Source organism: Candidatus Harpocratesius sp. (genome assembly GCF_054039255.1).
The window spans coordinates 1-57,671 of the sequence record NZ_JBPLBG010000030.1; the positions used below are offsets into that span (position 1 = coordinate 1).

General features: G+C 32.0%; 39 protein-coding genes. 22 read left to right on the forward strand and 17 right to left on the reverse strand.

Annotation, left to right across the window (positions count from 1 at the left end; translation table 11 throughout):
* Positions 1-243 precede the first annotated feature (243 nt).
* Positions 244-1,794, forward strand: a complete 1,551-nt coding sequence (locus ACXLDF_RS05760; protein ID WP_457557544.1) for an amidase — start codon at positions 244-246, stop codon at positions 1,792-1,794.
* A 144-nt stretch (positions 1,795-1,938) separates the two neighbouring features.
* A complete protein-coding gene (locus ACXLDF_RS05765; protein ID WP_457557545.1) occupies positions 1,939-2,841 on the forward strand; it encodes an MBL fold metallo-hydrolase in 903 nt (300 codons plus the stop codon).
* Between the two features lie 53 nt (positions 2,842-2,894).
* Here the strand turns inward: ACXLDF_RS05765 and ACXLDF_RS05770 are convergent, their stop codons facing one another.
* Together ACXLDF_RS05770 and ACXLDF_RS05775 are read right to left on the reverse strand one after the other, a co-directional pair.
* Positions 2,895-3,917, reverse strand: coding sequence for a P-loop NTPase family protein (locus ACXLDF_RS05770; RefSeq protein ID WP_457557546.1), 1,023 nt, complete (start codon positions 3,915-3,917; stop codon positions 2,895-2,897).
* A 331-nt stretch (positions 3,918-4,248) separates the two neighbouring features.
* The gene (locus ACXLDF_RS05775; protein ID WP_457557547.1) at positions 4,249-6,420 is read right to left on the reverse strand and encodes a sodium-translocating pyrophosphatase; all 2,172 of its coding nucleotides are present in this window, start codon (positions 6,418-6,420) and stop codon (positions 4,249-4,251) included.
* Between the two features lie 309 nt (positions 6,421-6,729).
* Between ACXLDF_RS05775 and ACXLDF_RS05780 the strand changes: the two genes are divergently transcribed.
* The 4 genes from ACXLDF_RS05780 to ACXLDF_RS05795 all read left to right on the forward strand — a co-directional run bounded on the left by ACXLDF_RS05780 (position 6,730) and on the right by ACXLDF_RS05795 (position 11,680).
* Entirely contained in the window at positions 6,730-8,337 is a 1,608-nt protein-coding gene (locus ACXLDF_RS05780) for a metallophosphoesterase family protein (RefSeq protein WP_457557548.1), read from the forward strand.
* Positions 8,338-8,448: 111 nt separating this feature from the next.
* Positions 8,449-9,378 (forward strand): hypothetical protein, encoded by a 930-nt coding sequence (locus ACXLDF_RS05785; RefSeq protein ID WP_457557549.1) that lies wholly within the window; start codon positions 8,449-8,451, stop codon positions 9,376-9,378.
* 64 nt (positions 9,379-9,442) lie between these two features.
* Positions 9,443-10,651, forward strand: a complete 1,209-nt coding sequence (locus ACXLDF_RS05790) for a zinc ribbon domain-containing protein (protein WP_457557550.1) — start codon at positions 9,443-9,445, stop codon at positions 10,649-10,651.
* A 75-nt stretch (positions 10,652-10,726) separates the two neighbouring features.
* Positions 10,727-11,680 (forward strand): NAD-dependent epimerase/dehydratase family protein, encoded by a 954-nt coding sequence (locus ACXLDF_RS05795; RefSeq protein ID WP_457557551.1) that lies wholly within the window; start codon positions 10,727-10,729, stop codon positions 11,678-11,680.
* A 64-nt stretch (positions 11,681-11,744) separates the two neighbouring features.
* Here the strand turns inward: ACXLDF_RS05795 and ACXLDF_RS05800 are convergent, their stop codons facing one another.
* From ACXLDF_RS05800 to tmk, 3 genes are all read right to left on the reverse strand, one after another.
* Complete coding sequence (locus tag ACXLDF_RS05800; RefSeq protein WP_457557552.1) at positions 11,745-12,863, reverse strand: C45 family autoproteolytic acyltransferase/hydrolase; 1,119 nt, start codon at positions 12,861-12,863, stop codon at positions 11,745-11,747.
* A 63-nt stretch (positions 12,864-12,926) separates the two neighbouring features.
* A complete protein-coding gene (map, locus tag ACXLDF_RS05805; RefSeq protein WP_457557553.1) occupies positions 12,927-14,054 on the reverse strand; it encodes a type II methionyl aminopeptidase in 1,128 nt (375 codons plus the stop codon).
* 129 nt (positions 14,055-14,183) lie between these two features.
* Positions 14,184-14,840: a dTMP kinase gene (gene tmk / locus ACXLDF_RS05810; RefSeq protein ID WP_457557554.1), complete on the reverse strand. Its 657-nt coding sequence runs from the start codon at positions 14,838-14,840 to the stop codon at positions 14,184-14,186.
* Between the two features lie 300 nt (positions 14,841-15,140).
* Between tmk and ACXLDF_RS05815 the strand changes: the two genes are divergently transcribed.
* From ACXLDF_RS05815 to ACXLDF_RS05835, 5 genes are all read left to right on the forward strand, one after another.
* Positions 15,141-22,229 (forward strand): transglutaminase domain-containing protein, encoded by a 7,089-nt coding sequence (locus ACXLDF_RS05815; RefSeq protein ID WP_457557555.1) that lies wholly within the window; start codon positions 15,141-15,143, stop codon positions 22,227-22,229.
* Positions 22,230-22,291: 62 nt separating this feature from the next.
* A complete protein-coding gene (locus ACXLDF_RS05820) occupies positions 22,292-24,082 on the forward strand; it encodes a hypothetical protein (RefSeq protein ID WP_457557556.1) in 1,791 nt (596 codons plus the stop codon).
* Between the two features lie 55 nt (positions 24,083-24,137).
* Positions 24,138-24,494 (forward strand): DUF4129 domain-containing protein, encoded by a 357-nt coding sequence (locus ACXLDF_RS05825; protein ID WP_457557557.1) that lies wholly within the window; start codon positions 24,138-24,140, stop codon positions 24,492-24,494.
* 163 nt (positions 24,495-24,657) lie between these two features.
* On the forward strand, positions 24,658-27,156 hold the full coding sequence (locus ACXLDF_RS05830; protein ID WP_457557558.1) for a hypothetical protein: 2,499 nt from the start codon (positions 24,658-24,660) through the stop codon (positions 27,154-27,156).
* A gap of 120 nt (positions 27,157-27,276) precedes the next feature.
* A complete protein-coding gene (locus ACXLDF_RS05835) occupies positions 27,277-28,236 on the forward strand; it encodes an AAA family ATPase (protein ID WP_457557559.1) in 960 nt (319 codons plus the stop codon).
* A 240-nt stretch (positions 28,237-28,476) separates the two neighbouring features.
* On the opposite strand, the gene ACXLDF_RS05840 is transcribed toward ACXLDF_RS05835, so the two are convergent.
* Positions 28,477-29,796 (reverse strand): DEAD/DEAH box helicase, encoded by a 1,320-nt coding sequence (locus ACXLDF_RS05840; protein WP_457557560.1) that lies wholly within the window; start codon positions 29,794-29,796, stop codon positions 28,477-28,479.
* 590 nt (positions 29,797-30,386) lie between these two features.
* On the opposite strand from ACXLDF_RS05840, the gene ACXLDF_RS05845 reads away from it, so the two are divergent.
* Positions 30,387-31,715, forward strand: a complete 1,329-nt coding sequence (locus ACXLDF_RS05845; protein ID WP_457557561.1) for a DUF58 domain-containing protein — start codon at positions 30,387-30,389, stop codon at positions 31,713-31,715.
* A gap of 32 nt (positions 31,716-31,747) precedes the next feature.
* Entirely contained in the window at positions 31,748-33,304 is a 1,557-nt protein-coding gene (locus tag ACXLDF_RS05850; protein ID WP_457557562.1) for a hypothetical protein, read from the forward strand.
* A 13-nt stretch (positions 33,305-33,317) separates the two neighbouring features.
* On the opposite strand, the gene ACXLDF_RS05855 is transcribed toward ACXLDF_RS05850, so the two are convergent.
* Together ACXLDF_RS05855 and ACXLDF_RS05860 are read right to left on the reverse strand one after the other, a co-directional pair.
* Complete coding sequence (locus ACXLDF_RS05855; protein ID WP_457557563.1) at positions 33,318-33,986, reverse strand: hypothetical protein; 669 nt, start codon at positions 33,984-33,986, stop codon at positions 33,318-33,320.
* A 22-nt stretch (positions 33,987-34,008) separates the two neighbouring features.
* Positions 34,009-34,881 carry a ribonuclease H-like domain-containing protein gene (locus ACXLDF_RS05860; protein ID WP_457557564.1) on the reverse strand — a complete coding sequence of 291 codons (873 nt, stop codon included), beginning with the start codon at positions 34,879-34,881 and terminating at the stop codon, positions 34,009-34,011.
* 136 nt (positions 34,882-35,017) lie between these two features.
* Here ACXLDF_RS05860 and ACXLDF_RS05865 point away from each other — a divergent pair, with 136 nt between their 5' ends.
* Together ACXLDF_RS05865 and ACXLDF_RS05870 are read left to right on the forward strand one after the other, a co-directional pair.
* Positions 35,018-35,626 carry a Mut7-C RNAse domain-containing protein gene (locus tag ACXLDF_RS05865; protein ID WP_457557565.1) on the forward strand — a complete coding sequence of 203 codons (609 nt, stop codon included), beginning with the start codon at positions 35,018-35,020 and terminating at the stop codon, positions 35,624-35,626.
* Between the two features lie 61 nt (positions 35,627-35,687).
* Positions 35,688-36,200 carry a hypothetical protein gene (locus ACXLDF_RS05870; protein WP_457557566.1) on the forward strand — a complete coding sequence of 171 codons (513 nt, stop codon included), beginning with the start codon at positions 35,688-35,690 and terminating at the stop codon, positions 36,198-36,200.
* A 50-nt stretch (positions 36,201-36,250) separates the two neighbouring features.
* On the opposite strand, the gene ACXLDF_RS05875 is transcribed toward ACXLDF_RS05870, so the two are convergent.
* From ACXLDF_RS05875 to lipS2, 5 genes are all read right to left on the reverse strand, one after another.
* Positions 36,251-38,593, reverse strand: coding sequence for a helix-hairpin-helix domain-containing protein (locus ACXLDF_RS05875; protein ID WP_457557567.1), 2,343 nt, complete (start codon positions 38,591-38,593; stop codon positions 36,251-36,253).
* Between the two features lie 145 nt (positions 38,594-38,738).
* The gene (locus ACXLDF_RS05880; protein ID WP_457557568.1) at positions 38,739-40,616 is read right to left on the reverse strand and encodes an AMP-dependent synthetase/ligase; all 1,878 of its coding nucleotides are present in this window, start codon (positions 40,614-40,616) and stop codon (positions 38,739-38,741) included.
* Between the two features lie 199 nt (positions 40,617-40,815).
* Complete coding sequence (lipS1, locus tag ACXLDF_RS05885) at positions 40,816-41,886, reverse strand: LipS1 family lipoyl synthase (RefSeq protein WP_457557569.1); 1,071 nt, start codon at positions 41,884-41,886, stop codon at positions 40,816-40,818.
* Between the two features lie 10 nt (positions 41,887-41,896).
* Positions 41,897-42,736 (reverse strand): lipoate--protein ligase family protein, encoded by an 840-nt coding sequence (locus tag ACXLDF_RS05890; protein ID WP_457557570.1) that lies wholly within the window; start codon positions 42,734-42,736, stop codon positions 41,897-41,899.
* A gap of 2 nt (positions 42,737-42,738) precedes the next feature.
* Positions 42,739-43,782 carry a LipS2 family lipoyl synthase gene (lipS2, locus tag ACXLDF_RS05895; protein WP_457557571.1) on the reverse strand — a complete coding sequence of 348 codons (1,044 nt, stop codon included), beginning with the start codon at positions 43,780-43,782 and terminating at the stop codon, positions 42,739-42,741.
* Between the two features lie 175 nt (positions 43,783-43,957).
* Here lipS2 and ACXLDF_RS05900 point away from each other — a divergent pair, with 175 nt between their 5' ends.
* Positions 43,958-44,410, forward strand: a complete 453-nt coding sequence (locus ACXLDF_RS05900) for a hypothetical protein (protein WP_457557572.1) — start codon at positions 43,958-43,960, stop codon at positions 44,408-44,410.
* A gap of 124 nt (positions 44,411-44,534) precedes the next feature.
* On the forward strand, positions 44,535-46,256 hold the full coding sequence (locus ACXLDF_RS05905) for a vWA domain-containing protein (RefSeq protein ID WP_457557573.1): 1,722 nt from the start codon (positions 44,535-44,537) through the stop codon (positions 46,254-46,256).
* Between the two features lie 27 nt (positions 46,257-46,283).
* Here the strand turns inward: ACXLDF_RS05905 and ACXLDF_RS05910 are convergent, their stop codons facing one another.
* Positions 46,284-47,321 (reverse strand): ABC transporter permease, encoded by a 1,038-nt coding sequence (locus ACXLDF_RS05910; protein ID WP_457557574.1) that lies wholly within the window; start codon positions 47,319-47,321, stop codon positions 46,284-46,286.
* A gap of 54 nt (positions 47,322-47,375) precedes the next feature.
* Positions 47,376-48,839: a roadblock/LC7 domain-containing protein gene (locus ACXLDF_RS05915; protein WP_457557575.1), complete on the reverse strand. Its 1,464-nt coding sequence runs from the start codon at positions 48,837-48,839 to the stop codon at positions 47,376-47,378.
* A 178-nt stretch (positions 48,840-49,017) separates the two neighbouring features.
* Between ACXLDF_RS05915 and ACXLDF_RS05920 the strand changes: the two genes are divergently transcribed.
* The gene (locus ACXLDF_RS05920; RefSeq protein WP_457557576.1) at positions 49,018-50,304 is read left to right on the forward strand and encodes a Cdc6/Cdc18 family protein; all 1,287 of its coding nucleotides are present in this window, start codon (positions 49,018-49,020) and stop codon (positions 50,302-50,304) included.
* A gap of 31 nt (positions 50,305-50,335) precedes the next feature.
* Here the strand turns inward: ACXLDF_RS05920 and ACXLDF_RS05925 are convergent, their stop codons facing one another.
* Positions 50,336-51,052, reverse strand: coding sequence for a deoxynucleoside kinase (locus ACXLDF_RS05925; protein ID WP_457557577.1), 717 nt, complete (start codon positions 51,050-51,052; stop codon positions 50,336-50,338).
* A 370-nt stretch (positions 51,053-51,422) separates the two neighbouring features.
* On the opposite strand from ACXLDF_RS05925, the gene ACXLDF_RS05930 reads away from it, so the two are divergent.
* The 4 genes from ACXLDF_RS05930 to ACXLDF_RS05945 all read left to right on the forward strand — a co-directional run bounded on the left by ACXLDF_RS05930 (position 51,423) and on the right by ACXLDF_RS05945 (position 57,186).
* On the forward strand, positions 51,423-52,808 hold the full coding sequence (locus tag ACXLDF_RS05930; RefSeq protein ID WP_457557578.1) for a TldD/PmbA family protein: 1,386 nt from the start codon (positions 51,423-51,425) through the stop codon (positions 52,806-52,808).
* A 15-nt stretch (positions 52,809-52,823) separates the two neighbouring features.
* Positions 52,824-54,206: a TldD/PmbA family protein gene (locus ACXLDF_RS05935; protein ID WP_457557579.1), complete on the forward strand. Its 1,383-nt coding sequence runs from the start codon at positions 52,824-52,826 to the stop codon at positions 54,204-54,206.
* Between the two features lie 72 nt (positions 54,207-54,278).
* Positions 54,279-56,204 carry a hypothetical protein gene (locus ACXLDF_RS05940; RefSeq protein WP_457557580.1) on the forward strand — a complete coding sequence of 642 codons (1,926 nt, stop codon included), beginning with the start codon at positions 54,279-54,281 and terminating at the stop codon, positions 56,202-56,204.
* A gap of 61 nt (positions 56,205-56,265) precedes the next feature.
* Positions 56,266-57,186, forward strand: coding sequence for an ADP-ribosylation factor-like protein (locus ACXLDF_RS05945; RefSeq protein WP_457557581.1), 921 nt, complete (start codon positions 56,266-56,268; stop codon positions 57,184-57,186).
* Positions 57,187-57,257: 71 nt separating this feature from the next.
* Here the strand turns inward: ACXLDF_RS05945 and ACXLDF_RS05950 are convergent, their stop codons facing one another.
* Positions 57,258-57,665, reverse strand: coding sequence for a hypothetical protein (locus ACXLDF_RS05950; protein ID WP_457557582.1), 408 nt, complete (start codon positions 57,663-57,665; stop codon positions 57,258-57,260).
* Positions 57,666-57,671 lie beyond the last annotated feature (6 nt).

Sequence of the window (57,671 nt, forward strand, 5' to 3'; positions counted from 1 at the left end):
TTTAATTATTTTTGAGAAAATATTTTTGTCGGATCATTAACTTGTAAACTTAAGAAAGGAATTATTTTTCATTTAGCTCTATCCCCTAATAATGTTTTTGAATTTAACAAAATGTAAAATTAATAAAGGTGACAAATACTAAATTGCAAGAATTACTCTGCATATAATAATTGAAAAATTAATTACATAATTAATTATCAAAGAAAGATTATTTTATTGACTTTTCAAGATGATATTATGAAAATGAACGAAAAAAAAATAGTAAAAAACGAGGGGATTAAATATAACAAAAGTCTTCTGGAAATAGCCGCAAAAATGAGAAAAGGTTCTATAACTGCAAAGCAGCTGGTGCAAGAATCACTGAAACAGATCAACCAACTAGATAAAAATAATCCTCAATTAAAAGCCATTATTAGTATAAATCCAAAAGCAATTAAAATAGCAGAAGAATTAGATCAACAGCGTTTATCAGTAGGAGTTAAGGGAATTCTATATGGAATTCCTGTTATTATCAAGGATAACATTGTAACTGCTGATGAAATGCCAACAACAGCAGGTTCAGTAGCATTGGCTAATTATTTTGGTAATTATGACGCAAAATTAGTTAAAAAGCTTAGAAATGCAGGTGCAATTATTTTAGGAAAGGCAAATTTAAGTGAATGGGCTAATTTTCGTAGTATCCATTCTAGTAGCGGATGGAGTAGCATTGGCCGACAAACGAAGAATCCTTATGTATTAGATCGAACTCCTTGTGGTTCAAGTTCAGGATCTGCTGTAGCAGTGGCTGCAAATTATTGTATTGCTGCTGTTGGCACAGAAACAGATGGTTCAATCCTTTGTCCTGCTCATATTAACTCAGTTGTAGGAATTAAACCAACTGTTGGCTTGATTAGTCAAGATGGCATTATACCAATTTCACATCGTCAAGATACAGCTGGCCCCATTGCTCAAACTGTTGAAAATGCCGCAATTCTTCTTTCAGTAATGGTAGAATCAAGTGAAAGTATTAAGAATTCTGATCCTGCTGGTTTAGGAGAGAAAATTCCCCAGCAAATTCCAACAGATTATACTAAATTCTTAGATGATCAAGGATTACATGGGATCCGGTTAGGAATTGTTCGCGATTATTGTGGATATAACCATCTAGTTGATAATTTATTTGAACAAGCAATTCAGAAGATGGAACAAGCAGGTGCAGTTATTATCGATCCAATTAACTTCAATTTTCCTCCTGAATTAGATGATTGGGAATTTGAATTATTGCTTTATGAATTTAAAGCCGATCTCAATCGTTTCTTGCACAATCTACCTTCAAATATGCCAATTCATTCACTTTCAGACTTAATTTCTTTCAATAAAGAACATGCATCAGAAATCTTACCTTATTTTGGTCAAGAGATTTTCCTAAAAGCACAAGAAAAAGATGATCTTAATTCAAATGAATACAAAAAGCTTAAGAATAAGTGCATACAAGCAACTCGGACTAATGGTATTGATCGTATTTTATCAGAACATCAAATTGATGCTCTGGTTGCACCTACAGCAAATCCTGCTTGTCCAATTGATTTGATTAATGGAGATCATTTTACCGTTTCTAGCACTTCTGCTGCTGCAATTGCAGGATATCCCAGTATAACTGTCCCAATGGGTTATGTTCATGAATTGCCTGTCGGTATTTCTTTTTTTGCAGGTGCTTTTCAAGAACCTACTTTAATTAAAATTGCCTATGCATATGAAATCTTGACCCATCATCGAAATTCACCGAAATTTATAGCGTCTTTAGAATTTTTGTGATAAAATTAATTTTAATTTTTTCGATTTTCTTCACTTTATCTTTTATCTTTAACTTCTATTCTATTTGATTGTAGATAAATCTCTTAATAAAAAGTAAAAAGTAAAAAGTAAAAAGTTTTTATAAAGTTCTTCTACCCCTACACTATGTTATTTGAAATTATTAATCTTTTTAGCAATGAAAGTCTTCCTAATAGCAATTTTCAAGGAGGACACGGTCAATCATTTTTAATTAAAATCTCGAATGTATCACAAATAGACTCAAAACAACCTACTTATTTTTTATTTGATGTAGGTGCATCAAGTAGAAAGCTTCTTCACAACATGCAAGAAATTAAGATTTCTCCTGAATCAATAAAAACTTTGATTTTATCTCATGGTCATTATGATCATACCGATGCATTACCTGGATATCTCAAATCTCTTCCAGCAGATCATCATTTACATATTTTTGCTCATCCAGATGTCAAAGAACATAAATTCTTCAAAATATTATTTATAAAGCTAAATTTAGGATTTCCACGTATCAAAGAACCTTTACAATCAATGATAGAATTTCATTATTCATCCGAACCTGTAGAAATTGCACCAAACTTGTGGTTTTCAGGAGAAATAAAGGAACGTCCATATATCACTGGTGTGGAACCTTCTGTCTATCATAAAAATGAAAACGGTGTTGAAGTCGATCCAGTGTATGATGATGCTTCTGTATATTTACGCACCGATTCTGGAATAGTAATAATTACTGGTTGTGCTCATGCTGGAATTTTAAATATCGCACTACATGCAAAAAAGCTGTTTAATGAATCAATTCGAGCAATTATTGGAGGGAGTCACATGGTGCGTTATTCAGCAAAAGAAGTGGAAGATGTTGCATCAATTTTGAAAAATGAATTTGGGAATCCTATGTTATATCTCAATCACTGTACAGATCATCTTCCTCTTCCAGTAAAAAACCGAACGCCTATTTTGCAAATTTTAAAATCTTATGTGGGGGAAGATCATGTAAATCCCTGTTATGTGGGAACTAAACTTTCATTTAATGCATGAATTCAATGATTTGTTTGATTTTCTTGTTTTATTTTTGAATAGTGCGAATAAGTTTATTGTTTGTTTTTCCTACTTCTCTCATTTTTCCTTTTTTTGATAAAAAAATCATCCAATCCGCGCGTACGAGTCTGCTTGACTTTATTGTAAAAGAGATATTTGTCTTTTGGGTGAAATCCTTTTGGATCACGTCTGTGAATACCAGGAGGAAGTGCTCGTCTATTTCTACCTCCTATAAAACGGCTATTTGACTTTTTTCTTTTACTTCTGTTTTGAGGAGATAAGGTTGAAATCGGTATTCGGATGGTGCGGGATGCTAAAAAGGGATGTTGCTCCAGTGTAAAATAATGATATCGCTCGGAAATGGTCATTCTTACATGTATTCCCGCTAAATGCGCCACTAAATTTCCACCAGTAGGTTTAATCAGTGATTGTGAATGTAATGGGCTCGTTAGGGCAACATACGTTTTTGGATGGCGAATTGAGTGCAGTGCAGTAACCATTTTCTGTACGTCTTGAAAAATTTTGCGAGGAAATTTTGTTTGTGGATCTTGTAGCATGGCTTCAAAATCACCAAAAAAGTAATTACCTAGAATCACACGCATGTTTAATGGTGGTGGAAGTGCTGCTAACTGTTCTTCACAAGCTCCCACCAGTGAAGGCCAGGTGAAAGCGCGCAGTAATTGAATACTTGATAGTACTTTCATTGGGTTGTAACCTAGTATACGCGCTTGTTCACTGATAAAATACGGATCAAAACGATTCAGAGTATCCATAAAGTAAATCTCCAATCCCTCAGCCGTGTGATGTTGTTGCACATAACAATGGTATGAATTCACCGCCAGCATAAGTAGGAAAGGAGTTGCAAAATTCCGAGGTAATGTAAATAAATAGAAGAGTTCGGGATAAATACCTCCGCGTAACAAATCATTTAGGGCTGTAGGAGTTACTGGAAGGCGCAGCTGCTTCTGAATCCATTCCCAATATTCGATACTCGAACGATAGTTCAAGATGTCAGTAGGAATAGTTGGATATGTAGAATGTACGGTTTGCAAAATATTGTCGGATTTCATCGGCATATATTCTATTGAATTTGAAGGTTAAAAGGTCAAGGGAGAGAAAGATTAGTTAATTTTGATCACTTTTGAATCTTTCTTAGCAAATAATATCTGTTATTGATATTGAATGTCTCTAAAATAATAATATCCTTCAAAAATTTAAAATCCTAAAAAGAAATTTATATAAACTTATTCGCACTAATCTGCTGTTTAATTTTTATAATCTTTATCCAAGTATGTGCGAATATGTTTTATTAGAAACAGAAAAAAAAGTTGAATTAACTGCAATTTTGTTTCTTCTCTCAGAAGTAATTTTGCAGTTAATTGGTTTGTGAATCATTATTTTTGACTCTTAAATCAAAAATGGTGTGAGTAGACCCATTCCGTCGCCAACCCGTACAAATATAACCAAAAACATTGTAGCAGTCAATGACATGACAGTAATTAATGTATTAATTGAAGGTCCTGCTGTATCTTTGAATGGATCACCAACAGTATCTCCTGTAACGGATGCTGCATGAGCCAAGGTTCCTTTTCCACCTAAATGACCATCTTCGATATATTTCTTTGCGTTATCCCACGTACCTCCAGAATTTGAGAGCAAAAGCGCAAAGGTTAACCCGATTAAAATACTTGAAGCTAAGAAAGAACCTAAACCTTGGATTCCAAATAGAATACCTACTAATAATGGAGTTCCAATGGCTAATATAATTGGAACGGTTAACTCTTTTAATGAACCTTTAGTTGCGATATCAATGCATTTCTTAAAATCAGCTGGTTCTTCACCAGTTAAGATTTTTGGATTTTCTTCAAATTGTCGTCGAATTTCTTTAACCATAGTTTGAGCATTTCGCTCGACGCCAAAAATCAACACAGCAGAATAAACAGTAGGGACTGCAATTCCTAATAGAGCGCAAATCATGATAACTGGGTTCATTAAATCCAATTGATAAATTCCATTAGTATCGTGAAGATTCAAGGTTGTAATTCCATATGAAACAGCAACATTTTTTGCATCTTCCATGAATGAGTATAATAAAGCTAGTACAGTTAATGCAGCGGCACCAATTGCGAAACCTTTGGTAATTGCCTTGGCAGTATTACCTGCAGAGTCAAGTCGATCACAGAGTTGAATAACTTCTTCGTCTAATCCACCTTGTTCAGCTATTCCACGAGCATTATCAACGATAGGACCATATGCATCATTTGCAACGATAGTTCCTACAATAGCTAACATACCAGTGGAAGCGTTTGCGACACCAACTAAACCATCTAAAGCATAGGCAACACCCATTGCAATAACAATTCCAATAACAGGAGGGGCAACACTTAATAATCCATAGGAGAAACCGGTTAAAATATTCAAAGCATGACCTTGTTGAGAGGATTCTGCTGTGGCACGAGTTGGTGTTTTTTCATCATTAGTGAAGTAATCAGTAGTAATTCCGATTACTAAACCAGCTAAAACTCCAAAAACACCTGCACCCCAGTTTGCCCATAAGCGGTTTGGCATATCTGCACTAAGATTAACACCTAATGTCATAAATAAGGTGAATAAAGCACTAATTCCAATAAACAATGCGGTTGCAAGGTATGTCCCTAAGTTTAATGCTTTTCCTGGACTTTCTTTGACTAATTTTGCAATCAAGAAAATACCAATAATTGAAGCAAATAACCCAGCTGCACTGATTACTAATGGAAATGATGTGATGGTTGTTGTATTAATATTCATAGTATCAAAATTATTATTAATCATTTCTGAGAATGCGAGTAACATTGCACCTAAAATGGATGCAACATATGAATCGAATAAGTCTGCACCCATTCCGGCTATATCTCCTACGTTGTCTCCAACATTATCCGCAACTGCGGCTGGATTTCGAGGATCATCTTCAGGTAATGAATATTCGATTTTACCCACTAAATCAGCTGCGACATCAGCAGTTTTAGTATAGATTCCTCCACCTGCTTTTGCAAATAATGCGATTGAAGATGCACCAAATGAGAATCCGAGGATATATCTTGGTTCACCTGTAAAGAAATAGAGTGCCCAAACACCACCGAGAGCTGCTCCAGTGACGATTAAACCCATAACCGCACCACCGAAGAATGAAACATTAAATGCTGGAGCGAGACCTTTTGTGGCTGCTTGTGCTGTTTTAGCATTTGCATCTACACCTACATTCATTCCCAGCCATCCTGCCCATCCTGAGGCGATAGAACCAACAATATAGGAAAATACCATGAAATACCATGGAATCGCATCACCTTCGACTCCAATACCATAAGCGAATCCAATGACTATTGCGAATACAGCAACAAAAATAGCCAAGGTAGTGTATTGACGTTTTATAAACGCTGCGGCTCCGTCTTTAATATAACCTTGCACGGTAACCATTGCTTCATTTCCAGGATCTGCATTAGAAACTTTTTTTTTCAAAAGAAAAGCAACTACGAAACTTGCAATGGCAGAAACAAGGACAAACCAAAGCGTCCAAACTTCTATTACGATTTCTTGTAACATATTAAATTTCCTTCCTTTGTGTTCCTTTTTTTTATTTTTTTTATCAGAAAATTGCGTTTTTGAGCAATCTTATATTCCCTTTTATCCATGATAATAAAAATAAAAATTTGGTTAAGGAATGTGTTAGAGATAGTAGATTCGATAAAAAACCTTATGATTTTTTGATTATTCGATATAAACTCAAAAAAGTGGGTATCTTTTCCCCTAAAATAGCATAATATATGCATTCATTTTAAGGGCGAGATCTTTTATGGATGGAACACATTGGTATTTGTAACTAAGGATATTAAAGTAATTAGGGGAAAAAAGATGCCTTTAACAGAGCAATCATTGATAAACCAGTATAAAAGGAATCTACGCGCTGCAAATCTTTCAGAAAGTAAAGATCCCGCATATTCGTTAGCAAAACTCAAAAAATGTGCATCGTTATTGCAAGAAATTGAAGATTTATCTCCTAGACTTCAAGATGATTATGCGATTTTAGTCCGAAGAATTGCACGATTAGAAGCAAAAATAGGTATATCAAATTTAGATTTGGTTGAGAAGCCAGAAAAAGTAGAAGAATCAGAAATAGTATCTGAAATAGGAATGAAAAAAGAACCTGAGATCAAATCAGAAACAAAACCAGAAGCAGAACCGGAAGTAGAATTTGAAGTAGAACATGAAGTAGAACCTGAAGTAGAACCGGAAGTAGAATTTGAAGTAGAACATGAAGTAGAACCTGAAGTAGAACCTGAAACAGAACTAGAATTAGGAACAAAAATAGCGACTAAAATTGCTCAACCATTTTCCCAAAATGAACTTTTTGCAGAAATATATAAATTTTCTAAAATTAGTCCCCTTCCTGATATTGTTAATGATGTTTATCAAGCCCTCATGGATGGCAATTCACTGGAATATGACGATTATCTTACATTTTTTGAGTCTGTGAATGATCTCTATCCTGAACCTAATCCTCCATTGATATACCAAGAAAGTAATATCGCTTTTTACATTGGCGATACTCATGGGGCTTACAGCGAAACAATAAATATCATTTCATATTTACAAAAAGTTTTAGATACTTTAAAATCACAACGTATTAAAATTATTTTTTTAGGAGATTATGTTGATCGAAATCCAAATGATTTGGAAAATTTAGCTTTGATTATCGCATTTTGGATAAAATATCCTGAGAATGTCGTTTTATTACGTGGGAATCATGAAGATTATAAAATTAATCAATATTATGGTTTTTTGCAAAATTTAACGGATACATTTGTGATTGAAGATTGGGTAAAAGCTCTTTATAAAGAAATATTAGCCTTTTTTGTTAGACTTCCAGTAATTCATGTTAATGCTCTAAAAAAGCCATTAAATGGTGAAGTTGGTGAAGACAATAGAGATAGTGGAGCAATTGGAACTGAAACAACTGATAATACCATAAGGGTGTTTGCTGTTCATGGAGGTATTCCAATTGATCCACTTAATTCTCTTGAACCAGTAGATTTAAATCAGTTAGTACGAGAAATAGATTCGAATGTCAACACCTTTGAACAATTCGATCCATATATGAATTGGTTGTTATGGGCTGATCCACGCGAAGAAGTGGATGAAATCATTTTACGACCAGATATTGGAAGAAATCAGTTTGGATTGAAACCTTTTAGACGATTTATGGAGAAAAATCACCTCCATTTTATGGTTCGTGCTCATGAAGTTTTGAAAGAAGGTTATAAATACTTTTTTGGTCAACAATTGATCAGTTTATTTACAGCTTCAACTTATAAAAATCGTCCTATCGGAAAAGCGGCATTTTTACGTTTAGAATCATCTAAACCTCCTGTTTTGCTTTCAACAGATAAAGACCTACTTGAAATGGATTTAGAATATTTGATTTCATCATGTGAAAAAATAAATGAAAAAGTGGAAATTTGATAAATAATACTGAGAAATAATGAAGAAATATAGGATAAATACTCTAAATAAATACTGAAAACTTAAAGAATTCTTAAAAAAACTTAATCAATAGCTTAAAAAGGAAAAATCATGATTCAATCTAGCTTGCTGAAATATCACCAAGAACTTTTAAAATCTCTTCAAAAAGTGCAAAAATATGGTGATAATCCCCAAAATAATGATGATTTATTGGATTTTTTAATTATTTGGTTGAAAATCCGACAGATTTGCTTGCAAGTTCAGCAAAAATATGGAAGAAATGAACCAAATCAAAAAAATCATTATGTAAATAAGGAAATTCTTAGTACATATATCAAATTGTTAGCACAGTTTAAACAAAAAATCCAACCTCTTCTGATTGATTATACATTAAAACTAAAAAAACAGCCACTTTCAGAAAGAATTTTAATATTTACTGGAAGAATGAGGGATTATTTTGAAATAAGCCAACGATATCTAAAAGATTTACCTTCAGAAGCGATGCATATTTATGAAGAGTCGTGGTTTTTCCTTCAATTATATAGATTTGCATTGGATCAAAAATTAATTCATAACATTATGCATCTTGTTTATCAGAAAATGAATTCTTTGAAAAAAGCATTTGAAATTGAAGCTGGAAATGCTAATCTTTTGGAAGACCAGAAAAAAATATCAGAAAAATTGCATAGTTCACTTAGGATCAAACCTTCTGATAATGATATTTCAATAACAAATGCTTCTTCATCAAAAGAACAAGTATCATTTCAGTCCATCGATACACCTATTTTAAGTAGCGACATTGCTTTACCTGAAGAGAATGAAGATGAGATAGTTAATATCGAAGAACCTGAAATAAACGAAATTACCTCTGAAAAAACAACTCATCAAATTGCTACTCCAGAATCTATTAGCTATCCTCTGATCAAATGGGCGTTCCCTCAATCTATAGATACATATTGGTCTTTTAGATTTTGTAATAATTGTGGAAATCTAGTTGATCGTTCTACGATGGTTTGTAATAGTTGTGGTCAGAGGCGCTAAGAACTGGTGTAAAATACTTTTATAATCTTAGTATACTTAAAATAATTTAAATCGAGGTGATAAAATGAATCTAACAATGGTTCAATTTAACACACTATTCAAGCAAAAAATGCAAGATGCAAAAATAATTGAAAAAACCCATCCTCGCGATGCAGAAAAGGTGTGGTTTGAATTAACTTTATTTATGATTAACTTTGCTAAATCTTCAAATTGTCCCCGAAAATTAAGAAAACAATTGATTTATCAAGCAGATACAATTGTAAAAAAAATAAAACTAATTAGAGCTGGTTTGATTAGTTCAGTTGTAGATTCAAAATTATCATCTCAAGAAATAGATGAATTATTGAGATCAATCAAAGAACGTGAACAAAGTCTTATATCAAAACCTACATCTTCTGAAACTGAATCATTTGAAAAAACGCAATTTTCGAAATTAAATGAAAGTGAAGATGAAGAAGTAGTATATTCACAGCTCCAAGAATTTCCCGATGTTCCTGATGATCTTTTAAATCCTACACCTATAAATGAAAATCAAGATTCACATATTTCTTCTATGTCTACAATAAATACAGGTGAGAATGAAAACCCTGATATTTCAGAAATACCTTCAAATAATCAAGCACCTCAAGTAAATCCTTTCTTTTTATCAGCCACAGATGTTCCAGAACAACCTACAGACGTTTCGATTAATAATCACACTTCGATGAATAATAATAAAAACTCTTTAACTACAAATAGTGAGACAAATAATAATGATTCAGCTTCGGCTAATGGAATTCTAAATAATTCTGAAAAATTATCAAGTGATTTAGAAAAATTATCTCGTATTGAAGATGAACTAAAAAAAATACCTGATATTATGAAGGAAGTCGCGCCGGCTCCTTTTTCAAATGCATCTATTATTACCCCTGGTGCAGTTCCTTCTAATACTCCTATTTTGGATCAATTCAAACAAGCACCTACTACTTTGGATGTTACAAAATCGTCTGCTGGGAGTATTATTTCTGAAGATCAGCCTGAAATTCTTTCTAAGCAATCAACTTTATCAAATCAACCTTCATCTCTTAAAATAGTTGGATTTGAAGATCCCAAGAAAAAACTAAACGATTCCAAAACTATCAGCACAAATTATCCTAATGATCCTTTCGGACCCGAAAGTATTAGCGATGATTTAGAAAACGAAACATCTAAAGAGAAATATTGTTTTGCATGTGGTGGAAAATTAAATCCTAGTGATCCAATTTGTCCTCATTGCGGAACTGAGAATATCTAGATCAATGAATTGTCTTCAAAGAATTATGTAATCAAGTGAAAAAAGTTTTTCTTTTACAGAGAACTTCATGTATTCATGAAAATTCTCGTTACTGGTGGAGCTGGTTTTATTGGCTCACATCTGGTTGATGCATTAGTTTCTCAAAATCACCATATCATGGTAATCGATTCGTTAATTGATGGGCATATTTCTAACATTCAATCTCATATTGATTCAGGAATATGTGAATTCATCCAAGCAGACATTCGAGATCGAGAAATCATGCTTGAAAAATTACCTAAAGTTGATATGATATTTCATTTTGCTGCCGATCCAGATGTTAGAACTAGTGTTCCTAATCCAATGAGCTCCTATGATCACAATATGAATGGTACAATAATGATCTTGGAATATATGCGCGCTCATAAAATTAAAAAGATGCTTTTTGCAAGTTCAGGTGGAACTGTTTATGGTGAAGTAGATGAATATCCCATCTTTGAAAAAACTCAATTTCATCCAATTAGCCCATACGGTGCATCTAAAGCTGCAGCTGAAATGTATCTCTCTGCTTATGCTCATTCTTATGGATTTAAAATAGCATCGGTTAGATTTGCAAATATTTTCGGAGAACGATCACATCATGGTGTAGGGTGGGATTTTTATCATCATTTGAAAGAAAACCCCCAAGAATTGACCATTTTAGGGGATGGAACTCAGCAAAAATCGTACATGCATGTATCTGATGCAATTCAAGCTGTTCTTTTAGTTAGTGAACAAATTGAAAATCAAAAAAAGTCATATGATGCATTTAATGTTGGTTCTGAATCTTGGTATACTGTAGACGAAATTGCAGAAATTTACGAACGAGAAATGGGATTGGAAAATGTAAATCATCAATATACTGGTGGGTCGCGCGGTTGGGTAGGTGATGTTGCCAAAATGCTGCTATCAATTGATAAATTGAAGAGATTGGGCTTTAAAGAACAAGTTTCATTCACTGAAGGTGTTCATAGATATGTTAATTGGATGGAAAATTTAACTCACTCTTGAAATTTTTCACTCTAATCACTCTAATCGCTCTAGTCGCTCTAGTCACTCTAAATTTTTTAAAACTTTACTGAATTTTCGATATAATTCCATTCTTTACTGTAAATTGCTTTATTTTTTTCTCGTTTTGATTATGAGGTATAATTTTTATTTCAATTTTTTGTCTTTCAATTGTAAAAAGAACTGTGCATGATGTAATTCCATGAATTTTAGAATTAAACAACTTCTTATTTTTATTTTTTGGTGTTACATGAACAGAATCATGGAAAAGAAGTTGTTGTGTAATAATAGGAAGAATTTTAAAATTGTTTTTTTTGTTTAAGCATTTAGATAATCTGGAAGTCCTGTTCTTTAATGCTTGTAAACGGCGATCACTTGAATTTCCGAGTTTATTCTTGATATATGAAAACTTTGGATTTATATAATGATTAGTATGGAAAAAAATGAAACGTTCTGAATTATTTGCAACTGAAATCTTTGCATAATCTGTTGAAGTAGTTTCTAGATTAATAAGAGAAAAGTCGGGCATTGAAAATATATTGTAACTATATCCGCCTGTTCTGCCTTTATTTGTTAAGATTGATAATATTTCGCTTATAGACTTTGCTTCTACTGCTGCTCTATCCAATAGACTTTTTGGAATTCCAAGTTTTTTTTTTTGTTCATTTATTGCATTTCCGCTAATACCAACTCCATAGGAATTTACCCAAAAACTTGGCCCTGCTAAGCAACCAGGATAAAGATGAGATAAAAAGGATATTCCAGTCTCTAAAATCACTTTAACCAAATAAGCATTACTTGCTAAATAATAATCGTGATCTTCGTTATGGCCTAAGTAAAATCTTTCTGTATGAGAATTTTGATCATCTTTTATCAAAATACTGGAACATCCAAATTCATAAGAATGTCTAAAATTCATTAAAAATAAGTTTCTAACATCAACTTTTGCACCCTCTGCCATTCCTTCAATTTCCATAATGTATTTTGGATATTTTCGTTTTCCAATAAGAATCATTTGATCAGTATATTCTGGATTGTGTTTATCAATTTCTTGAAGTTTTTTAATGAACGGGCTGTTTTTATATGCATTCTTAATTCTTTTTCTAAATTTTTGTCCAATTTTTAAACCCAGATCGTATCCAGATCCAAAAAATTCGAAATATGGTAAGTAAAAGTTGAATTTCATTACACTCTTCGATAAATAACGGAATAAAGTAGAAAAAAATTATGATTAATCGAAGATTATTATCTATGTTAATTGTTCAATACCATCCGCAGTAACCAAAAAGGTATGCTCAAATTGACTGACATAAATTCCCTTTTTTTCTCTTAAAACGTGATGTTGGTAAAGTTTTCCACTATTTGTTAATTCACGGATAGCAAATTTACCCGTACGAAATTCCTTTATTAACTCACGAGTACTGAATGGAAGACTTTTCTTTTTCTTTCCAATCCAGCCCATTACCTTACGCGTTACTTTTCCTCGAAAAGGAACTCTATCAGCTGATATATTATATTCGTAAATATAACAATAAGGTGCTCTGCTTATATTTCCAGTACCTGTACTGGCGAAACATTCTAAGGCAAATACATCTCCTTCTTCAAATATGATTCCTGAAGGGGCTGCGACATTAGGAATTTCTTTTCCACCATGTACCTGCCATCGTTCGATTGAATGTCCACTTAGTTCTGGAATTGGGTTATATCCAAAGCCCTTAATTATCTTTTGGGTTTCTTTACCAACTTCATTGGCTTTTACACCTGGTTTTATTAAAGATAAACCCTTCATTACAGCAGTTTCAACTGCAGTAATCAGATTTTGAGTTTCTGGGTCTTTATTAAACGAAACTGTAAAAGCACCGTCTGCTGTATAACCTTCCACAGCTACACCAATGTCAACTTTTACAATATCTCCTTCTTTAATTATATGTTCATCATCAGGTGGGCTGGTGTAATGAGCTGCAATTTCATTTACACAAATATTCGTTGGAAATCCAATTTCTCCTCCCAATTCGATTATTTTTGCTTCAGCGGCTTCACAGAGATCTAAATATTTAGCTCCAACCTTTACTTGAGGACGGATAAATTCCACAACTTTTTTATGAATTTCTCCCGCTTTACGAAATGAATCCAAACGAAGTTGCTTTTCTTTTTCTTCTTCTTGTTTAGCTAATTCTTCTTCAGATAATTCAGATGTTTCTTCAGAATTGTCCTCTTTTTTTTCAGTTGAGGGTTCTTGAGATTTATTTTCCTCTTTTTCCATATCTATATCTTTTTTCGGTTTTTCTAAATCAATCGCTTTTTTAGCTGGTTTATTCTTATCTTGAGATTTCGATTTTGAAGAAGATTTCGATTTCTTGGTGTTTTTTTTCGCCATAAAATAATCACTAAATCAATCAGTAATAAAATATATCTGTAATTTCCCTTTAATTTTTCCATCAATAATCGATGGGATCAAAATGGGGAACAGATTAAATAAAGGAAAAATACGTTTGGATAAGAATTCCTATAAAGTCAAACCTTTAACTACGAATAATTTCTCTAAATCCTTCAGAATATCATGTAGTATTTCTTTTGGTTGTTTTGAGGCATCTACAATCCTATGATTTTTTGTCAAATCCTCTCTTGCTAATTTTAAAAAAGCATTTCGTATTTCTTGTTGAAAAGCCAGTTTTTCAAATTTTTCCATTTGCTCATTTTTTGTGGAATTTTGTTTTTTACGTCTGGCTAAGCTTAGATTGGCATCAATATCCAATAAATAGATCTTATCAGGAATTAAACAAAATTTATTCAATTCTTTAACCCAATCGATTGAAATCTGTAAATTTTTTCCTTGGATTGTTTGGTAAATTAAAGATGAATCAATGTATCTATCAGAAATTACAATGTATCCTTTTTTTAAAGCAGGAAGAATTTCATTATTACCATGGTCAATTCGATCAGCTGCAAAAAGTAATGCATCAATGGCAGGATGAATTGAACTATCTTGAAGATTTTCTCTAATTATTTTGCCGATTTTACCTTGGGAAGGTTCAGCTGTTAAAAGAACTGGTAAATCACGTTGTTGAAAAAAAGAAAACAGCATTTTACCAATCGTTGTTTTGCCGCTTCCATCAATTCCTTCTAAGACTATGAATAATCCATGCCAAGATGATGCATTCATTTTCATTATGTAGTAAAATACTATGCTTTAATTTTTTTAGGAACGTTCTATGAAAAATTGAAACTGTTTTCTCTTTTATTAATTCAATTATGGGCCAATTAATTTTTCAATTATCTTATTTTCCTTTGGGAATGAGAAGTGTAAGTAATATATATTTACAAAATACTTGAAATCTCCACAAATCAAGATGATTTTATCTATATTGATGATATTTTGAATCTGTATCTATTATTAATCTCTACATTGATATTGAAATCCTTAAGATTTATAGGTAGTTGAGTTCCAAGTACACAGTATATTATGCCGAAGGGAACAGCAAAAGTATTCAATGCAAAGAATATATTTAAACTAGTATTTCTGACATCTATTGTGGTTGGAGTATATATGTTTAACACAACATTTATTGCTCTATTAACCGATCCTAATGCAGGAAAGTTAGATCGCTCTCAAAATGAAGCAGAAATTATACCATGGGATGATGTAACTAAGGTAGAATTAACATTCGATCCTTCTGCATACATCGATGCATTGCTTAATTCTGATCTTTTAAATAATATGTCTTTAGAAGAGAAATTAGAATTAATGGAGAATATGTTTGGTGAGAATATTAGTGATTATTTACTTCAAGCAGAAATGACTCCAGATGAATTTCTTGATGCATATGATGATGAATTAGGAACTTTGCTTGATAGTTTAGCAGGAGATAGTTTTTCAGGTGATTTATTAGATCAATTTGATGATCCTGCATTAGTTGCTGTTCTAATTGCAAAACCTATGTTTTTTGCAGCAGGAAATAATCCTTCAAATGTGTGGGCTGATCATGAAGATACTCTCTTTAAATCTAAAGCATATGATCAGTATGACTTAACATCTTTTGACTGGACTGAAGGTTCAATTGGTGGTTCAGGTACGTTAATTGAAGATCCAACCACTGCTGACAAGAAATTTCATATTAAAGTTCCAACTGTAGTTACAGATAAAACAGTTACGACAATTTATACAAATTCACCCCACCCTAGGGTTTTATCTGATTCTTTACAATCAGATCCTGTTACTCCAACTAGTGATCCTAGTCTAAAAAGCCAATCGTATTTAGGTGGGGCTTGGGCAGAGACAACATTTTCTCTCCAAGATATGACAAAGATGACAAATTTCACTTATGATCTTTTATATAATGATAATGATTATCAATCTTCTACTTATTATACAGGATTAAATTTAGAAATGTCTGATTATACATCTACAAGTACAGAAGTAGAAGGATGTTTAAATGGACCTTATGATGGTACTCAAACAATTTCTTGGTCTGAATATCGATCCAACCATGAAAATTTTAATACAGTTGCTACTCAGCTAGAAAATTACGTTGCTTTTTATACTGCAACAAATACATATGCAAAAATGCAAGCAATTGTGGACTTTGTTGGTGCAAGTTTTGTATATAATCCTTTAGGTGATGCCCGCCCTCCTGATGGTCAAGATCCTATAGAGTGGTTTTGTGGAAGCGGTGAATCTCAATATCCTTTTGAATTTAGTTCATTAATTGTTGCTTTAGCTCGATTAAATGGTATTAGTGCACGTTATGTTTCTGGTTTTAAATATAATGATTTGATTTCAACTACACTTGGTATCACTTCTTTTTATGATTCAAATGATGGATTAACATATTATCCTTATTTAGTAGGAAATATTTATACGTGGGTTGAAGCTTTTATCCCTACTTCTTCAAGTGATGGTGATTGGGTTGCTTTTGATAATAAATTTATTGCAACGCCGGTAATTCCCCAAAGTCCGGATGATGTGAACTTTAACTTACAGTATAATGGTGGTACTGATTTTTACCCTGATCCAGCAGGTTATGAGCGCTATAATGCTTTTGATGAAGCACAATCATTAGATATTACTCTTACATATGTATTTAACGATGATCCTATGGGTTCTCAATTAATTACACTCAAAGATGTAACTTATGATCAAATTCTTGATATAGGATATACAGACGCTAATGGTCAAATTACTTTTTCTTTGAATTTGGATGAATTAGTTGTTGGACCTCATACTCTTAATATTAGTACTGAATATTATGATGTACCTATATTTAACATAACAGTAATTAATATATTAGACGATGTTCAAATTTTCAGTAATATATCGAATACTATTATAGTATCTGGACCAAATACTAATCAAAATCAAGGAATAAGCGGATATGCATTCGATCCAGTTCTTAATAAAACAGTTGCAAATGTAGAACTTAATTTTACAGGTATTAAACTAGCAACAGTTAATGAACCAATTCCGAGTAGTTTTACTCCCACACCAAGTAGCATAATAACTGGAGGTGATGGAATGTTTACGGCCGTTGTTTCGATTCCTGGATTCATTTCAAGTGATTGGGGCAGAGAATATGAAATATTTACAAATTTTTATGGTGTTTTTGATATTTCAGCAGATATCGCTAAATTTTCTCCTCAATATCAAACACTATTTTCATCTTTTCCAACACGAATTCCTGCTCATGCTGTTGCGGGATATACTGATGCAAAGAATGAGACATTTTTAATGTATAATGATGAATATTATGAATATCATTTCTATATAAATACCACACGTTATGCTCATAATAGTTCTTTACCAATATATCAAGATCCTGTAATCTATGGAAGTAGAACTAATCTAGTTCTTAATTTCTCTGCTTCATTATGGCAGGGATATAATTATTCATCTAACCAACAAGTTCAAATTTTTGATATAACTGAAGGAAATCGGCTTGTCACTTCATTTACTACTGATAATCAAGGATATGGATCTGTATTATATCAATTAAATTCAGATTTAGATTCTGATTGGACTGCCGGACCTCATTTGTTGAGAATGGTATGGCCTACTGCTCCCAATACAGCAGAAACTTATTTCTATGTTGTAATTCAAGATCCGCTTGTAGTAGATCAAATTTCAGAAAACTTCACTGGTGGTACTGCAGGTCTCCCAACAAAGACAAACGTGTATTATTTGAACAATGAACTTGGAGATCCTTATGACAGTTTTACGATTTATGGACGCGTATATGATGCTGGAACCGGTGAGAATATATCAAATTACATTATTCATTATCGAGTATTTGATCGAAATGGAAAAGCATGGAATACGAGTTTTATGCAAAACGGAATATTCACTGAAATGGTTACAAATCCTTTACTAGGGTACAGCGAGCAATTTAATTTCTATAATTTAACTGCACCTTCTTATAGTCCTTTCAGAACAGATGTATATTTTGAAGGTTATTTCAATCTAACAAACACATATGGATGGAACAACTCTTGGAATAATCTATGGATGCCATATTTCCAAAGCCTCCCATCTTCTAATGATTCCAGTGATGGAACTTTAGAAGTTATGAATCCTTCTTCATATACATTTGATACATTTTTAAATAGCCAGGCAATTTCTACTTGGAATTCAACCACAACCGTACAACAGCGACAGTTTGGAGTATTAGATTCTCTTAATTTTACAGCGATATTTAAGGATGATGGAAGTCCTGTTGCGGGTGCTAACGTGACCCTTATTGACCTCAATTCATCTGCGCAATGGAATATTCAAACTAATGCGCAAGGAGCTGTAGAAATTATTTTTAATTTTGGTCCGGGAAATATAACAGGAGTAAATAAATTTCTATTTAATGTTTCATATGATGATGGACTGCTCGTCAGTACTAATTTTACTTATATCGAGGTTGTGTTTAACGAAACAAAAAGTTATAACTTTGATTCTCAATTAAACTATACTACATACTCATTATTAGTTCCCTATTTAAGTAGGCAATTGGGTGTCGATGATTCTTTCCATCTATCTGGTGTTTTTGAATATGTGAATGGAACTAAAATAAGTGGTGCTCCAGTAAACATTACTGATTTAAACGCACCGTCTGTTTCTCGTGTGTTTCTTACAGATTCAAACGGATATTATAATTGGACATTAACATTCGGATTTGCAAATATGACAGGATTGCATCGATATAATATCTCTTTAGATTTACCTCAAGGTTCATATCATGTTCGTTTTAATCATTTGATTGAAATATACTTTAACGAAAGTAAAAATTTTGCTTTTACAGGGTTTATGAATCATAGTGATTTTTCAACATATGGAGTTGTTTATACAGATTCAGGAAATACTCTCTTAATTGATGGAGAACTTCTGCTTAAAGGTTCAGGATTTCAATCAGCTACAACTATTTTGACTGATAATTTAAATGGAACAAGTTGGACGTTATCCACAGATATTAATGGTTATGCTAATTTTACAGTCTTCTTTGGTTCTAACATCCAAACTGGACTTCGAACTTATAATTTAACTGTAAAATATGTTGGAAGCGCTTTTACTATCCAATTTGAACGCGATTTGTCTGTTAATTTTGACCCTGCTAATTTCTTTAATTGTACACCATGGGATAATGTAACAGGAGTTACTGTAGATTCTGGATATAAGATGCAAGTATCATTAAATGTACTTCACTATGGTTCTGCATTCAATTCAGGTTCTGCAAATCTAACAGATACATCAAATAGTTCTTCCACATGGGTTGATTCAACATTTATTAATGGAAATTTAACCTTTTTAATAACATTTGGTTCAGGATTAAGAGTCGGGACTCATTCTTATTTATTAAATTATACATATACTGGTGATCCTTATGGATATATTTATGAATTTACTTATTCTGTATCAAATGTAAATTTCGATCCATCATCATTTTATTCTTTCCCAACTCCAAATACAAATAATACTCCTATTGTTTCAGGTGGGCAGACTGTCCAATTTAACACAAGTTTTCTACATAATGGAATTACACCTGAAAATTCTGCTTCAGTTAATTTAATTGATTTTGCAAATCGATCAATGGATCAATTGCAAGCTGTAGACGGAAGTGGTAATTCTCAATTCAATCTCTTTTTTGGTCATGGAATAGTTACCGGAGAACATGACATCAAAATATATGTAAACTATACGGATAGTTATGGCTATAATATTTATTTTGAATATACTAATATTGTCATTAATTTCCAACCAACCGAAGGATACCGATTTCGAACATGGATGAATGTAACTGATAATTCATGGATTGGATTAGATGAACCTTTCCACATATCTGGTATTTTTGATTACAATGGTAGTGGCTCATATTTAGGAGTATCAGGAGCAAATATGACATTAACTGACTTAACTGAAGGAACAACCTTGAATTCGATTATAACAACAGGAACAGGACAAGGGAATTTCACAGTGGAGTTTGCTGCTGCAGGATACATCTTGGGATGGCATCAATTTAAAATTAATGTTTCGTACACTGATGGGGCAGGGTATTTGGTATATTTCTCCCAAATCTATAATATTTATTTCAGTCCAAAAGGCTATACTTTTGAATCTTGGGATTCAACAGGTGCTTCCTCAGTGGGGACAGACGATATCATTGATGTCTCAGTAACATTTGCCCATTATGGAACTCCAATTGCAGGAGAAACAGTTAGGTTAGTAGATATAACCAATCCTTCAATTGATATAACCGATTTAACTGATGCAAGTGGATACGCAAATTTCACAATTGAATTTGCTCCAGGAAATATTACAGGATGGCATAATTTTTCATTAACAATTAGTTATACAGATGCTTATGGATATACAATAACTAATCAAACAAATGTCCTTATTTTCTTTGATTATGCAAAGAATTATCAAGTAATTCATACAGATAATATTTCGGGTTCTGTAGGTTCGGATGATAGCATAGATATCAATGTTAGATTTTTATCAAAAACTAATCCAGTTGCTGGTGCTGTAATCATTTTGAAAGATCCTGCTGGAAACCCGATTACATCTGGTGTCACCGATGTAAATGGTTGGGCGAACTTTACACTCACTTTTGGACCAGGAAATTATACTGGATTGCAGACATATACTATAGATGCAACCTTTGATGGAACAACGTTTACTGTAAATAAACAGGATACTTTCTCAGTGAATTTCGATTATACTAAAAATTATCATTTAGATATTACGGATGATTTTACTGGATCTGAATATGGAGCTGGTGATTCATTGCAATTGAGTTCACAATTTCTTTCTTTAGCAAATCCTGTTTCAGGTGCGACTGTTACAATTACTGATTCTGTTGAAGGATTACTTCATTCAGGTAATACTGATGCAAATGGTTGGGTGAACTATACTGTTAATTTCGGACCAGGGTGGAATCCTGGAGCTCATATAATTACTGTGGCTGTTTCATTTGATGGAGTTACTTATACGTTTACTACATCATCGAATTATAATTTCAATTTCAATGAAACTAAAAATTATGACTATGCTCCGTATGATGATATTGGTGGTGTAACTCAAACTTTTGGTGATTCTATCAAGATTTCTTGTGCATTCACTCTTAAAGGAAGTGGTGTAAGCGGAGCTGCTGTTACATTAACAGATTTATCAAATGGAACAACATGGAATTTGTTAACTGATGGAAATGGTTATGCTAATTTCACAATTTCATTTAATGGAAATGTGTATCCTGGTGGTCATCATTATCAACTAGATCTTTCTTATGATGGAACAAGTTATACAATTACTGCTCAATCAGATCATTGGGTCTTTTATCAGAATCCATTGACATTAACAGCTTCAATTAATGGGTATTCATCTAACATGACATTATATCAAACCGCGCCATTTACTTTTGGAGTAACTGGGAGTTTAGTTGATAGTAGCAATCCTGCTCATGGTCATTTGGATGCCACTCTTTCAGTTTATATTTATTCCGGAGCAAGTGATGTAAGTGATTTATTCTCTTATTCATATACTGTTAATTACTATCACGATACAACAGATGGTGCATACGATATTTCTTTAAGTATTACCAGTGCTCCTTATCGAGGACAATTTACAGTAGTTGTTGGATTTAATGGCACTCTAGATGTAGATTTAGGTTCAGTGGGATACACTCCTGATGCTATTCCAGTTAATTCTACTGACAATTCTTATTTCTGGGTATATCAGAACACAAGTATTGAATATAATTATACCATTGATAATAGTGCTCTTCCTTTCCCACTAAATCAACAAACAGGTATAATTATCGGAGGAAGTGATATTACTATTTTTGGAAATCTTACCGATTCTGATGGAAATAGGCTTGCAAATCAGAATGTCACTTTGATTCTCTATAACACATCAGGTGATGAAGTTGCACGATTTACAGTTACAACTGATGCTCAAGGACATTTTGTATTTCTTATTGAGGATTGTCCTTATGACTTAGATGAAATTTTACTCGTATTTGATGGCAACAATAGTTTGTACTTGAATGAAACTGAAAATGGAGGGCCAATTTCTTGATATTGAAATTATTTCTCTATCAAGAATAAATTCAAATAACAGGTAGATGGTGAATAAATATCATGAATCAGAAAAAACAACAAAATTCTAAATTCATATTGGTATTAGTCTCGTTTATTTTAATTGGAGGGATTATTTTTAGTTTTCAATTTCATGTAATTTCCCAAACAAATAATCAAAAATCAAATAACACTAAAAATCTTGATAATACAAGCAATTTTCTGAATCAATTACCACAATCTAGCGAATCTACAAATATTTGGATATCATTAAGTCCTATTAATAATTCTCACATCTATCGAGGGGAGAATATTACCTTATCCGGTCATATTTTTTGGTTTAATGCTCCTCAATTGCTTAACCTGACAAATTATCCCGTATTTCCTGTTGTAAATGGGGTTGCATATAATGGTTTAAATGGAAATGCAAATTTAAGTGTTCTTACTGATGCAAATGGTAATTTTACTATTCATTATACAATTCCCCATACTATCGATTATAATACCAATATAACAATTTATGCAAATATCACAGAAGATCCAAGCAATAATATATATGTAGGTCCTGAAACCTTTTTAGATCCCCCTAAAAACATAGATGTTTTAGCCACTTCATTACTTTCAATAACTACTAACATTGTAGATCCAGTTTTGACAAATGATCAATATTCCATATTAATTACATTAACAGATGATAATGCCATACCGTTAAGTGCATCGAATGTTTCTCTTTATAGAAATGGTAATCTTTCAGATGTTTTGCAATCTGGTATTAATATTGATAATACTGGGCAAGTACAATTATCTATAACTCAAGAAGCAGGTTTGTCTAGTTTAGGTGTTTATTATTCTGGTGTCAATTTTACCACCGAAGGTTCTAATAGTTTTTATCAGATTGCTCCATCAAATTATTCTATACCAATACCCCACATTTCAAGTGTTTCAGCAGATCTTGTCGTTACAAATGCTAAAAATTCTTCAGAATCAGGAGTTTATACTGGAGATGATATTCAAATTCAAGCCACTTTATGGTTCAACAATAACACTAATTTACCATTAAATAATCGCCAAATCTCAATTACATTAAATGTGGGGAATCAGACTGCTAATTTAGGGCCTTACCTAACAGATTCAAAAGGTGAAATTCTTCAAACTATAAATCTTGCTTCTAATGGAATAACAGTAAATGGAACATTATCTGTATCAATTTCAGTGTTAAATGGTGGAGAAACTGTTATAGATAGTAGTAGCATTCAAAATAATGGAGTAATCAACATAGCTATTTTTGATGAACCTAATTACGGGGGAAATCTTGCAGCAAATGCAACAATTCAAGCTCCTGCAAAGAACTGGATTGGAATTCTCGTTCCTGTTGGAATAGCCGCTTTGGTCATTGGAGGAATTGTTGTTTTTCAGAGGTATCGTATGGAACAAACTCACCGACGTTCAATTAAACTAAGAAAAATAGATTTAGAAAAATTTGCCATTATGAACTTATTATTCAAAGTAGATCGCCGTAGAGAAGCCATAGCATATTCTTATAAAATATTTGCGGATTTAATTAATGAAAAATATGGATTAATGCGGGAGAAAAATCAAACATTACGTGAATTTGCAATTTTATGTGTGACAAAATATGGTTTAGATCCACTTAGAACTTATCCATATATTGCATTAGTTGAAAATGTAACTTATGGTGCCTACGATCTAACTCCTGAAGAATATGAACGTTCAATGAAAGTTTTTGCAAGAATTTTTCAAGAGATCACTGGAACTGTACTAAATTTTGCCTTGGAAGTAACTCCTGAAACTGAAATGATGGAGGGGGTCACCCTAAAAATAGGTGGAGACTAAAGATATTAAAACATTTAAGTGGAAAAAATTAATACAATACTAATAGGTGTTTATTATGGGAAAAAAAAAGAAAGGTTCAATGGATTTGGGTACTCGCTTAAAAAATATACAACTTTTAGTTGGTACGAAACGAATTAGAGAAGCAATTGCATATCAATACATGATATTTGTGCTTATTTGCACAGCGAAATATCGTGTTCAAAAGCATCCAAGTCAAAGCATTCGTGATTATGCAATGATAATGGTAAAAGATCATGGATTAAACCCAGCTATCGTATATCCATTCGTGCAAGAAGTCGAAAGTGTTATTTATGGAAATAAAACTATTACTGAAGATGTCTATAAACGTACTTTGACTGTATTTGGAAAGGTATTTGAAGAATTAGTAGGGAAACCTTTACCACCTCTATAAGAACTTAAATACCCTTCATTTTTCAAAGATTTAATAGAAACAAATTAAAAAATAAAAAGTTGGAATTTAATTTCCATGATACTGAAATTATTTTTTTCAAATAAAGTGAATGAGTAATTATTTCGAAGAAAATCGAAAAAAAAACAACTAAGGTTAGGAAAAAATGAATTATGGAATTATATTAACTCCTTTTGGGTTAATTATTGTTGGTTTGGGTATTTTAGTAGCATCAATTGGTGCACCTCCTTCAATTTTTGGACCAATGTTTGCAATTGGGATCTTTTTATTATTTGGTGGTTTCGCCCGATTAGTTCAAGGCAAAAATCGAAAAATATTGGGTCAGATTATTCGCCCCAAAGCAGCTGCTAGAAGTTCCATTGTGTGGGCTTTATTATTTTTCAATATTACTCCATTCATATTTATTTCTACAGAGGGATTACAATATCTATTTGGAGGCATGCCATTTCCAATTACGATATTTATGTCAAGTTCTGAGGTGATTAAAAGATATTATGCATGGATACCTGCAGTTTTTGTTACTTTTCATATCATTTGGCTTATTTCTTTCTTTTTATCTGGTAAAATACCGAAAATAATCAATATTATTATGAATTTTGTAATTACCTTATGTTTTTCCTTCTGGATGTCATTTGGATCACAATTTTTACTCTGGACATTTTCTGCAGATAAAACTGGAATTATTTTTATGGAACCGTGGAAATCTGCCACAACCTTAGGTGAACTCATTGCCCCGCTAATTATTGGTAGTTTTATTGTTATTTTCTCGCTTCTCTTTTTAATGCGAATGCTAAAAAACTTACAGATTTCTTTTTCAAACTTAAATACAAAAGGGGGTCGAATAGTCGTAAGTTATGTTTTTCTTATTTTATGTTACATTATCTCGATAATTCCACTAATTTTAGCAATTTATACTGCAATTCAATCTTACAGTCTTATTGTCCAGTATACTAATTACATTAGCATTGTTTTTCTTGCTATTGGGATTTTCAAAGTAGTTACTACTTTAATTAATACAGGAAAAGAAATGGGGAAGAAATTAACTGCATCAGGAACAGTTGAATCTAAAAGTCGCATTTCCTTTGGTGTAACAACTGCGATTTACGTTTTAATATTTATCTTAGCCTGGGCTCCTATATTTATGCCAATTGTTGATCGAGGTCAAAATAGCAAAAGTAATTCGATTTATAATCCAGATTGGAATGGTTGGTCCTCTTTCAGAACTACCTTAGAGAGTAGAGGTTATGAAGTTCGCGCGGTTCAATCTTCAATAAGTACGATTTCGCAACTAGATAGAACAAAACAAGTGATATTAGTTGTTGCTGGGCCAAATGTATTTTATAATCCCGCTTCAGAAATACCTTTTCTGTTAACAGCATTTCAAACTAATTTCTCAATGATGATCTGTGATGATCATGGGACAGCTGGAACATTATTAACAGAGTCTTTTGTTGCTTCCATGGCCAGCACGCGAAATGCGGAAACTGCGACTCCTTTGACATTTTTCCCCAATGGAGTTTTAATAGATAATGCATCTTACTGGGATCAAGCAAATCCAGAATTTCCCGTAATTCAAGATTTTGCACCTCACAGCATTACCACAGGAATTAACAAAGTGGTGTTAGATCATGCTACTGGATTTTTAGGTGGAGAATTTTTATCAGGATTTGGATGGAATTTCTTAGGACAGACCTCTGGTCATTATTCTTTTATTGATGTTGACGGTGATCATAAATATGATCAATCAAAAGATATCTATCCTTTTCCTAGTTCTGTTGCAAATCTCTTGTCTGGTCAATCTGGAACATTAGGATTAATGGGAACTTTCTTACAACAAGGAATTCCTCTTGGTGGTTATGCCCAAGCTGTCTTTAGTTCTAAAGAAGTTGCATTTCAATTGCCAACAATTAATGGTAATGGTACTTTTTCAAGTAGAATATTTGTAGCAACTGATGCATCATGGTTAAATAATCAAATGGTTAGTATTCCAGAGTTTGATAATTTAAAAATGGGTATTCAGACTATAGAATGGCTGGCTTGTGAACGAACACCTGCAGATACAATTGTGGTTTTTGATGAAGCCCATATTGCACCTGATAGTCCCAAATGGAATGTAGGAAGAACGCAACTTTCATCTGCAGCAACTTTTGGTGCAGTTCAAGCATATCTTAATTGGATGTCGACAAATCCCATTTTAGCTCTGGTTTATCCAATTTTTGCATTACAAACTTTCCGAAAATGGATTCCTAAAGAAGGAAATAAGAAGAAATTACAACTGCAGGATTTAGAAGCTTATGAACGTGATCGGATGCGCTTACGATTTCGAACTTCAAGTTTCTTTGCACAAAAAATCAATTGGTATCGACAGAAAAAACGTTATCGAAAAGCAATTTTAGAATTATTCCGTCGTGTTGAACGAAAGGTGAATCGATTACTTGGTGAATCTGGAGATCGCAGTCTAAATGCAGTAATGCGCGCTCTTCATAGAGAACATGGACAATACTATTCGAAAGATGTTTACAATCGAATTGAAAACTTCTTTGAAAAAATGTTTAAAATTAAAGCAGGTAAAGAAAATGTTCGTGATGAGCGCGAATTTGCATTTCTATTCATGGAAATGTCATGGGTAGCAAATAAATTGTAAAATATTAACGAAACATTCAAAATTTTATTTTTTTTTATAATGAAACAAGAAATTTATGAATAAGAAAAATACGTAATAAGTAAAAAAAGTAAAAAAAACTCAATGAAGAAGGTAAATAATATGACAGAAGTATTTGAAGAAGCAGATGTTGGCATTGTTCGAGAAATTGCCCAAGAAGTAATGAGTGAAGTATCAAGAGTCGTTGTTGGTATGGGCGACGTGCTTCAAATGTTATTAATTGGGTTACTAACCAATGGACATGTCCTATTAGAAGGTGTTCCTGGTTTAGCAAAAACAGTCACTGCCAAAACTTTTGCAGAAGCGCTGGGAATTTCATTTAATCGGATTCAATTTACTCCAGATTTACTACCCAGCGATTGTACAGGGAGTATGGTTTTTGATCAATCTAAAGGTGATTTCGTAATTCGAAAAGGACCTTTGTTTGGTAATATCATTCTCGCTGATGAAATTAACCGAACTGCCCCAAAAACTCAAGCTGCGTTGTTAGAAGCTATGGGTGAACGCCAAGTGACAATTGAAGGGAAAACTTATGATTTGGATAAACCATTCATGGTAGTAGCAACACAAAACCCTATCGAGCAAGAAGGAACATATCCATTACCTGAAGCACAATTAGATCGATTTTTATTTAAATTGTGGCTGGATTACCCTCCAGAAGAAGATGAAGTAGAAATTATGGCTCGTCAATTGTCAGGAAATCGAATTATTATTGATCCAGTTACCAGCGCGGAAGAATTAGTAGAATTACAGCGATTGGTTAATACTGTTTATGTAAACAATACAATTCTAGAGTATATTCGTGATATTGTTTTCAAAACAAGAAATGATCCACAGATAGAGGTGGGTTGTGGGCCTCGTGCTAGTTTGGCGCTAATGAAGGCAGCTAAAGCGAGAGCGGCGGTATTGGGGCGTGATTACGTTACGCCTGACGATGTTAAAATGCTTTGCGTTCCAGTTTTAAATCATCGTATAGGATTAAAAGCAGAAGCAGAGCTTGAAGGACTTAGTACAACTGCAGTCATTAATCGAATCTTGAGTGAAGTAGTTGTTCCTATGTAAGAATTATCCACACCACCTTCATTGAGTTTTTTTTTTCATTTAATCTTGATCCATCAACTCATTCGTTGTGAAGGTGCAGAATCTCTTTCTTTTTAAAATAATCAAACATTTTATTCTATTAAATTAAAGAATCTGTAAAGAAATTTAATGACAAAAAGAAAATAAAAAAATACAAGCGTATGAATTATTAATAAATTTTAAATTTAAAATCGTGGAATTTTATTTTTAATAATTAATATTCTAATAGAGAAAATTTCGTCTGTGGTGTTTTTCTGACTCTTTCGGTTTTTGTTCGTTCCTTGATTGCATTCCTTTATTGAAATGCTTTGGATTTTTATATTTTCGAGAATTATTGGATTTTTTAGATCTAAAATACCTTTGTGATTGACTATTACTTTGATTCCTACTAGGTAGTCGTCGCTGGCGCAGATCTTTTTCCATGAATCCTTCAATTCGAGAGAGTAAAGCAAGTTCATCTTGTAATACTAAGGAAATTGCTGTTCCTTTGGCAACGTTTCCATCCTTTCCTATGATTCTAGCTGTTCGACCGATACGATGCACATAATTTTCTTCAAAAGTTGGAATATCATAATTAAATACATGAGAAATTCCTTTGATGTCCAAACCACGAGCTGCAACATCAGTAGCGATTAAATGCTGGATTTGATGAGAGCGAAATCGTCGCAATACTTTTTCCCGTTTAAACTGAGTTAAACTGCCGCTAATCAATTCAAATTGACCATTTATTTTTCGTTCTTGCGAAATTCGATTATATAACCATTCTGCGGTTTTTTTTGTATTGACAAAAATAATAGAGTGCTCTGGGCGCTCTTTTTGGAAAATTCTAACAAAGTGAAAATATTTATCGCGAAATTCAGGTATGAGATAATAGAATTGATCGCATTCTTCAACTGTAAGCGAATCTTCTGAAACATTTATTTTTGTGATATGTTCATTTTTTGTAAATTTTGAAACTAAATGATGAATTGCATGAAAAAGGGTTGCTGAAAATAAAAATAGGCGTGGGTTCACTCCTTGCATTGCTTCAAGGAGTAGATATTCAATATCTGGCATAAAACCCATATCTAAACAACGATCTGCTTCATCCAAAACAACAAACTTAACCATTTTGAATGAAAGCTTGCCTCGATTGTAAATATCAATTAGTCTTCCTGGAGTTGCTACAATAATTTGTGCACCTTTTTCTATTTCTTGAATTTGACGATTAATTGATACTCCTCCATAAACTTGAACTGTAATAATTGTGGAATATCTACTTAATTGGTTGATTACTTGGCTAACTTGCACACACAATTCGCGAGTTGGAACGATTACTACTGCTTGGACCTGTTTTATTTTACGATCAAGTAATTGAACAATTGGAATAGCAAATGCCAGAGTTTTTCCCGATCCTGTTTTAGCCTGAGCAATAACATGTGAACGAGGGTCTGTTAGAATTTTTGGAATAGCTTGTGCTTGAATTTCTGTTGGTGTTTCGATATTCATTGATGTTAATCCATCAAGAAGTTGAGGTATAAGATTCATATTTGAGAAGTTCATGATAATTACCTAAAATGCGTAAAAAATCTCCCTAAACCTTAACTAAGATGATAGGGGATTATTTCTCTTGTTTTTGGTCATTCTTTTAATTTTTTTAAAATTGATTAAATTAGTTCATATATATTACTAAAGGGTTGAAATACTTTATTATTAGTGTATTTTCTAATTATAAGTTTTATTTGATTTATTTTAGTGATGAAATAGATGAATACATTTCATTATATTTCTAAAATAACTTTAACTTTCGAGATCTTTAATATCTATTTCTATGCAACCTTTTTATCTATTAATTAAATTAATCTAAGCTTAATAATATAGAATAGCTAAAGAACTTAGTCACTATTCCAATTCATATCCATAATCAAATTTAGATATATTATACATTGCATTTTTGGGCCAATCGATCTTAAAATCGAAGTTTTTTATTATCTATTAATGCATTTAAGTGGGCGAAGCGTGAAGTTATTTAAGTTACATTAACCTATCTTACGTTATACGTATATGATCAAATTTATAGGTTAAGTCAAGCAACAATCATACATTCATATAATCATATACGAAAGAATTCCTAATAAGAGGATGAATAAACCGTGCTGGGTGGGAAAGGTCGTTCGTTAATAATTTTAGCCGCATTTTTGATTTCAGCAGGATTAAGTTTTCATAATCATTTCTTAATTCTCTGCGGAGCATTTTTCTTATTTGCAACTTTAATTTCAATGCCTGCATTCGAATCATCCATGAATGTCGAAGAATTACAAGTTACTCGTGAAATTGATAACAAACGTGTCTTTAGGGATGATTTCATGCATGTTAAAGTCCGTATCGTTAATACAGGTGGCACTCGATTCGATTTCTTAGATATTTTTGACAATTTTCCCACTGAAGCATTTCGCTTAGTTGCAGGTGAAAATTACATCAGTACCCGAATTGATCCAAAAAGTACAGTTGTATTTTCTTATATTCTTGCACCTCGAGTACGTGGTGAGTTTGATCTTGGACCTTTAGAAATTACAGTTCGTGACCGATTAGGTTTCAGTGCAGTTGAAAAAACGGTTCCGAATTCATTTACAGAAATTGTGATTTATCCTCCATATGAAGAAATTCGTGCTCTTGAATTATTGGGTGCCAAACGAGCTATGGCTATGTCATTTGGTGTCCATCAAGTGAAACAAAAAGGAACTGGAACAGAACTTCGAAATTTACGACAGTATGTCCCTGGTGATCAGTATCGATTGATCGACTGGAAAGCAAGTATGCGACTTCAAAAATTAATTGTTCGCGAGTTTGAAAGTGAACGTAATGTTTCTACTATTATATTAATCGATTCAAGTGAATCAATGGGTGGAGGCGCAGTAGATGCCACTAAATTTGAATATGCTATTAAATCAGGTATGTTATTAGCAAAGTTAGCTATGGAACAAAAAGATCAGGTTGGGGTATGCACTTTTTCTGATCGCCAGCATTTTCGCTGGTTAGCACCTTCTCAGAAACGCTCTCATTATTATGATATAATTACATTTTTAGGAGAAATAAGTCCAAAGGGCGCTAAAGAAATCTTCTGGAGTATGGAAGAATTTAGTAGGAATTTCGACAAACGTAGTTTAGTTTTTCTTATTACAGATTTAGAAGTAGCAGGGGTTGATATTATCGCAGCAGTGCGGAAATTAAAATCTTATGGTCATGCTGTGGTTGTAGTGGCACCATTCAGTCCTTGGTTTGAAATTCATGAATTAGAATTATCATATATTGATAAAGCTTTAGCTGAAGCAATTTCCGAAGAAATGATGTTACATGTGTTACAAGTGCGGAAAGATTGCCAAAAATTATTGGTTCCAGTGATTTCGGTGGCACCAGATGATATGTTCGATGTTATTGTAAATCAATACCAAAATGCAAAACAGAAAGGAAAGGCAGATTAATCTTTACAGAAATGAAAATGGAGGAAAAAAACATGGCAGAACGCAATTATCTTTTATTAACTCTTCGAGTCAGTAGTGTAGCATTACTGGCATTATTGTTGACAGTATTGTCTCATATCTATAATCCAGAAATTTATAATGTTATCAATGTACTCAGTATTATTGGGATGTTAAGAGACATTTTCGCCTTTTTATTATATATTCTTTTATTTTATTTGATGTCTGGTTTATATTTTGTTGGATTGGGAATTTTGACTCTTTTTAAGCTTAATTCTTCTTTTTATAGTACTTTAAGTTTTAATATTTTCCAAAATTTAGTGGGAAGATGGTTTAAATTTACTTTCGTTGATTCATCTATATCTACAACATCACCAACAGTTGAACAAGCAACACAAGGATTAAGCGATCTTTTTGCTGCAATTTCCAGTGATCTTTATTTTATCGGACTTCAAATTCTTGTTATTGCCATGTTTTATTATGCACTTCGAGGTGCAATAACCAGCAATCCTGGTGACAGTGTAAAAGTAATATTATTTTTGAACGCAGTAATTGCTATTCCTCTATTTATCCTACAATTAGTATCTCTATTACAACTATTTGATATTCAAGTCACATCTTTGCCCGAATGGTTTCAAAATATTGTAAATCATGATTTACTCTATAGCGGAATATTTTTAGATATTTCTCAACTGTCATTGTGGGAATTTCTTAGCACTGATATATTTATAGTTGGAGTGTTAGAATTTGCTTATTTGGAATTTGTATTTCAATTAGCTTATGTGGATAAAGTAACTCGACCATCAATAGAGCGCGAAGAAAGATTAAATCATCAAATTGAAGTAATGCACATTGAAGCCCAGAAAGCAATTGCACGAATAAAGGCGATTGAAGAAAGAAAACGAGAGTTAAAAATGGAAGCTCGAGCAAGTCTTTCTGAAGAAGAACGAGAACGACAAAAACAAGAAAAGGAACGCTTATCGCTTCATTCTTTAATGTCTGAATCAGGAGAGCAGGTTGGTTTTTCATATGTTGCTGAATTAATTCGTAAAAAGAAAGCTGAACGGGAAGAAGCAAAAATAATGGGTGCTATGCGTGATACTCGAAAAATTGCAAACTATTTAGATAAACTTTTCAAACAAGATCCTGAAGCTAAAGCAGCGTTAACCGCTTCTTCTTCAGCCCCAAAATCATCCCGTTTGGTGTTTTCTACTGTGGTTAATATGTTTGTTCGTATAGTAATTATTACAGCTATGGCATGGGCAAGTGTCCATCCTTACCAATTCTTTAACCTAATTGGTGCTCCAGATTCAATTTTGAAAAGTGTAGAATTGCAAATATATGAAGGATCATGGTCTATTATCATTCCTTTAGTATTATTAATCCCATTAATCTCATATATTATCCGCATTACGAAGAATGCTAAATTAGAAGAAATTTTAAGATTAGAAGCTATTCGACGGGCTGGATTAACAGAAGAAGAATATGAAGCTTTACAATCTCAGCGAGAACAACAACTAAGCGAAGAAGAAGTTCAATTAGCTCGCGATAAAGATGCAATGGCAGATCAAGCAAAAAAAGCCGCAATTTAATTTAATCAATAAGTTAGTTATTTTTTTTATTAATTTTTTTAATTTGTTCTCGTAATTCCAAATAAATTGAATAAATTTCTTCTACTTCATTTCTACATCGAGTAGCAATTATATCAAAATCTCCATCATCAAATTTTATCCAAACATCACTTCCCGCAGGTTTATTAAATGAAGATTCATGAATATGAAGTTTACGACTGACTTCGCGCTGCGTTTTTGGATATAAAACATGCTCATTTGGAAATAAAAAGCTAGCTGTATTACTTAAATCAATTACTTTTGTATTTAAGAAAGTTTGAAATAATTGATCAAAAGGTGCAATTTTATGCAACATACCTTTTAAAAATAATACAGGCAAATCAATTCGAGAAATTGAAAAACCACATGTAATAATATCACGAATTCGTTTTTGAATAATCACATCATGGTTTTTTTGTCGAAAATTCCATTCAGTTTGAAAAATATTATAAATTTTCTCAATAACTTTTTTTTCATTTTCTAAATTCCATAGCCAAATTTCTTCTGATTTTAGTATTTCTGCATTTTTTAAAGAAGTATGAAGAAAATACCCTCCCAAGAGTAAATGACCATCTTTGAGAGGATTGAATTTAAATGTTCCTTTCGTTAGGGGATTATTTCTATCATTTGGAGGAACATAGAATTCTAAATCAAAAAAGAGCATATATACAGAAGTGAATTTGGCTTTATAGAATTTTATTTTTATGAATTATTTCTGCAATTTCTTGAATGATAGCCAGATCTGGATGAATTGGAAGTTGAAATGGTTCAACTGTCAGAGACATGGCTTTTGAGGGTAACTGGGCTTTAATTCGTAATTTATTATAAAACTCTTGAAGTAATTTTGGGAGGAACATAACATCAGCCAAATTATAGACAATTAATGTATTTAAATAATTTTTTTTACCTGATTTTTTATATTTTTTCCATAGAATTATTGCACTTTCACCTGATATTCCTACTAAATTAGCACGTGAAAGGTGAAATTGACTCTCGATCTCTTTTAAACCACCATGAAAATGCAATCGACGACTAAGTGGGAATAGATCAAAATGTATGGGTGGAATTATTGTTTCCATTTCAAATTTTTCCTTAAATTCCCTTAGAATAAAAGGAACATCGGCGCGTTCGCCATCAAACGTACAAAAAGCAGAAAATTGTTGAAGATAAGGTGGAAATTCCAATAAATTCTGGTCTTTTACAAAATATTTTGGAGTTTTTCCGTCAAATGTAGCAATAGTGGTAATATTGTCTTCATTCAGATCTAAACCGGTCATTTCAACATCGAAAAAGAGAATATCGCCCCATAAATCAGGAATCATCCGCCATTGATATTCTTCTGGAATTTGATTGGCTAAAAAAATAAAATTATGTTCTTCTAATGCAGTTTGGCATTTAATAATTTCTTTTCGGCTTTTCACCCAAATTTTCTTTGTAAAATGGGGATGCGTGCTGGTATGTGCAATCATTTCTCTCCAGTTCTTAATATGTGTTTGCCACAGTCGAATTTCGCCCTTTCTCCTAATTCCAGGAAGATGCGCAAAAGTACAGTCAATCATTTAGATACCTTTCAAACATAAATTCTTAAAATTTTTAGTATATAGAAAAATGGGTGATTGAGATATTTCAAGCTTTATATGTGAGTATTTTATTTTATTATAATAGTAATTAAAAATATCATATTTATGGGAATGAGTGAATATTTCGGTTAATAAAGAGCAAAAGAGATATATCGTTGATGCTATGTTTGGAAAATTTGGGCGATTTCTACGATTACTGGGATTTGATACTGAAATTGCCGATTCTCAATGGAATGATTCATATCTCCTAAAGATTGCTCTAGAAACACAACGAATTTTGATAACTCGGGATTTTCAACTGTATCAACGATGTAACCCCGTTTCATCAAAAAATTATTCAAAAACCTTACCGTATGGGGTTTATTTCGATGTTGAAACCGTGGTTGACTTTCTTACCTGCTTTTTTAAAACTTTTGATATAAAACCAGAAAAATATTTATGGGATGCACATGATTCGCAAGAGATGATAGAAGTTTCAAACAATTCTGAAGATATTTCGTTAAATATTAAAATTCCATTCAAACCACGTTGTACCAAATGCAATTCTTCCTTGAAATCGATTTCAGAACAAGAAGCTAAAACTCAAATTTTTGAAGGAACATCTAGATATTTTCATAATTACTGGCAATGTTCTAATCCAAATTGTAAGAAAATATATTGGATTGGTAAGCATTGGATGGATATACTCCGAACACTTAAGAAAGTCGCCATTCAGTGCGAATAAGTTTAGTAATCCTTCTTTTTCGAAAAAAAATTTATAGATGATGTATTAAAAAAAAATAAGAATGAATTCAAAAAATAAATCTAATTTTACTTTAGAAGAAAGGCTTTTTATTCAACGTTGGAAATTTCGTTTGAATGAGCAAGAAGTACCTCGATCGGAATGGGCGACAATTATTCAGCAAGAATTATATCAATGGAAGAAAAACCAACGAAAATTGAGAAACCAAAATTCTGGTTTCAGAAAATGGCTTTTTAGAGTTAAAAGGAATTTTCAAAAAATCCTCTTAAAATTACTAATGAAGAAGCAATTTCAAAGCAATATTGCTAGCAACGATACCATTCTCGACACAATATTGGAAAATATGGAAAAAGTGGAAAATATGGATAACGCAGAAAATAGTGCTTTTATTAATGATTCTTTTAATATCGTTAAAGAAGGATTGCGTGCAGACAATCCGAATTCAAATAGAAATGTATCATCTTCGTTACTGGGAAAGAATTCAACATACATTACTTCAGATCAACAAAAGAGAGTGAAAAAACAAGAAGTTTTTTTTGATTTCGATGATGATTAAATATTTCAATTTCTTAAAAAAAAAAATTAAAAATACTTCATTAAGCAAAGTTATGAATGATCAGGTTGAGGTACTTGCTTAAGTGAAAGTTGAACACGATTTCGACTTCTATCTACGCCAATGATCATCACTTCCACGATATCTCCGACCGATAAATACTCACTTGGATTCCTTACATAACGATTAGCAATTTCTGATCTATGAATCAAACCATCATGTTTAATTCCAATATCTACAAACGCCCCAAAATCGACAACATTACGAACTGTTCCCTTTACAATCATTCCTTCTTTTAAATCTTCAATTGAAAGAATATCCTTTCGTAATAGCGGAGGTTCCAGTTTATCTCGAGGATCTAAAGTCGGTTTTGCTAATTGATCTAAAATATACTTAATTTTTTCTGGATCGATTGATTTTTCCTTAAATTCCTGAGCAATTTCATTTGGGTTGACTTTTTGCAGACGTCTTGCTATTGCTTTGGATACTGAAGAATCTAATAGCTGTTCGGGGGTAATTTTTATCTTTTCAAGTATTTTTTGTACTATTTCATATGATTCGGGATGAATAATAGTAGCATCTAGTGGATCTGAGCCATCAAATACTTTTAAAAAGCCAGCACATTGTTCAAAAGTTTTTTCGCCTAATCCTCTAATTTCATAAAGCTGATTTCGAGAATAAAAAGATCCATTTTCCTGGCGATATGTGACAATTTTCTTGGCTATTGAGCGATTTAAGCCAGAGACATGTTCCAACAATTGAGGTGATGCAGTATTTAAATCAACACCTACCGAATTGACACAATCTTCAATAACTTCATCAAGAGCGTCTCGTAAAGCCGTTTGATTCACATCATGTTGATATAATCCAACACCTATTGATTTTGGATCAATTTTTATTAATTCTGCTAATGGATCTTGCAATCTTCTTGCAATACTAATTGCGCCGCGTACAGTTAAGTCCAAATTTGGGAACTCTTGACGAGCAGCTGCTGAGGCACTATATACAGATGCTCCAGCTTCACTTACAATTGCGTATTCAATTTGATTTTTTGATTTCAGCTTATTCTTCATTTTTTTTGCAAATTCTGCTATAAACTGTTCAGTTTCCCTTGAAGCAGTCCCATTTCCAATAGCAACTGTATATGCATTATATTTTTGAACAAATTCTGCCAGTTTTTTAGTGGCATCTGATATATTCTCTTTCGGTGGGGTAACATAAATTACAGTATTGTCCAAATAATTGCCATGTTTATCAATCACAGCCACCTTGCAACCAGTTCTATAACCAGGATCGATTCCAATAATTGAACGATTCTTCAAGGGTGGTGTCATTAATAAATTTCTTAAATTAGTTGCAAAGACATTAATTGCGTGTATTTCGGCGCGCTCTGTAAGTTTTTTCCAATATTCCCGTTTTAATGAACGAATCATGTATCTCTTATATCCTTTCTCAATTCCTTTTAAATAGTAAGGAAGAAATGGATTAGATTTTTCAGTTTGAGAACCAATTATTTGTTTTTGAATTTCATGAATTAGATTTTCATCAGATGTTTCAATGTTTAAAGAGATAACATCTAAATTCTCAGCTCTATTTAAAGCGAGTATTTGATGATTTTGTAAATGAGAACCTGCGGCTGAAAAATCGAAATAATTTTCAAAAATATGATAATCAATGATTTTTCCATTCTCATTTTTAATTTCCATTTTTCCTTGAAGTACTTCATCTCTGATTGAAGCAGAAACTGTATTTTTTTTTTCAATTTCACTTCGAACAAATTGCCTAATTTCAGGAATAGTGCTGGTTTCTTCAGCAATGATATCAATACTTCCATCTATAGCTTCTTGAAGAGTAGAAACTCCCTTTTCGGGATTGACAAATTGAGCAATAAATTCGTCTGCTGATTTATCTAAAGGTATTGAAATTTTTCCCGTTTTTATTGCATCTGCGAGAGGTTGGAGCCCTTTTTCCCTTGCTTTTGTTGCTAGTGTTTTAATTTTCGGTTTAAATGGTAAATAAATATCTTCTACTGTTTGTAAATTATCTGCTTCTATGATTTGATCTTTAATTTCAGTAGTGAGTTTTTGCTGTTTTTGAATAGCATGAAGAACGAAGATTTTTCTTTCTTCTAATTGAGTTATTTGTGAGTATGTCTTTTTCACAGTGCGTAAAACTTCTTCATCCATATTGCCGGTGATTTCCTTACGATATCTGGCAATGAATGGTACTGTATTTCCTGATTCTATTAATTCTATTGCTTTTGCAGTTCTATCTACTGCGATTTGAGTAATTTCTGAAACTTTTGAAAAAATTTTTGATTTATCAATTTCATCTGGAATATCATTTTCGTTTAGAGGGGAAATATCGGAATTTGGAGAATTTTGCGTCGGAACCATTACGAGATATATTAAAAGATGGATAAAAAAAAAATTTTAGGCACAATTGGATGAAGAACTTATATTTATAGAGTAAAAAGTGAAAAAAGTGAAAAAAGTAAAAAAAGTAAAAAAAAGTAAAAAAAAATAATAATATTCTTCGTAATTAATATTCTACATCTTGATAAAGAGATTCAATTAGGCTTTTATAACGATCCAGCACAGTGCGACGTTTTAATTTCATTGTTTGAGTGAGCATTTTATTTTCTAATGTAAAATCTTCTGTTAAAAAGGCGAATTTTTTAGGGATCTCATATCCACCAAATTTTTGCTTTAGGTGGGTTGTTATCTTTTCTTTTATTAAATCTTGAATTTTGGGATCTTCCACTAATTCTTCAAATGATTTGGACATTCCTTGCTTTTTTGCATATGCTTGAAGATATTCGCTATCTGGAACAATTAATGCAATATTAAATGGTCTACCATCACCATAGATAAAAATATTTGCAATCCATGGAAGAATCTTTGTGTATTCTTCTATCTCTGATGGATGAACGTATTTTCCATTTAGAAGTTTATATTCATTTTTTATACGTCCTGTAATGTATAAGAAATTGTCTTCATCTAATCTTCCCAAATCTCCAGTTCGAACACCTGGTATACCATTTTCGTCCTTTACCATTATTTCTGCCGTTTTTTCTGGTTTATTTAGATAGCCCTTCATGACATTTGGACCATAAGTCACGATTTCACCATCTTCTGATCCTTCTGGCATCATTGATTTATCGATTACTACCTTAACATAATCAATTGGTTTACCAACACTTCCCAATCTATGATAACGTTCGCAGTTCATTGTTATAGCTGGAGCTGTTTCGGTCATACCATAACAATCATAGATCGGAAGTCCAATATCAAAGAAGAAATTTGCGACTTCTAACTCTGTTTTTGCACTAGCTGTCAGAGAAGCATACAATCTAGTTCCAAATTTAGCACGAACTTTGGAAAAGACGAGTTTATCTAAAATTTTTAGTTTTAAACTACTTTTACCGGTTTCTCTTTTTTGTTTTGCTGCTTTTTTAGCTGCTAAAAAGAGTTTATATTTGATTCCACCGGTTTCTTCCATAATTTTATGAATCCCTTGGTAAATTTTGTTGAACAATCGTGGAACACAAATAAGATGTGTGGGATTCGTTTTGGTTAAATCTGCAGAAAGGTGATCAACATCTGTTATTGCTATTGATGCACCAACCTTTATGAAGGTGTATAGTTCTGCTGTCATAGCATAACTGTGTGCCCAAGGAAGGATTGAAAGAGCACGGGCAGTATTATTGATTTCTGGGTATAAATTTGAGCCTGCATTGGAATTTGAAGCAAAGTTTCCATGAGTTAGAATAACACCCTTAGGATCTCCAGTTGTTCCTGAAGTATAAATGATTGCAGCATCGTCATGGATATCAGGAGTAATTGGATCAATTGGATGAGTTTTTCCTATTTCTTCTAAAGCGGAAAAAGAATTTTCTCCTTCTCCCTTCACAATGAATATTTTTTGAAGTGTTGGAATGTTGGATTGAAATTTTTTAACAATCTCATAGATTTCTTGATTTTTTACAAAAACAATTTTCATTCCGCTATCCTTAATTATATATTCCCAGGTATGATGAAGTTCTTTTTCATACATTGGAACCCAAGATGCGCGCAATCCAAATGTTGCGAATGCTCCTATTGCCCATTCTAGCGAGTTTCCCATAATAATTCCAATTTTATCGCCAGGTTGTATTATTCCCAACTGTGCAATTCCTGCTCTTAAATGATCAATTCGTTCTCCAAATTCTCGATAGGTAGTCCAGTGAAATACTGAATTTGCATCTCGCTCTCCAATTACTAGATTATCTGGATATTTTTGAACAGAATTACGATAAAAATCAACCAAGTTATTTGGTTCATCATATTGAAGTCTGGCTTCATTCTTTCCATAAAATTCATAAGACATTTTTAGTTTTTCTCCATCTTCAGTAAAATTGATATGAATTCGATTTACCATTATACTCTGTTGGTAGACTTTTTAAGAATTTCTTTCCTACTTTCGAGAATTTAATTATATAGACAGAATTGAGAAAATTGGCAAAATCTCTAATTACCAAGTAATCTATCCAATTGCTTTAACTCAGTTAAGGAGCGACTATACTGGTGATAAATGATTCACTAATTAAGCTAATATCAGATTTAATTAAAAAAAAAAATTATTCTTTTTTTGCAAAATGTTCAAATTCAGATGGTATTAGACAACAAGCTGAATAGAAATCCAATTGATAGAATTGTTCTTTTAACCAATGGCGTATTTTTAAAGTTGGTTTGACTAATCTTGATAGACCTGCTTGAACTGCCCATTTTTCTGTTGTAAATGCTTGACTCCAATATGGTCGCATACATCCGAGTGATATTTCAGTTGATGGCATGAAATAATGAGCAATTAGGATTAATTTGGCAATATCTTCTGGGGGAACTAATGAAAATCTTGAATCCATTTTTCCAGCATTTCGCGGAGGAATCATTACTATGAAAACTAAGATTTCAGGAGAAAATTGTGCTACATACTGAAGGGCTGTGATTTCTTCTTTTATTCGGCCAAAATTAGCGCCAATAAGAATGTGCGGAATTACTCTTACTTTATTGTCTAGCAATGCTTGAAAACTATTCTTATAATCTTCAATTGTATGATCAAGGTGAAAAACATTTGAGATAACTTCTGGATCTAAATTGACATCAAAGGATACACAATCTATTCCAATATCATGAATTAGCTGTGCTTCAGAATCACTTACTAAGCCTACGTGTGAATTAAGATAAAAATTCTTTCCCGGCGGTGAGTCTTTAAAATGTTTAATTACATCTGCAAATGGTTTATATATTATTTTTCCATTAACATCACAACCTCCTGAGAGAAGTGTTCCAATTTTGCCATTTTGTTTCATTTGCTTTAAAATTTCTTCTAATTTGTCTGGTGTTGTTGCAGGTAACATATGATGTAAATATTTTTTATCACAATGTTCGCAATCTAATGCACAAGCATCTCCTGTTAAAGAAATTGATGGAAATTCAGAACCAGGAATATAACACTTAATTCTTTTCTTAATTGTTCCAGGAGAAATTATTTCAGCGAAAACTTTGTTAAAAAACATATCCCATTCTTCAGTTTTATGATATTTAAGAAATTCATCTGCATCACACCAATCAAATTTTTTATCAATTATTTTTTCAATAATTGATTGTAAATATGGATCTACTTGTGGTTCATTTTTTTTTTTCATCATATGTATCACTTTAGGGAAATTTATATATCCATTCGTCTGTAGAATATTTATTTGCAACCAGTTTTGAAATGACGTTGATTTCATCTTTTGAAAAAGGTTTCTCTTCAAGCTTCATATTGAAAATTTTTTCAAAACTTTTTATAAAAGCATTTATGATTTTTATTTCTTTTTCTGAATTTTCAGTATTTACATCTGGTAATTTATTTTCTAACTCTAAATTTCTTAATCCAATAACCTTGCTACGAACAGATTGTATCATATGAGCATTTGAGACTCCTACTGGAGCTTTTAAAACAGAATACATAAATTCTGGATTAACATCAAGTAAAATCGTTCCGTGCTGTAAAAGCACATTGTTGCGAATTAGTTGAGCATTTCCTGAAAGCTTTTTCCCTTGAGTTAATAAAACAGGGCAGTGAATCTTACCAATATCGATTGGATATCCGATAGATTCAAGTCCTTGGGCTAATGCTTCTAAAATAGCAATATATCGTTGAGGTACTTTTAGATCATAGTTTCTAGGGCTATCTATGTTTTTTGGGATATCTTCTAACCGAACAATAACTGAATATGTTATCTCGTTTTGAAAATCATGTAATACTGCCCCTCCTCCTGTGATTCGGCGAACTACTTGCACACCATGAGATGTGGCAAAGTCCATGTCAATTTCAGCTGAAAGAGATTGGTTTTTACCGATTGTAGCTGTAGAAGGTTCCCATTTATAAAAGCGAATTGTATTTGGAGATTTTCCTTTAATAACTTGATCTAAAATCATTTCGTCAATTGCCATATTTCGATAGCCATCTGCAATAGAAAAAGGGATGAGACGCCAGAACTTTGATTTATCCATATCTATATTGCACCAATTTCAAGATGATTTGCAGTATTGATTAAATCTTGCAATTCTGAAAAAATCTTCTTTTTTTCAGATTCCAATAATTTTCGAGGAAATCCATCATGTTCCTTACCAGGTCTGGAAGTATAATAAGGACGATTACATCCTGGGCATCCTGCAGTATAAAATGCTGTTTCTTTTTCAATAATCCTATTTAGTTCTTCATTAGAAAAACCAGTAATAGATTCTAACCTTCCATCAGATGAGAAATTGAATCGTTTTACTGGAATCTTTTCATATAATAATAGATATCTTGCAAGTTGGATACGTCTAAATTTCTTAATACTTGGTCGTGGATGTCGTTCCATAGGAGTGTGTGGAATAGGTGTGAACATGAAAATTCCAGGAAGAACATTACGTTTTATTGTACTATCAATTGTTTTTATCAATTCTTCTTCTGATTCTCCTAATCCTACAATAAAATGAGTAGTAACTCGATGTTTTCCAAATACTTCAAGAGCTTCGTCTATAGCTTTGATATGATTTTCCCAACGATAAGGCCCTTTATGTGAAGGGTTTTTTATTTTTTCAAATAAACTGGGTGAACATGCATCTAATGCAATTCCAATTCGATCTAATCCATTTTTTTGTAATTGCATCAATAAATCTTTTGATACAGGAGGAATTGCTACTGAAATTGGTGTTTTTGGTATTATTTTATGAATTTCTTTTACAATGAATAAAGCATCATCAGTATATCCAGGATAATTTAATGTCTGAAGACAAATTCTTTGAAATTTTGACTTTTTAGTTGATTTTTGAAGTAAAGTGAGTTGGGTTAAGAATTTATTCCAATCAAATTCAGGCCAATTAATTCTCGATAATTGTTGTGCTGCATTTGAATGGATACTGGTTCCTTGAGGACAAAATTGGCATTCTCCTCTACACATTTTTTCTGTATAAGTCATTAAGTAGCATGTTGTAGGTAAAACATCTGTCTTTATGTCGACAAATCCTAAAACTGCTGCACTTCCAATAGAAATTCGAATTTTCTGAATCAAATTACTTTCTTCCTTTTTTTTTTAATTTAAACACAAGATTTTTAGCAATGAAGCTCCTAAGAAAGATAAGGTATTCTCCAATCTTGAGTATTATGAAGTATATGGAGATATAATGTGTGAAAATTTATGAATTAAGGGGTTTTGAAAAAAAAATAATGAATGAGGGTGCAAAAATATGGAAATTAATCGTGAAGTAGAACTTTCCAATGGTGCGAAAATTTTCGTTGATTCAAAAGACTTAGGAAGGTGTTATCAAGAATTTATTGATAAATTTATCAAACCTTACTATAAAGAATCTAATGATTGGAATAAAACACTGCAAGATAGTATTAAAGAAATTGAGCGTATTTCAAGTGTTCTTCAAGTTTCTAAAAAAGAAGTCATCGAAGGTTTGCTTAAACATTTAGAGTCGCGATTACATAAGGATATTGCTGAATTAAAAGATGTAGATCGAATTGAAATTCTTTTTGAATCAATTGATGATTATGTTGAATCAATTCAGAATTTTGTAAAAGAGGATGCTTCTCCAGAAGAAATGCGATTAAATGTCTCTGAATTAGTTGAAAATTTAAACCTTTTCGAATTATCTGAATTGCTTATTCATTTTGCTAAAAAATCGATATCATAGGTGCGAATAAGTTTATTCGTTCAGAACTTGAAGAATTGTTTTATTACTCTAAAACACTCATAATTTTTTAGAGTTTAATTGAATATCTTAAAGATTTAAATAGCTGAATTTTTTCCTCATATTTATGTTTCGACAATCTTTTAAAAGCATTCCACAAAATACATCTGAAATAAAAGATTATCCTTTAATTACCGCTTTGAATTTTGGAAAAGTTGATTCTTTAAGTAATACAGAAATTAAAGGAGATCCAATTAAATGTTCGAATTGTAACTGTATTTTAACTGATATAGAGAGAATTAAAAAAGTTAATGGGGAGTATCAATTTGAATGTGAATTTTGTTTAAAGATAAATACTGTTTCGGATGAAAAAATGAAGCAATATTCCGATTATATTTCATCTAAACAACCAACCGACAAAGTTGATTCAACAGAATTAGCATTTATTCTTAATAAAATTCGAACAAGTGATGAAAAAAAAATCGATATCAGTCCCTTAAGTTCAAAATCAACAAGTTCTGGATTTCCCATACAGATCGCAACAATTGATGTTTCAGGCAGTATGGCAGGTGGCAAAATTGAAGCAGTAAAGCATGCTTTGGTTCAAAATATCCATCAAATAACTGCCGAAACACCTGATATTTATTTTGTGTTAATTCCTTTTTCTTCAAATGTATGGATATTCCCAAATGCTAAAAAGAAAATTGAAATTCAAGACGGGCCAATCTTTTTTACTGAGAAAAAAATGGATGAAGAAGTGGAAATTATAATTGAAAACCACAAACTTTCCACTATTTCTTCTCAATATAAACAGTGGGTTAAAATAGTGCGAAGTATGAAAAGCTTAAACATGACCGCCTTGGGACCTGCACTTTATTTAAGTGTTACATTTATCAGTAAAAAACAAAAATCTCAAGCTGAACCATCAGGTGGAAAAGTTTTACTTTTAACTGATGGTCTTGCAAATGTAGGACTTGGCTCAATCGAAGAAGATTCCTTAAGCAAAGAGAAAGCAAGTGAATATTATCATAAAATTGGAACAATTTGTCTTCAAAATAATATTATTGTAGATATAATTGGAGTTCGAGATAAAAACGGTAGTAATTCTGTTGCACTGGACATAATTGGTGCAGTAACAGATATTACAGGTGGAAAAATGATGTTTATTTCTGCAGATCAAATTGAATCTGCCTTTGGAGAATTACAAAGAACTAATTATATTGTTCGAAATGCCACTTTGCGCGTTTATATGGCAGAAGATATTATTTTAGAAGAAATTGAAGGTACCGCAATATCACAGAAAGAAAAACCATTCAAGTCAGGAGAACCTGTTAAATTGGGTGCTTTTGAGGCAGATCGCGAGATTTTTTTGCGATTTAAACCTAAAATTAAATTATCTAAATCTCAAAAGAAAATTCCTATTCAAATTCAACTCGAATACTTAGATTCCCAAAATAATAAACATATTCGATGTTATCGCCAAAATTTATCTGTGGAATCTGATGAAAAGAAATTTCAATCTACCTTTAATCCAAATGTTGCTACAGCTTATGAATTATCAAAGGCATCAAAATTGCGCTCAAAAGGTGATTACGAAGTCGCTAAATCAATAGCACAACAAGTGTTGCAAAGAAATATCTCCCTTAATGAGAAGTATTCAATAAATGTTGAAGAAGTGAATGCTTTGATAAATGATGAAATAGAAGAATGGGAACTTGATGAGAAGCAAGCTGAAGCTGAAATGATTATGGACAAAGCATCTTATTTTGCTTCTGTTGGACAACAGCGATATCGTCAATCTTTCGAGCAAAAATTGAAAAGAATGAAAAATAAACAGCAAAAAAAGTAGATCTCTCTTTTTTACTTTTTTTTAACTTTAGTTATTATTATGTAATCGGGGATCCAGTGCATCTCTTAATCCGTCCCCAACAAGCATAAATCCCATCACTGCAATAAAAACTCCAAATCCTGGAATGATTGCAGCCCAAGGTGCAGAAAAAATTTTTGTATGTGCAATGTTAAGATCAGTACCCCAATCAGCAGAATTCTCAAATCCATATCCTAAGAAACTTAATCCTGCCAGTCCCAAAATTACCCCGCCAATGCTAAAGCTAAGAGAAACAATAATTGGTGCAAGGCAGTTAGGTAAAATATGTTTATAAAGTATTTTTAAATTACTGGCACCTGCTACCTTTGCTGCTTGGACATATGTTTTATTTCGCTCACTTAATACTAAAGCGCGTAACATTCGGGTGTAACCTGCAAATCCTAAAACACCATAAGTGATTAAAATTATAAATTCATTTCCACCCGACCATACTGCAATTAGCACAATTAATATCAATGAAGGAAAAGCCATCATAATATCAACTAAACGCATAATAATATTATCAACTATTCCTGAATGATAACCTGCTAATAAGCCAAAAAAGACTCCAATAAAAGCGCTTAAAAAAGCAATAAAACTTCCATAAAACAAAGAAGGCCGAGCACCCCAAACCAATCGTGCGAACACATCCATTCCTAATCTTGTTGTACCAAAAATATGATCTTTTGATGGTGGTAAATTAGGTAATGTTGAAAAATCTGCAACCGTAACTTCATAAAAACCTTGAGTAATTATTAAAGGAGCAAAAACTGCCCAGGAAAAAATAATAAAAATGATAAATATCCCAAAAAGAGTCAAAGGGTTTTGCAAACGTTTAATAAATTTTCTTTTGGAATGAAATCTTTCCAATTCTTCTCTTCTTTTAGTTAACGTAGGATCTTTAGCAGTGGGTAAAAATAGAAATGGTATATAGTGCTCTTTTAATTCTTTTATTTGTTCTCTGAAATTCATATATTCAGGTAAATTTTGAGTGTTTTTTTTTAATTCTTTTCGATTTAAATCAGATCTTTGTAGTGTGGGGGGCATTTGTTAAAAAAATTCATAACTTTCTTAAAAGTTTTTAGTACATTTTTATCAAAATCACTTTTTTTCTTTACCAATTTTATCAAAATCTAATTCTTCTAAGGCTTGTAACATAGCATCTTCTTCAATTTCAAGATCTACATCATCATATTCTGAAGCAATAGCGTCAAAATCTGGACTTGAAACTTCTTCAGTATCTAAACTTGCAAATTCTGGTGCGATTTGAGAAACTTCTGCACTAGTTGGTATAGTTGGTGTTTCCATTTCTTTTGAAGATGCTGCTGTATACGGTTCGGAAAGATTGCTAGATGATGACGAAATTGGGGTTTCTTGAATATTGTCTTGATTTGATGAATGAACTGATGCAAGACTTCCAATTTCAAAAGACACATAATCATCCAGCGGAACTGGAGGAACTTCTCCTTCATAAATTGGAATCCCATAAGGATAGTTATCTGGTTTTTTACGAGTTTTTGATGAGGTGACTTTAGTGGTTGAGATCTCTGCTAAATCATTTAATCCTGCAAGAATATCTTCTGGGATACCCCCTGCTGAAATTGAAGATTCGATGGATATAGTTGTCTCTGGTGTGGTAGTTGCAGGTACATCAGAAAGACCGACAGTTGTTTTTGCTTCTGAGGCAAATTCATCAAGAGTTGAAATTAAATCTTCCATAGAATCTTCATCCAATTTTGATGATGAAGTTGATGGAGCTGAAGAACTTGAAGAAGAACTCGTTGGTAAAGTTGAAGCAAAACTATCGAGTGCAGCGAAAATATCTTCCATATTTTGTGGTTGTGTAGGCTGCTTTAAAGAATCTGCTTCTTGTTTATTTATCATTATTTCTTGAGCTTGTTGAACTTGTTCTTGAGAAATTGGTTTTGGGGCAAGGTTATCCAAATTATTTAAACCTATCATTAGATCATTATCAATGCTAACAATATTATTCGGACTCGCAGGTGTCTCTTCTTCACCACCCCACTGATTTAAGAATGCAAGTACACCTTCCATCGCTTTTTTGTCTGTATCATTACTTTTGTCCATTTGAAATGATTCTGCCAATGGTGTGCGAGCTTCTTGTTTTAAGCGAAAATCGCGATCTCGATTTGCTTCAATTTCTTTTCGAAGTTCTTCAGTCATTTGTTTACCTGCTAAAATAAATGCAAATCTATGTGCGATTGTCCGGAGATATTCCATGTAATAACCAATTCTAAGTGGATTTGAAATTCCTCCGAAAATCATGTATTCTTCATTTATAAATTGTAAAATAACAAAACCATGTTCCGATTTAACCAAAATTTCTCGAAGGCTCCCATGATTGACTGATCTGCTTAATCTTTCTGCCAAATCAATTAATGCTGAACTGCTGGCAGTTTCTGCATCTGCATCCATTTCATCACTATGTGATGTTGCAATTGCCATTCCGATACGGCTAATAACAGCAATTCGTTCGAGATCTGAACCTTGTTCTATTTTTTGAATTTCTTGCATTAATTCTGTTGCAATTTCGGGCTCCACCATGGCCATAATTTTCAAATCCAAATTATTTATTTATATATAGAGTAAGAGAAGTACTCCCTTAAAAATAGTCTAGGTTAATTTTTCATAGATTTCAGATGAAATTAAGTCAATATATTTTTACTTTCATTGAACCCCCTCTTTCTCGATCTTTAAATAGATATAGATACCATAAAGTGTAATGTCTCACGAAATAAATCTATCTGCAATAGCTTCTTTAAGCTTCGCCGATTTTTTGAATTCTATTGCTGATGCTTCCATTCCAAGTTATATTGGGCCCCGTGCAATCTTCAACTCAAATTTTATTCCTCCAAAAATTGTACCCCGCCGAAAAAAAAGTGAACTTATATATGGCATTTTAAAAGATGCTTTAGAAGATGAATATGCCACAAATTTAACTCTTTATGGACTCCAAGGTGCAGGAAAGAATCTTCTTCTTAACTTAATTTTTAAATGGTACCAGTCTCAGCCAATAAACGATGAAAGTTGCTTAGAGATTCCTATTATTATTTCAAATGATTGTAGAGATCAAGAATTGGGGCAACTTTTGTTTGAAATATTGCATAATCTGAATGATAAATTAGAAATTCAAATCAACTTATCAGATGTAATTCAATGGGATGCTATCTCTTTGTGGAACAGTTTTAAATATCTTGTTCAGAAAAGTAATAGACCAATTATTTTATATCTTCAACGAATTGAGTATGTTAAAGAAGAAATTATTGCAAAAATACTAAATTTTGCCAAGAAAACAGAAAATTTGCATGTTATAACATCTATTGATACTGGGAACCAATTCTATGCATTTAATCAATATACTCAATTAGATCATCGAATTCACTTAAACATTTTTAGTAATTCGGAATTATATGAAATTACAAGCCAAAGATCGATCATGGCGTTTCACAATTTATTAGAACCTGAAGCAATCAAACTTTTAGTGGATTATATTATTGAATATGGAACAAAAGTCCCTGGAAGTTGCATTAATTTACTGAAGCGGATCTATCCAATAGTTGAAGAACAAGGGGAATTACTTCCTGAAGACATAAGGAAAATTTCACAATATTATTTTGAAGGAGTCTCAATCGATTCTTTAGCTATGACAGATTATGTCATGCGAACTAGTTTGGAAGAAAGGTTATTTTTAGACTATCTCGTAAATTACTTTAAAAGCCCAAACAATTATTATATTTCAAATATTGAAATCAAAAAAGCATATCAAATGACAGCAGATGAAATGGGATTTACTCTTCATTCGAGAGAATTTCAGCAAAGGTTTGAAAATATAACACGTGCTCAAATTTTACAACGTAGCCATTTTAATAATAAGAAAAATAGTTTTGATTTAATTAAAACGGAATTAAAAGAGAGGAATGATCTTTCTTTTCATTTTCTTTCACTTCCAATGGAAGAAATAAACCAAATTTTAGAGATGTCCTTTGGAATAATGCCTGAAGAAAAATAGAGATAAAAATCTTTTTTTTTTGCTTGAATTATTAATATAATGAAGTATTTAGCCAATGAGTTAATTTTTTTTGATTGTTGGGAATAATACTTATATTTCTTAGTCTGATTCCTGATTTTTCAGAAATTATTTGAATAATTTGTTCAACAGTCTCGTGAGGTGTGTTTTTTTCTGTATTTACTTTAATTAATCTCTTTTTCGATACTAACTTGAAATTTTCAAAAATTTCAGAATATTTATTGAGTACTCTTAAAAGATATTTAAAATCATCTTCATTCCATTTTTCACGCTGAGGATCTAGCGAACCCCGTCGATATATTCTATTCATAACTGTTTTCGGTTCAGCATATAAGTAAATTATATAATCCTTCTGCCAGGAGACTGAATTATAAGTGTCGTATATTAATTCATAATCTATTTTGGGTAAATTTAAGGCTAGTGCATAAACCAAGGTTGAAAGGGGGCTGCGATCGAGAATAGCAATATGATCTCGTTGGTTCTGTACAAATTTTTCAACTAAACGATTTCGTTCAATCATTTGTTGTTGGTAATGAAGTTCAGCCCTAAAAGCAGTCTGCTTATTTTTTGACCCAAATGGAACAGGTGGAACAGATCGCAAACGCTCAGGATATAATCTAATATTGTGGAATTCACTAAATTTTGTTTTGAGAATTTCATATATAGTTGTTTTTCCCACACCATGAACTCCCGCTAAGGAAAAAACATAACCATTTTGTTTTGATCTCACATTTCTTTTATTTTTTTTTTGGGGTTCTGGAAATTTTTTGAGTATAGATTTAAATGCATTTGTTTTTTCTTTAGGATTTCTATAAAGTTTCGTTGTAAGTTCCCCTTTTTTTTGGTGAGTTCTTAAAGTTTATTTTACCAATGAGTGAATTCTTTTTTCACTATTAAATTAATTATTTAATGATAAATATAATTAAGAGTTACATTTTCCTTATAAACAAATAATGAGGCTAAATTAAATTATTTTTTAATTAAAGATTTTTCTTCCATTTTTCATTTCTCAGTATAAAAAATGACATGATTATTGAAAATACAAAAAAAGCTCTTAAGGTAAGGCTTAATATTCTACATTATATAGGCACGGTGATTTAGTGATTCATACAAAAGAAGAAATCATTGCGCACATGGAAGATATTATTCATTCGGTCCCGTCCCATTTTTATGCAGATATTCTTTTTGATTCGTCGGCAGTTTTAACCATAAAACAATCAAAAAGTGGTACTTCATCTAATGTTAAGCCGAAGATGCGAGGTTTTGTTTTTCGGATATTTAATGGAAAAAAATATTTTGAGATTTCTCATCCAGATATTTTTCGTTTAAAATCTCAAGTGGCACAAATTCTTCCAAAATTGGAGTTTTTTCCAGATATTCACTTAATTTCTTATCCAAAAAATGAATTTGATAAAGAATTTTCTATGAAGCAAGATTTCACAGCGATTCCAATTCAAGAAAAAATAAATCAAATTAATTTATTATACAAAGAAATTTCTACTCAAGATCCTCAAATTAAAAATGTATTTATCAATTTTCAAGATTCAATTCAAGAAAGGATTTTTTTAAATACAGAAGGAAGTAGATTGCGACAAGTTTTGCCTCGATTAGGGATTCAAATAATTTCTGTAGTAAAATCAAATGGTAAAGTGGATTCAAATAAAATGAGTGTAAGTGGTCAAGGTGGCTGGGAAATTTTCAACTCTTTATCCCAAGAACAAATTCAATCATTTGTTAAGGATTCAATTGAAATTGCTCAAGCAGATTTACCTCCCAGCGGAGTTTTACCCATAATATGTGATCCTTCTGTAGCAGGTATGTTAGCACATGCAATTTTTGGGCATGGTGTTCAAGCAGACACCATTGTTGAAGATCGAAGTTTTTGGAAACGGTATTTTAATCTTCCCGTTGCTTCAGATTTAGTGAATATTAGTGATTCTGCCCAAACTGGTGCATATGGGAATTATTATTTTGATGATGAAGGAATTTTAAATAAAAAAACACCTGTGGTTGAAAATGGGATTTTAACTCACTATTTACATTCAAGAATCACTGCAACCATGTTAGATATGCCCGATGCTTTATTCGGTAATGGAAGACGTCAAAATTTCTTACATCCGATTTATCCTAGAAACTCAAATACATTTTTTGAACCAGGAGATTATACTCTAGAAGAAATGATCAGAGAAATAAAATACGGTTTACTGGTTGAGAATGGGGATTATGGAATAGAAGAATTTGATGGTTCTGTGCAATGTAATTCTATTTCTGGATATTTAATTGAAAATGGAGAATTAAAGAAACGCGTCAAGGGTGTGGCAATTTCTGGACAAGCAAGAGATTTATTTTTATCCATCGATGCAGTTTCAAAAGGACCAATTCAATTTTCTGGAATTAATAGTAGAAAAGGCTTAGATGAATGGGTACCAGTGACATATGGAGGGGTTTACGTAAAAGCTCATCGCAGTTTTGTTAGTCCAGGATAAATTGGAGGTATTTATATGAATTACAACGATAAATCTTATCCGCTTTATTCCATTGAAAACTTAGCCCAAGTAATTGAACGGGAAATAAAAAAGGCAAATATCACAAAATGGGATATATATTTATTTCATGAACGTATCAATGGAATCCATTATAGAAAAACAGATATTGAAGAACAAACTAACTATTGTAATTTATCATATTTTATCCGTGTATTTCAAGATATCGATGCTAAAACAATGGGTGTTGGCTCAATAAATCTAAATGCAACAAATCCTTCCCAAATTCAAAAAGCAATTCAACAAGCTAAAGCCCTGACTCAATTTAATATCGAACCAAAATATGATTTAGTATCTCCAGGTAAAATTTATGCTGATCCCATTACATATGATAAAAATATTTGGGAAGATCCAGTTTCATTTCTTGAAAGTAAAGGAAAAGAGATTCAGCAAAATCTTCGAGAAATTATCCCTGCAAAAACAACATCAGGTCATTTTCGTTATTTTCGAAAGCAAAAAATGCTTATTAACAGTAATGGATTTAAAAAATTAAAGAAATCTAGCAATTTCTCTTATGAATTTTCATTTAAGGCAGAAAAGGAAGGAAAAATTGCGGAATATTGGCCTCGTGGTTATGTTAAACTTGCTAGGGATTTAAAATTTGATCAATTAGTTCCTGAATGGGCTACACGAGCTAAGGATGCTTTAAATGCACAACCTCCACAAAAAAATGAAATGATTGATGTAATTTTCGCACCTGAATTAGTAAGAAAAGGACTTTTAACAACTGTTGGCTATGCGGCATCAGCACGAGCTTTTTATGAAAAATTATCTAGTTTTCATTGTCAAAAACAAGTTGCAGTAAATTTCTTCACATTAATTGATGATGGTTTAATTGAGGGTGGTTTAAATACTTCTGCTTGGGATTCAGAGGGGAATCCAAAACAACGAACTGTAATTATTAATAAAGGAATAATGGAGCATTATTTATTTGATCAAAAATATGCAACATTGCTAAATAGAAAATCAACTGGAAATGCCCAATTGAAACCTAAACGTGGTGGATCTATTAGTATTGAAATAAACAATTTAGTTGTTGAGCCAGGTAAACGTCAGTTACGTGAAATTGTAGAAGATTGTAGAAGAGCAATTTTAGTGATAAACTTCCCTTGGCTTCATCCAAATGCTATTAGTGGCGATTTTGCTGCTTCTATTGATAATGCATATATGATTGAAAATGGGCAATTAACCACACCTATTAGAGGAGGAATAATTTCTGGAAATTTTTACGATATGCTAAATAATATAGATGAAGTTTCTAAAGAAACACGCTTAGTAATGAATGCAAAAGTTCCTTATATTAAATTTAAAGGATTACGTTTATCTTCAGAAATTCTATAATCTTTTTACCGTTGTAGAATTTAAAAATGTATAAATACTGAAGATTTAGGTAAAATGTGGTGAAATTTAATTATGAAAAAAAAAATAAATAACATTTTTTGGTTTTTGATCTTTTCAAGTTTTCTAATTTTATCTGCATCAACCCAAATCCAGCCGATTGTAACCGCATCAATGTCAAAAGAACCACTAATGAAAGTTAATCCGATTGTTGTCTCATTTCCGAAAGTTTTAACTACTGGAAATCAATTCAATCTTGATATCGGGCCTAATGGTCATAGGTATGTTGTTTCAATCGATTATGATTATTTTCTTCACTACCTTACTTTATCTACTTATGATTCTGAATGGCAGTTAATCAATTCTCAGATAATATTTAATCGTTCAGAATCATTATCAAACCCTAAAATTCAAATTGGTTCTCATGGAAGTATACAAATTTTGGTCGGCGTTGAAAATGTAGGCTATTTTTATCTTTTTTCAAATCAATCCGAATGGCTCCAAACTTTAATTTGTCCTTCAAACTTTCTAAATATTAATTTGCATTTTGAAATCGATGAATTAAACCAACCTCATATTGCTTGGTTAAATTCAACTAATCCAGAAAATCCATATTTGGAATACATGTATCCGGCTTATTCATTTATGCACCAAACTCAAATTAATGCAACATATTTCAACTCTACATTAATGAATCAAACCGTCTCATATGAATCTGAAATAAAATTTGAATTCGCCTCAAATCGGGCAGTTTTTCCAGAAGGAATAATACCAATAGATTTCACTCTTAGCATTGAAAACTATCATCAAACAAAATTTCTTTTACAAACTGATTATACCCCTCCTCAAGATAATTCGTCTATTTTTCATCGTCTGGAAACGTTAGAATATACTACTTTATATACACAGTCAAATTTTAATCAATCTTCTTTAATTGAGTCGAATTTTACCAATTCAGAAAACTTTACTACAAATGTTTATCAGTGGTTTAACACCACCACATTCTATACCAATTTCACTGCAGGACAATTTCACAATTTTTCTCTCCTTGTGAATACATCTACAGCTGAATCGCTGCAATTTCCGCATTTAATTACCGATTCATTAAATAATTCCCATGTCTTTTGGCTTCAAAAAAATAATTTATCAAACTGGAGATTAAATTATTTAAAATTGGATTCTTCCTTAAATTTAATTCAGAATATTTCTTTTAATGGAGAGGTTTTTCAAATATTGAATTCAACTCTTGTTGTTGAGAAGAAATATGCCTTTTTACCTGGAATATCTGAAATTTTTGAAGGATTAGTTATTGGAAAATCTCCATCAAATTCCATTTGTTTAATTTATTTTCACCTTACTTCTACAACATTTGCAATCGAACCAATATATACCTTCTCTTCCCAGAAAAATCTTGCTTCTGCCAATCAATATAAGTATATTCCGAATCCTAAAATGATCGTTGTTCCAAATTGGGATTTATTTGACTATTCATACAAATATCTTCTATTTTTACAAAATAACTCGCGCTTTGCCAATGCATATAATTTTATTTCACAATTAAACTATACTCCCAAATCTATTCCTAGTCGTTTTAATTCATCAATAGATGCTAACTACTCCTCCATAGTAGTATCTGATAAAATCTCTCTCTCTTTAGAAGTTGGAATCGGAAATTTTTATTTGGAAAATCAAACATGCAATTTAACCCTAAAATTTATCGGTCAAAATACAAAACTCTCTAAAGAATATCCTATAAATCAAACAATTTTATCTCTTCATAATGGAACCATGGAATATTTCGAATGGAATTTTCAATTTTTGGAAGAAGACAATTTTGAACGATTTATCGCTGTAGAGTTTTATTCAGATGGTCTATATGTTGGTAGATTCGGTTTTAATATTATTGTAATACCTGGAGTAAATGCAATTAATCTCGGATTTTATATTGTTGGACTAATTGCCTTTAGCTCAGTTTTCTTTTTTTATAAAAAAATTCGTTAAAATATTACCATTTAAATGTATTTTTAACTAAGTAACTTATAAGAAAATAGAGGTTATTTTCATGTCAGAGGAAAAAATTCCAATTTTAGGTATCCAAAATTCAGGTAAAACAAGTATTATTCGTACATTTCAAAGAGAATTTAAATCACTCGCAAAACTTAAACCCACCAAAGGTATTGAAAGAAGTAAGATGACGTTCTTTGGAAAAAGTTTGATTGTGTGGGACTTTGGGGGACAAATTAAGTTTAGACAGCGATATTTGAATCGCGCAAGTGTTTATTTTTCTAATATAGAACAAGTTTATTTTGTTGTTGATATTCAAGATCAAAACTCAATTTCTGAAGCGTTAGATTATTTTCAAATGATTAGAAATGCTCTTTTAGAATACTGTTCAGATGTAATTCTTTTTATTTTGCTTCATAAATTTGATCCTGGTTTAGAAAAAGAGACTGAAACATTGGAATATGTGAAAACACTTGGTGAAAAGCTTAAAACAATGGCACAACCATTAAAAACAGAAGTTATTAAAACTTCAATATTCAATCCAATTTCTATAATTCATGCTATGTCTACCGCAGTCTTAGGAAATACCATCTTAACAGATAATACTGAAGTGATTTTAAGCGAGTTCGTAAAGAATAACAATTTTGAGGGCCAAATTGAGTTTATTTTGCTTTATTCTGAGGATTTAGTTGAATTGGGTAGTTATTTTCCAGAAAATGTTGATCAAACTACTCTTAAATTAGCTGCCAAAGAAATTTTTGCAGCTTTTGAACCAAAAAAACTGAAATTGTATGCTGGAGAATTCACAATTGAATCAGAAGGTGTTGAGTTATTAGCTCACCGTATTGTTGGAGAAGAAGATCAAAATTTTTACCTTCTTGTTGGTTATAAACCTGAAAAAGTCTATAATGTTTTAACATTGAAGGATAGTGTAAAATCTTTACTCGACCATATCGAAAAAATACTAATGTTTTTTTAAAATTTAAAATTAAGTTAAAAAATTAAAAATCACTTTTTTTCATACTCTTCCATTTTCAATTTTTCCATTTTTTAATTTTCGGTTAAGGGTAAAAGAAAGTTATTAATATTTTTTAACCACTGATTTGTTATGTCTTTTATTTTTGCAATTAACTCTGAATCTGGAATAACTCTGTAGATATAAAGATATCCCTTTTTAGTATTGGGAATTAAATCATTTCTATTATTTTCTGAGCATCGGTTTTGAAAATCAGTTAAAGACAATGCTTCTCGAGTAACTAATTGTAAATGGAGTAGTTTTTTTAACTTTTTTTGTTCCACACTTCTTTCAGATTCTGTTTGAATTACAAGATTCTGAACACAAGTTCCTTCTGGACCGTATCTCCTCAATTTTAGGAAACACTCTGCTTCTTTCTTTGTTAACCTAAAAACAGACCTAATAATTTGAACAAATTCATCCACTTGTGTTTGATCAACCATTGATAC

Excerpts from the sequence above, each read along its gene's own strand:
- ACXLDF_RS05760 (WP_457557544.1), top strand. The coding sequence starts at position 244 with ATGAACGAAAAAAAAATAGTAAAAAACGAGGGGATTAAATATAACAAA.
- ACXLDF_RS05765 (WP_457557545.1), top strand. The coding sequence starts at position 1,939 with ATGTTATTTGAAATTATTAATCTTTTTAGCAATGAAAGTCTTCCTAAT.
- ACXLDF_RS05770 (WP_457557546.1), bottom strand. The coding sequence starts at position 3,917 with ATGCCGATGAAATCCGACAATATTTTGCAAACCGTACATTCTACATAT.
- ACXLDF_RS05775 (WP_457557547.1), bottom strand. The coding sequence starts at position 6,420 with ATGTTACAAGAAATCGTAATAGAAGTTTGGACGCTTTGGTTTGTCCTT.
- ACXLDF_RS05780 (WP_457557548.1), top strand. The coding sequence starts at position 6,730 with ATGCCTTTAACAGAGCAATCATTGATAAACCAGTATAAAAGGAATCTA.
- ACXLDF_RS05785 (WP_457557549.1), top strand. The coding sequence starts at position 8,449 with ATGATTCAATCTAGCTTGCTGAAATATCACCAAGAACTTTTAAAATCT.
- ACXLDF_RS05790 (WP_457557550.1), top strand. The coding sequence starts at position 9,443 with ATGAATCTAACAATGGTTCAATTTAACACACTATTCAAGCAAAAAATG.
- ACXLDF_RS05795 (WP_457557551.1), top strand. The coding sequence starts at position 10,727 with ATGAAAATTCTCGTTACTGGTGGAGCTGGTTTTATTGGCTCACATCTG.
- ACXLDF_RS05800 (WP_457557552.1), bottom strand. The coding sequence starts at position 12,863 with ATGAAATTCAACTTTTACTTACCATATTTCGAATTTTTTGGATCTGGA.
- map (WP_457557553.1), bottom strand. The coding sequence starts at position 14,054 with ATGGCGAAAAAAAACACCAAGAAATCGAAATCTTCTTCAAAATCGAAA.
- tmk (WP_457557554.1), bottom strand. The coding sequence starts at position 14,840 with ATGAATGCATCATCTTGGCATGGATTATTCATAGTCTTAGAAGGAATT.
- ACXLDF_RS05815 (WP_457557555.1), top strand. The coding sequence starts at position 15,141 with ATGCCGAAGGGAACAGCAAAAGTATTCAATGCAAAGAATATATTTAAA.
- ACXLDF_RS05820 (WP_457557556.1), top strand. The coding sequence starts at position 22,292 with ATGAATCAGAAAAAACAACAAAATTCTAAATTCATATTGGTATTAGTC.
- ACXLDF_RS05825 (WP_457557557.1), top strand. The coding sequence starts at position 24,138 with ATGGGAAAAAAAAAGAAAGGTTCAATGGATTTGGGTACTCGCTTAAAA.
- ACXLDF_RS05830 (WP_457557558.1), top strand. The coding sequence starts at position 24,658 with ATGAATTATGGAATTATATTAACTCCTTTTGGGTTAATTATTGTTGGT.
- ACXLDF_RS05835 (WP_457557559.1), top strand. The coding sequence starts at position 27,277 with ATGACAGAAGTATTTGAAGAAGCAGATGTTGGCATTGTTCGAGAAATT.
- ACXLDF_RS05840 (WP_457557560.1), bottom strand. The coding sequence starts at position 29,796 with ATGAACTTCTCAAATATGAATCTTATACCTCAACTTCTTGATGGATTA.
- ACXLDF_RS05850 (WP_457557562.1), top strand. The coding sequence starts at position 31,748 with ATGGCAGAACGCAATTATCTTTTATTAACTCTTCGAGTCAGTAGTGTA.
- ACXLDF_RS05855 (WP_457557563.1), bottom strand. The coding sequence starts at position 33,986 with ATGCTCTTTTTTGATTTAGAATTCTATGTTCCTCCAAATGATAGAAAT.
- ACXLDF_RS05860 (WP_457557564.1), bottom strand. The coding sequence starts at position 34,881 with ATGATTGACTGTACTTTTGCGCATCTTCCTGGAATTAGGAGAAAGGGC.
- ACXLDF_RS05870 (WP_457557566.1), top strand. The coding sequence starts at position 35,688 with ATGAATTCAAAAAATAAATCTAATTTTACTTTAGAAGAAAGGCTTTTT.
- ACXLDF_RS05875 (WP_457557567.1), bottom strand. The coding sequence starts at position 38,593 with ATGGTTCCGACGCAAAATTCTCCAAATTCCGATATTTCCCCTCTAAAC.
- ACXLDF_RS05880 (WP_457557568.1), bottom strand. The coding sequence starts at position 40,616 with ATGGTAAATCGAATTCATATCAATTTTACTGAAGATGGAGAAAAACTA.
- lipS1 (WP_457557569.1), bottom strand. The coding sequence starts at position 41,886 with ATGATGAAAAAAAAAAATGAACCACAAGTAGATCCATATTTACAATCA.
- ACXLDF_RS05890 (WP_457557570.1), bottom strand. The coding sequence starts at position 42,736 with ATGGATAAATCAAAGTTCTGGCGTCTCATCCCTTTTTCTATTGCAGAT.
- ACXLDF_RS05900 (WP_457557572.1), top strand. The coding sequence starts at position 43,958 with ATGGAAATTAATCGTGAAGTAGAACTTTCCAATGGTGCGAAAATTTTC.
- ACXLDF_RS05905 (WP_457557573.1), top strand. The coding sequence starts at position 44,535 with ATGTTTCGACAATCTTTTAAAAGCATTCCACAAAATACATCTGAAATA.
- ACXLDF_RS05910 (WP_457557574.1), bottom strand. The coding sequence starts at position 47,321 with ATGCCCCCCACACTACAAAGATCTGATTTAAATCGAAAAGAATTAAAA.
- ACXLDF_RS05915 (WP_457557575.1), bottom strand. The coding sequence starts at position 48,839 with ATGGTGGAGCCCGAAATTGCAACAGAATTAATGCAAGAAATTCAAAAA.
- ACXLDF_RS05920 (WP_457557576.1), top strand. The coding sequence starts at position 49,018 with ATGTCTCACGAAATAAATCTATCTGCAATAGCTTCTTTAAGCTTCGCC.
- ACXLDF_RS05935 (WP_457557579.1), top strand. The coding sequence starts at position 52,824 with ATGAATTACAACGATAAATCTTATCCGCTTTATTCCATTGAAAACTTA.
- ACXLDF_RS05940 (WP_457557580.1), top strand. The coding sequence starts at position 54,279 with ATGAAAAAAAAAATAAATAACATTTTTTGGTTTTTGATCTTTTCAAGT.
- ACXLDF_RS05945 (WP_457557581.1), top strand. The coding sequence starts at position 56,266 with ATGTCAGAGGAAAAAATTCCAATTTTAGGTATCCAAAATTCAGGTAAA.
- ACXLDF_RS05950 (WP_457557582.1), bottom strand. The coding sequence starts at position 57,665 with ATGGTTGATCAAACACAAGTGGATGAATTTGTTCAAATTATTAGGTCT.